General features: G+C 72.8%; 50 protein-coding genes, 1 rRNA gene, 1 pseudogene and 1 riboswitch (1 of these 53 cut by a window edge). Of the genes and pseudogenes, 18 read left to right on the top strand and 34 right to left on the bottom strand.

What is annotated here, in order from left to right; all coding sequences use genetic code 11:
• A protein-coding gene (locus ACIP4O_RS15660; protein WP_401574997.1) for a DHA2 family efflux MFS transporter permease subunit crosses the window boundary here: on the top strand, positions 1–1,199 show its 3' portion. It extends 337 nt beyond the left edge of the window; 1,199 of the gene's 1,536 nt are visible here — the last part of the coding sequence; the start codon falls outside the window, past its left edge; it ends in the stop codon at positions 1,197–1,199.
• A 210-nt stretch (positions 1,200–1,409) separates the two neighbouring features.
• Here ACIP4O_RS15660 and ACIP4O_RS15655 read toward each other — a convergent pair whose 3' ends face one another.
• A complete protein-coding gene (locus tag ACIP4O_RS15655) occupies positions 1,410–2,324 on the bottom strand; it encodes a Gfo/Idh/MocA family protein (protein WP_401574996.1) in 915 nt (304 codons plus the stop codon).
• A gap of 124 nt (positions 2,325–2,448) precedes the next feature.
• Complete coding sequence (locus tag ACIP4O_RS15650; RefSeq protein ID WP_401574995.1) at positions 2,449–2,829, bottom strand: VOC family protein; 381 nt, start codon at positions 2,827–2,829, stop codon at positions 2,449–2,451.
• Positions 2,830–2,939: 110 nt separating this feature from the next.
• Between ACIP4O_RS15650 and ACIP4O_RS15645 the strand changes: the two genes are divergently transcribed.
• On the top strand, positions 2,940–3,398 hold the full coding sequence (locus ACIP4O_RS15645) for a hypothetical protein (RefSeq protein ID WP_401574994.1): 459 nt from the start codon (positions 2,940–2,942) through the stop codon (positions 3,396–3,398).
• A 22-nt stretch (positions 3,399–3,420) separates the two neighbouring features.
• Here ACIP4O_RS15645 and ACIP4O_RS15640 read toward each other — a convergent pair whose 3' ends face one another.
• The 5 genes from ACIP4O_RS15640 to ACIP4O_RS15620 all read right to left on the bottom strand — a co-directional run bounded on the left by ACIP4O_RS15640 (position 3,421) and on the right by ACIP4O_RS15620 (position 9,982).
• Positions 3,421–4,335, bottom strand: coding sequence for an ROK family protein (locus ACIP4O_RS15640; RefSeq protein ID WP_401575485.1), 915 nt, complete (start codon positions 4,333–4,335; stop codon positions 3,421–3,423).
• A gap of 53 nt (positions 4,336–4,388) precedes the next feature.
• Positions 4,389–6,149 carry a dipeptide ABC transporter ATP-binding protein gene (locus ACIP4O_RS15635; protein ID WP_401574993.1) on the bottom strand — a complete coding sequence of 587 codons (1,761 nt, stop codon included), beginning with the start codon at positions 6,147–6,149 and terminating at the stop codon, positions 4,389–4,391.
• On the bottom strand, positions 6,146–7,045 hold the full coding sequence (locus ACIP4O_RS15630; protein ID WP_401574992.1) for an ABC transporter permease: 900 nt from the start codon (positions 7,043–7,045) through the stop codon (positions 6,146–6,148). Before ACIP4O_RS15630 ends, ACIP4O_RS15635 begins: the two co-directional genes overlap by 4 nt.
• Complete coding sequence (locus ACIP4O_RS15625) at positions 7,042–8,001, bottom strand: ABC transporter permease (protein ID WP_401574991.1); 960 nt, start codon at positions 7,999–8,001, stop codon at positions 7,042–7,044. Before ACIP4O_RS15625 ends, ACIP4O_RS15630 begins: the two co-directional genes overlap by 4 nt.
• Before the next feature lie 166 nt (positions 8,002–8,167).
• On the bottom strand, positions 8,168–9,982 hold the full coding sequence (locus tag ACIP4O_RS15620) for a peptide ABC transporter substrate-binding protein (RefSeq protein ID WP_401574990.1): 1,815 nt from the start codon (positions 9,980–9,982) through the stop codon (positions 8,168–8,170).
• Positions 9,983–10,296: 314 nt separating this feature from the next.
• On the opposite strand from ACIP4O_RS15620, the gene ACIP4O_RS15615 reads away from it, so the two are divergent.
• From ACIP4O_RS15615 to ACIP4O_RS15600, 4 genes are all read left to right on the top strand, one after another.
• The gene (locus ACIP4O_RS15615) at positions 10,297–11,544 is read left to right on the top strand and encodes an ROK family protein (protein WP_401574989.1); all 1,248 of its coding nucleotides are present in this window, start codon (positions 10,297–10,299) and stop codon (positions 11,542–11,544) included.
• Between the two features lie 110 nt (positions 11,545–11,654).
• Entirely contained in the window at positions 11,655–13,187 is a 1,533-nt protein-coding gene (locus tag ACIP4O_RS15610) for a M81 family metallopeptidase (protein WP_401574988.1), read from the top strand.
• Positions 13,184–13,957 carry a copper homeostasis protein CutC gene (locus ACIP4O_RS15605; protein ID WP_401574987.1) on the top strand — a complete coding sequence of 258 codons (774 nt, stop codon included), beginning with the start codon at positions 13,184–13,186 and terminating at the stop codon, positions 13,955–13,957. Before ACIP4O_RS15610 ends, ACIP4O_RS15605 begins: the two co-directional genes overlap by 4 nt.
• A 71-nt stretch (positions 13,958–14,028) precedes the next feature.
• Entirely contained in the window at positions 14,029–14,400 is a 372-nt protein-coding gene (locus tag ACIP4O_RS15600; protein WP_401574986.1) for a hypothetical protein, read from the top strand.
• 11 nt (positions 14,401–14,411) lie between these two features.
• On the opposite strand, the gene ACIP4O_RS15595 is transcribed toward ACIP4O_RS15600, so the two are convergent.
• The 7 genes and pseudogenes from ACIP4O_RS15595 to ACIP4O_RS15565 form a co-directional block, all read right to left on the bottom strand.
• On the bottom strand, positions 14,412–14,927 hold the full coding sequence (locus ACIP4O_RS15595; protein WP_401574985.1) for a GNAT family N-acetyltransferase: 516 nt from the start codon (positions 14,925–14,927) through the stop codon (positions 14,412–14,414).
• 68 nt (positions 14,928–14,995) lie between these two features.
• On the bottom strand, positions 14,996–15,427 hold the full coding sequence (locus ACIP4O_RS15590) for a hypothetical protein (RefSeq protein ID WP_401574984.1): 432 nt from the start codon (positions 15,425–15,427) through the stop codon (positions 14,996–14,998).
• Positions 15,428–15,520: 93 nt separating this feature from the next.
• Positions 15,521–16,204, bottom strand: a complete 684-nt coding sequence (ung, locus tag ACIP4O_RS15585; protein WP_401575483.1) for a uracil-DNA glycosylase — start codon at positions 16,202–16,204, stop codon at positions 15,521–15,523.
• A gap of 214 nt (positions 16,205–16,418) precedes the next feature.
• A complete protein-coding gene (locus tag ACIP4O_RS15580; protein WP_401574983.1) occupies positions 16,419–17,183 on the bottom strand; it encodes an SDR family oxidoreductase in 765 nt (254 codons plus the stop codon).
• A 22-nt stretch (positions 17,184–17,205) separates the two neighbouring features.
• Complete coding sequence (fabG, locus tag ACIP4O_RS15575) at positions 17,206–17,967, bottom strand: 3-oxoacyl-ACP reductase FabG (RefSeq protein ID WP_361334186.1); 762 nt, start codon at positions 17,965–17,967, stop codon at positions 17,206–17,208.
• A 242-nt stretch (positions 17,968–18,209) separates the two neighbouring features.
• Positions 18,210–18,560: a DUF3037 domain-containing protein gene (locus ACIP4O_RS15570; RefSeq protein ID WP_401575482.1), complete on the bottom strand. Its 351-nt coding sequence runs from the start codon at positions 18,558–18,560 to the stop codon at positions 18,210–18,212.
• A gap of 51 nt (positions 18,561–18,611) precedes the next feature.
• Positions 18,612–19,430: pseudogene (locus tag ACIP4O_RS15565) on the bottom strand (HipA family kinase); the annotation flags it as partial.
• A gap of 78 nt (positions 19,431–19,508) precedes the next feature.
• Here ACIP4O_RS15565 and ACIP4O_RS15560 point away from each other — a divergent pair.
• Together ACIP4O_RS15560 and ACIP4O_RS15555 are read left to right on the top strand one after the other, a co-directional pair.
• The gene (locus ACIP4O_RS15560; RefSeq protein WP_401574982.1) at positions 19,509–21,686 is read left to right on the top strand and encodes an alpha/beta fold hydrolase; all 2,178 of its coding nucleotides are present in this window, start codon (positions 19,509–19,511) and stop codon (positions 21,684–21,686) included.
• A gap of 115 nt (positions 21,687–21,801) precedes the next feature.
• Positions 21,802–22,239 (top strand): Rieske (2Fe-2S) protein, encoded by a 438-nt coding sequence (locus tag ACIP4O_RS15555; protein ID WP_401574981.1) that lies wholly within the window; start codon positions 21,802–21,804, stop codon positions 22,237–22,239.
• Positions 22,240–22,310: 71 nt separating this feature from the next.
• Here the strand turns inward: ACIP4O_RS15555 and ACIP4O_RS15550 are convergent, their stop codons facing one another.
• Positions 22,311–23,648, bottom strand: coding sequence for an aminotransferase class I/II-fold pyridoxal phosphate-dependent enzyme (locus ACIP4O_RS15550; RefSeq protein ID WP_401574980.1), 1,338 nt, complete (start codon positions 23,646–23,648; stop codon positions 22,311–22,313).
• A gap of 81 nt (positions 23,649–23,729) precedes the next feature.
• On the opposite strand from ACIP4O_RS15550, the gene ACIP4O_RS15545 reads away from it, so the two are divergent.
• Positions 23,730–24,392, top strand: coding sequence for a pyridoxamine 5'-phosphate oxidase family protein (locus ACIP4O_RS15545; RefSeq protein ID WP_401574979.1), 663 nt, complete (start codon positions 23,730–23,732; stop codon positions 24,390–24,392).
• Here ACIP4O_RS15545 and ACIP4O_RS15540 read toward each other — a convergent pair.
• The 5 genes from ACIP4O_RS15540 to ACIP4O_RS15520 form a co-directional block, all read right to left on the bottom strand.
• On the bottom strand, positions 24,377–25,378 hold the full coding sequence (locus ACIP4O_RS15540) for a DMT family transporter (RefSeq protein WP_401574978.1): 1,002 nt from the start codon (positions 25,376–25,378) through the stop codon (positions 24,377–24,379). The genes ACIP4O_RS15545 and ACIP4O_RS15540 overlap by 16 nt on opposite strands.
• 312 nt (positions 25,379–25,690) lie before the next feature.
• On the bottom strand, positions 25,691–26,734 hold the full coding sequence (locus ACIP4O_RS15535) for an EamA family transporter (RefSeq protein ID WP_401574977.1): 1,044 nt from the start codon (positions 26,732–26,734) through the stop codon (positions 25,691–25,693).
• 114 nt (positions 26,735–26,848) lie between these two features.
• The gene (locus tag ACIP4O_RS15530) at positions 26,849–27,469 is read right to left on the bottom strand and encodes a Clp protease N-terminal domain-containing protein (RefSeq protein ID WP_401574976.1); all 621 of its coding nucleotides are present in this window, start codon (positions 27,467–27,469) and stop codon (positions 26,849–26,851) included.
• Positions 27,470–27,647: 178 nt separating this feature from the next.
• On the bottom strand, positions 27,648–28,433 hold the full coding sequence (locus tag ACIP4O_RS15525) for a PadR family transcriptional regulator (RefSeq protein WP_401574975.1): 786 nt from the start codon (positions 28,431–28,433) through the stop codon (positions 27,648–27,650).
• Between the two features lie 256 nt (positions 28,434–28,689).
• Entirely contained in the window at positions 28,690–29,655 is a 966-nt protein-coding gene (locus tag ACIP4O_RS15520) for a helix-turn-helix transcriptional regulator (protein ID WP_401574974.1), read from the bottom strand.
• A gap of 93 nt (positions 29,656–29,748) precedes the next feature.
• Here ACIP4O_RS15520 and ACIP4O_RS15515 point away from each other — a divergent pair, with 93 nt between their 5' ends.
• The 5 genes from ACIP4O_RS15515 (at position 29,749) to argG (ending at position 35,979) form a co-directional block, all read left to right on the top strand.
• Complete coding sequence (locus ACIP4O_RS15515; protein ID WP_401574973.1) at positions 29,749–30,117, top strand: VOC family protein; 369 nt, start codon at positions 29,749–29,751, stop codon at positions 30,115–30,117.
• A gap of 178 nt (positions 30,118–30,295) precedes the next feature.
• On the top strand, positions 30,296–30,724 hold the full coding sequence (locus ACIP4O_RS15510; RefSeq protein WP_401574972.1) for a nuclear transport factor 2 family protein: 429 nt from the start codon (positions 30,296–30,298) through the stop codon (positions 30,722–30,724).
• 59 nt (positions 30,725–30,783) lie between these two features.
• Positions 30,784–31,686: an aminoglycoside phosphotransferase family protein gene (locus tag ACIP4O_RS15505; protein WP_401574971.1), complete on the top strand. Its 903-nt coding sequence runs from the start codon at positions 30,784–30,786 to the stop codon at positions 31,684–31,686.
• Positions 31,687–31,822: 136 nt separating this feature from the next.
• Positions 31,823–34,210, top strand: a complete 2,388-nt coding sequence (locus tag ACIP4O_RS15500) for an ATP-binding cassette domain-containing protein (RefSeq protein WP_401574970.1) — start codon at positions 31,823–31,825, stop codon at positions 34,208–34,210.
• Positions 34,211–34,518: 308 nt separating this feature from the next.
• Positions 34,519–35,979 carry an argininosuccinate synthase gene (gene argG, locus ACIP4O_RS15495; protein WP_361334141.1) on the top strand — a complete coding sequence of 487 codons (1,461 nt, stop codon included), beginning with the start codon at positions 34,519–34,521 and terminating at the stop codon, positions 35,977–35,979.
• 139 nt (positions 35,980–36,118) lie between these two features.
• Here argG and ACIP4O_RS15490 read toward each other — a convergent pair whose 3' ends face one another.
• Positions 36,119–36,919, bottom strand: coding sequence for a CPBP family intramembrane glutamic endopeptidase (locus ACIP4O_RS15490; RefSeq protein WP_401574969.1), 801 nt, complete (start codon positions 36,917–36,919; stop codon positions 36,119–36,121).
• Positions 36,920–37,240: 321 nt separating this feature from the next.
• Between ACIP4O_RS15490 and ACIP4O_RS15485 the strand changes: the two genes are divergently transcribed.
• Positions 37,241–39,007, top strand: a complete 1,767-nt coding sequence (locus ACIP4O_RS15485; RefSeq protein ID WP_401574968.1) for a substrate-binding and VWA domain-containing protein — start codon at positions 37,241–37,243, stop codon at positions 39,005–39,007.
• Between the two features lie 142 nt (positions 39,008–39,149).
• On the opposite strand, the gene ACIP4O_RS15480 is transcribed toward ACIP4O_RS15485, so the two are convergent.
• Positions 39,150–40,643 (bottom strand): glutamate--cysteine ligase, encoded by a 1,494-nt coding sequence (locus tag ACIP4O_RS15480; RefSeq protein WP_361335570.1) that lies wholly within the window; start codon positions 40,641–40,643, stop codon positions 39,150–39,152.
• 532 nt (positions 40,644–41,175) lie between these two features.
• Between ACIP4O_RS15480 and ACIP4O_RS15475 the strand changes: the two genes are divergently transcribed.
• Positions 41,176–41,772: a hypothetical protein gene (locus ACIP4O_RS15475; protein ID WP_361335573.1), complete on the top strand. Its 597-nt coding sequence runs from the start codon at positions 41,176–41,178 to the stop codon at positions 41,770–41,772.
• A gap of 254 nt (positions 41,773–42,026) precedes the next feature.
• Positions 42,027–42,230, top strand: a complete 204-nt coding sequence (locus ACIP4O_RS15470) for a DUF5999 family protein (RefSeq protein WP_361335599.1) — start codon at positions 42,027–42,029, stop codon at positions 42,228–42,230.
• A 130-nt stretch (positions 42,231–42,360) separates the two neighbouring features.
• Here the strand turns inward: ACIP4O_RS15470 and gcvP are convergent, their stop codons facing one another.
• Positions 42,361–45,246: an aminomethyl-transferring glycine dehydrogenase gene (gene gcvP, locus ACIP4O_RS15465; protein WP_401574967.1), complete on the bottom strand. Its 2,886-nt coding sequence runs from the start codon at positions 45,244–45,246 to the stop codon at positions 42,361–42,363.
• A gap of 189 nt (positions 45,247–45,435) precedes the next feature.
• Positions 45,436–45,535: riboswitch (glycine riboswitch) on the bottom strand.
• Between the two features lie 143 nt (positions 45,536–45,678).
• Here gcvP and ACIP4O_RS15460 point away from each other — a divergent pair.
• A complete protein-coding gene (locus tag ACIP4O_RS15460) occupies positions 45,679–46,050 on the top strand; it encodes a PRC-barrel domain-containing protein (RefSeq protein WP_401574966.1) in 372 nt (123 codons plus the stop codon).
• Positions 46,051–46,098: 48 nt separating this feature from the next.
• On the opposite strand, the gene ACIP4O_RS15455 is transcribed toward ACIP4O_RS15460, so the two are convergent.
• The 11 genes from ACIP4O_RS15455 to rrf all read right to left on the bottom strand — a co-directional run bounded on the left by ACIP4O_RS15455 (position 46,099) and on the right by rrf (position 56,665).
• Positions 46,099–47,469: a DNA polymerase IV gene (locus ACIP4O_RS15455; RefSeq protein ID WP_401574965.1), complete on the bottom strand. Its 1,371-nt coding sequence runs from the start codon at positions 47,467–47,469 to the stop codon at positions 46,099–46,101.
• Positions 47,470–47,623: 154 nt separating this feature from the next.
• A complete protein-coding gene (locus ACIP4O_RS15450; protein ID WP_401574964.1) occupies positions 47,624–48,238 on the bottom strand; it encodes a MerR family transcriptional regulator in 615 nt (204 codons plus the stop codon).
• 191 nt (positions 48,239–48,429) lie between these two features.
• Positions 48,430–48,903 (bottom strand): bifunctional nuclease family protein, encoded by a 474-nt coding sequence (locus ACIP4O_RS15445; RefSeq protein ID WP_007829529.1) that lies wholly within the window; start codon positions 48,901–48,903, stop codon positions 48,430–48,432.
• A 150-nt stretch (positions 48,904–49,053) separates the two neighbouring features.
• A complete protein-coding gene (locus tag ACIP4O_RS15440) occupies positions 49,054–49,779 on the bottom strand; it encodes a MerR family transcriptional regulator (RefSeq protein ID WP_361335586.1) in 726 nt (241 codons plus the stop codon).
• 18 nt (positions 49,780–49,797) lie between these two features.
• A complete protein-coding gene (locus ACIP4O_RS15435; RefSeq protein ID WP_401574963.1) occupies positions 49,798–50,622 on the bottom strand; it encodes an FHA domain-containing protein in 825 nt (274 codons plus the stop codon).
• A 189-nt stretch (positions 50,623–50,811) separates the two neighbouring features.
• Positions 50,812–51,708, bottom strand: a complete 897-nt coding sequence (locus tag ACIP4O_RS15430) for a DUF881 domain-containing protein (RefSeq protein WP_401574962.1) — start codon at positions 51,706–51,708, stop codon at positions 50,812–50,814.
• Positions 51,709–51,715: 7 nt separating this feature from the next.
• Positions 51,716–52,048 carry a small basic family protein gene (locus ACIP4O_RS15425; RefSeq protein ID WP_008749169.1) on the bottom strand — a complete coding sequence of 111 codons (333 nt, stop codon included), beginning with the start codon at positions 52,046–52,048 and terminating at the stop codon, positions 51,716–51,718.
• Positions 52,045–52,998, bottom strand: coding sequence for a DUF881 domain-containing protein (locus tag ACIP4O_RS15420; protein ID WP_401574961.1), 954 nt, complete (start codon positions 52,996–52,998; stop codon positions 52,045–52,047). Before ACIP4O_RS15420 ends, ACIP4O_RS15425 begins: the two co-directional genes overlap by 4 nt.
• A gap of 208 nt (positions 52,999–53,206) precedes the next feature.
• Positions 53,207–55,702: a mannose-1-phosphate guanyltransferase gene (locus ACIP4O_RS15415; RefSeq protein ID WP_164285857.1), complete on the bottom strand. Its 2,496-nt coding sequence runs from the start codon at positions 55,700–55,702 to the stop codon at positions 53,207–53,209.
• 66 nt (positions 55,703–55,768) lie between these two features.
• Positions 55,769–56,377 carry a CDP-alcohol phosphatidyltransferase family protein gene (locus ACIP4O_RS15410; RefSeq protein ID WP_164285855.1) on the bottom strand — a complete coding sequence of 203 codons (609 nt, stop codon included), beginning with the start codon at positions 56,375–56,377 and terminating at the stop codon, positions 55,769–55,771.
• A gap of 171 nt (positions 56,378–56,548) precedes the next feature.
• Positions 56,549–56,665, bottom strand: a 5S ribosomal RNA gene (gene rrf / locus ACIP4O_RS15405).
• Positions 56,666–56,839 lie beyond the last annotated feature (174 nt).

Here is a 56,839-nt window from a genome sequence, read left to right as displayed (position 1 = left end):
CCTCCGCGCTCGCGGGCGCCGCGCAGAACTTCGAGGTCCTCGTCACGGGCCGCGTCCTCCAGGGCGTCTTCGGGGCGCTCCTGGCCCCGGCCGCGCTCGCGCTGCTCAACACGACCTTCACGGACGCCAAGGAGCGCGCCCGCGCCTTCGGCATCTTCGGCGCTATCGCCGGTGCGGGCGGCGGCATCGGGCTGCTCCTCGGCGGGCTGCTCACCGAGCACCTGAGCTGGCGCTGGACCCTCTACATCAACCTGATCATCGCCGTCTTCGCGCTGATCGGTGCCGTCCTCTTCCTCGGCCACGCCAAGGCCGCCAAGGACCGCCCCAAGCTCGACCTGCCCGGCACGGTCCTCGCCTCGGCCGGCCTCTTCGGTCTCGTCTACGGCTTCTCGAACGCCGAGACGCACGACTGGTCCTCGCCGATGACGTGGGGCTTCCTCTCCGGTGCCGTCGTCGTCCTCGCCGTCTTCGCCTGGTGGCAGACCCGCACCTCGCACCCCCTGCTCCCGCTGCGCGTCCTCGCGGACCGCGATCGCGGCGCCTCGTTCATCACGGTCGCGATCTCCAGCATGGGCATGTTCGGTGTCTTCCTCTTCCTGACGTACTACCTCCAGGCCTCCCTGGGCTTCACGCCGGTCAAGACCGGTCTCGCCTTCCTGCCGATGATCGGCGCCCTGATGGTGACGGCCCAGCTCTCGACCAACATGCTGCTGCCCCGCGTCGGCCCCCGGCCGATCGTCCCGGTCGGCCTGCTGATGGCCTCCGGCGGTCTCGTCTGGATGACCGGCCTCGACCTGAGCAGCACCTACGCGGCCCATGTGCTGCCCCCGCTGATCCTCATGGGTCTCGGTCTCGGCCTCGTCATGCCGCCCGCGATGAGCCTCGCGACGAGCCGCATCGCGGCGAAGGACGCGGGTGCGGGCTCGGCCGCGGTCAACACCATGCAGCAGGTCGGCGGCGCCATCGGCACCGCGCTGCTCAACACGCTGGCCGCGAGCGCCGCGACCAACTACCTCGTGGGCAAGAAGCCGAGCCCCGGCGTCCTCGCCCAGGCCCAGCTGGAGAGCTACTCGACCGCCTACTGGTGGTCGGCCGCCTTCTTCGCCGCCGGCGCGATCATCGCGGCGCTCATGTACCGCAGCGGTCGCCCCGACCTGAGCACGGGCGACGGCGAGAGCGCGCCCACGGTGCACATGTGACACCCCTCCCGGTGCCGGACACCCCTCCGGCACCGGGCCAACAACTCCCCGGGCACGCATGAGCGGGCCTGCCCGGGGACACGCCGGAAGCCACGTGGGGACGGAGGCCCAGCCGGCGGCCGGGCCCGGGCATCCCGAAGCGGCAACGCGCCGCGGACGGACGCCCGGGCCTTTCGGCGTACGGGGCCGGACGCGTACCGCCCCCGCTCCTCAGTCCCGCGCCCCCGCCTCCCGCGCCGCCAGCATGACCCGTTCGCACAGCTCGTGGGTCTCCAGGGCGTCGCGCGCGCTGAGCGGGGCGCCGCTCGCGACCGCGTCGAGGAAGGCCTCCACGCACTGCTCGATACCGCGCTGGCGGGCGACCGGGGTCCAGTCGCCGCGACGGCGGACGGTCGGCTGGCCGCGGTGGTCGGTGATCTCGGCGAGGTCGCGCACGACGCGCTTGGTGTCCTGGCCCGACACCTCCAGGACCTCCTCCGTCGAGCCGCTCACGCGGTTCATGACGCCGAGCGCGGTGAAGCCAGGACCGGCGAGCTGGAGCACGACGTGCGAGAGGAGGCCGTCCTCGCTCGCGCGGGCGTGCACGCGCACCTCGTCGGGGGTGCCGGGAACGAGGAAGCGGAGCGTGTCGACGACGTGGATGAAGTCGTCGAGGACGAAGGTACGGGCCCGCTCGGGCAGGCCGTGCCGGTTCTTCTGGAGCACGATCAGGTCGCGCGGGTGCTCCAGGCACTGGACGTAACCGGGCGCGTGGCGGCGGTTGAAACCGACCATGAGCGGGACCGCGCGCTCCTCGGCGAGGTCGGCGACGCGCCGCGACTCCTTCAGCTCGTACGCGAGCGGCTTGTCGACGTACGTGGGCACGCCCGCCTCCACGAGCCGGGTCACCAGCTCCGGGTGCGCCTCGGTCGCCGCGTGCACGAGCACCGCGTCGGGCCGCGCGGCGAGCACCCCGTCCAGACTCGTGTGCCGGCGCTCGGGCGGCACGTGGTAGCGGGCGCCGAGCCGGTCGAGGGTCGCCGGGTTCCGCGTGCACAGGAGCAGTTCCGTGTCCGCCCGGGTGCCGAGCACCGGAAGGTACGCCTTCTCGGCTATGTCCCCGAGCCCCACGCACGCGATCTTCACGGCACCGCCCTCCCGCCACCGCCCGCGCGGGCCCACTGCCCGCCGCTCCGGCCGCGCTCGCAGCATAAGCGGGCGCGGGAGGGGGCGCGCGGGCGGTGCCGCCGCTTCTGGAGGCATGGCGGGGTCAGGGAGCGAGTCCGGCCGCCGCGCGTGTGGCCGCGTCGAACTCCACGTACTCGATGACGGCGCCACCCGGGTGCCGTACGACGAGGTTGCGGCCCGTCGGGGCGGCGCGGGGCGGGGCGAGGATCTCGGCGCCCTCTCGCGCGGCGCGGTCGAGCACCGGGGTGAGCGCGTCCACGACGACGGTGGCGTGCGTGGCGCGGACGGGGGCGAGGACTTCGGGCGGGCCCGCGAGGAGCAGGAAGCCGCCGATGACGGCGAGTTCGATGCCCCGGTGGGAGAAACGCAGGCGCGGTTCCTCGCCGGTCAGGGCGCGAAAGGCGGGGAGTGCGGCGTCGAGGTCGTCGACGTAGCTGCGGGCGAAGGTGGCGAGCACAGTCATGAGGCCACTGTGCCGCGCGTCAGCGCCCGCGCGTCCACCACCCCACTCATCCGGTGGACTTCCGGCCTCTCGGCTTGGTCCGGCCGGGCGCGGCTCCGCACAGTGGCGGGGTGCGAATGACGAGAACCGCCGCCGGGGTGCTGCTCGCCCTCGCGGGCGCGGCGCTGTCCGGGTGTGTGAGTGTGCGCGAGGCGGCGGAGGAACCGGCCGAGCCGACGGCGCGGGCGAGCCTCGCGGTGCCGGGGGCGCTCACCGCGTCCACGACACCGCTGCCCAGCACCCACCCCCACCGGAAGGCACACGCCGCGGGGCACCGTGAGGACCCGGCGCCTCCCCGGCCGGCCCCTCCCCCACCCCGCGCGGTACCCAGCCGCGCCCACACGCCGCCCGCGGCGCCCCCGCCACCCCCGCGCCACCACGCCCCGCGCCGCGAGCAGCGCGAGGCCAGGCCCCCCGCGACGGGGAGCGCGGGCGGGGGCGACGGCGTGTGCGCGCTGGGCCGTACGTTCGGCGGCTGGCCCGCCGACAGCCCGCAGGCGCGGATCTGCCGGGACGCTTACGGAGGCTGAGCGCGGCCGGGGCCGCGCGGTGCTACACGAGCGGCACCGCCGACAGTTCCCTGCGGGCGCGCGCCGCCGCGCCCACGGGGACGGCGTCGGAGGCGAGCGCCGCGCGCACCAGGCGCACCGGGTGCCCGCTCACCGGCGGTTCGGACGCGAGGGCGGACACGATGACCGGCTCCAGGAGCGGCCAGGCCCCGCTGACGCCGCCGCCCACCACGACGGTCGTGAGGTCGACGACGCCCGCCGTGATCACGACGGCGCGCGCGATGCCCCGCCCCGCGGCCTGGTAGACGGCGCGCGCGTCCTCGTCCCCGTAGGTGGCGGCCTCGTACACCTCGCGGGCGGTGAGGCGGCGCCCGGTGCGGTCCGCGTACCGGGCGCCGATGGACCGGCCCGACGCGAGCGTCTCCAGGTGGCCGCGGCCGCCGCACGTGCAGGGCAGGTCGCCGAAGCCGGGGATGTGCCCGATCTCGCCCGCCGCGCCGTGCGGACCGGGGAAGAGGGCACCGCCGGTCCAGAGGGCGCCGCCGACACCGGTCCCGAGGGTCATCCCGAGCACGTCGCCCTCGCCGCGCACGGCACCCGCCGAGACCTCCCCCAGGAGGAAGGCGTTGACGTCGTTGTCGAGGAAGGCCGGGACGCCGAGAGCCGTCTCGACCGCCTCCGTGACGGCGAATCCGGCCCAGCCGCGAAAGGAGTCGCTCGCGACGAGGATGCGTCCGCTCGCCGCGTCCACGACGCCGGCCGCGCCGATCCCGGTGCCGAGGAGCCGGCCCGGGGTGCGGGCCAGGAGCGGGGCGAGCGCGCCGAGCGCGGCGCGCGTCATGGCGTGGCCGCCCTCGCGCGCGGGGGTCGCGGCCTCGGCCCTGGCGAGGACGGTCAGGTCGTCGGCGCACACGACCACCTGGGTCGTGGTGCCGCCGATGTCGATGCCCGCGAACAACGGCCGCGCGGGATCGGGGGCCGTGCGGGCCCCTGTGGGGGGAAGGGGGTGGGTCACGCCTGTGCCTCCGAGCGGCCCGCGGCGAGCGTGGCCAGGCGGTCGGCCCGGCGGGCGCGCTGCACCGCGGGGTCGGGCACGGGCACGGCTGCCAGCAGACGGCGGGTGTAGTCGGTCTCCGGGTGCAGCAGGGTCGTGCCCGTACTGCCCTGCTCCTCGACGCGTCCGGCGCGCATCACGACGACGCGCTGCGCGAAGTGCTGCACGACGGCGAGGTCGTGGGAGACGAAGAGGCAGGCGAAGCCCAGCTCCTCCTGGAGTTCCGTGATGACTTCGAGGACCGCTTCCTGCACGCTCACGTCGAGCGCGCTGGTCGGTTCGTCGGCGACGAGGAGGCGCGGCTCCAGGACGAGGGCGCGGGCCAGGCTGACGCGCTGGCGCTGGCCGCCGGAGAGTTCGCGCGGGGTGCGCCGGGCGACCTCGCGCGGCAGCCGGACCCGTTCGAGTACGGCGGCGACCTTGGCCTGGCGGTCCTTGGCGGACAGCTCGCGGCGGTGCACCCTGAGCGGTTCGGCGACGCACTCGCCGACGGTCATGCGGGCGTCGAGCGAGGCCACGGGGTCCTGGAGGACGACGCCGATGCCGGAGCGCAGGGCGCGGCGGGCGCGGCCCTTGGTGCGGCCGAGGTCGGAGCCGAAGAGCGTGACGGTGCCCGAGGTGGGCGGGATGAGGCCCAGTGCGACGCGCGCGGCGGTGGACTTGCCCGAGCCGGACTCACCGACGAGGCCGAGGGTCTCACCCGGGCCGACGTGGAGCGAGACGCCGTCGAGGGCGCGTACGGCGGCCTTGCCGCGGCCGAAGACGACGCTGATGTCGGTGAGTTCGGCGACGGGGGCGGGGCCTTCGGGGGTGCGTGCTGAGCCGGTCGGCTTGTCCCGCACCGCCCCCGGTTTCCGCTGAGCGGCCTCCGCCTTCTCCTCGGCCACCGCTTCGGCGACGGAGAGCCGGGGCACCGCGGCGAGGAGTCGGCGCGTGTAGTCGTGGCCGGGGCGCAGCAGGACGTCCTCGACCGGGCCGGTCTCGACGATCTCGCCCTGGTACATGACGGCGACGCGGTCGGCGAAGTCGGCGACGACGCCCATGTTGTGGGTCACGAGGAGCACGCCGGTGCCGGTGTCGACGGCGAGGCGGCGCAGGAGGTCGAGGATCTCGGCCTGCACGGTGACGTCGAGCGCGGTCGTCGGCTCGTCGGCGATGAGCAGGCCCGGCTCGTTGGCGATGGCCATGGCGATGACGACGCGCTGGCGCTGTCCGCCGGAGAGCTGGAAGGGGTAGGCGCGGGCGCGGTTCTCCGGGTCGGGGATGCCGACGCGGCGCAGGAGTTCGACGGCCTCGGCGGCGGCCTCCTTCGCGGGGACGTCGCGGTGGTTGCGGATCACCTCGCTGATCTGGCGGCCGATCCGGGTGAGCGGGTCGAGCGCGGTGGCGGGTTCCTGGAACACCATCGAGACGCTCTTGCCGCGCAGCGCGGCGAGCGCGGAGTCCGGGGTGCCGACGACCTGGGTGCCCGCGACGACGGCGCTGCCCGTGGCGCGGGCGTTGGCGTCGAGCAGGCCCATCGCGGCGAGCGCGATGGTCGACTTGCCCGAGCCGGACTCACCGACGAGGGCGAGGGTCTCGCCGGGGGCGACCTGGAGGGACACGCCCTTGACGGCCGGTACCTCGCCGGTCTCGGTGGTGAAGACGACGCCGAGGTCGTCGAGTGCGAGTACGGGTCCCGGCGCCGGGCGTCCGGGAGCCTTGGTGGTGGCGCTCATCCGCGTCCCCTCACATCGAAAGCGTCGCGGAGCCCGTCCCCGATCGCGTTGAACGCCCACACCACCACGATGATGGCCAGGCCGGGCGGCAGGATCAGCCACCAGTAACCGGAGTAGGCGGCGGTGAGCCCGGCCGAGAGCATCCCGCCCCAGTCGGTCTGCGGCGGCTGGACGCCGAGCCCCAGGTAGGAGACGTAGGCGACCAGGAGGATCGCGTCCGCGATCTGGAAGGTCGCGGCGACGATCACGGTCGAGACCGAGTTGGGCAGGATGTGCCGCAGGATCGCGCGGCCGTGCGTGCCGCCGATGGCCCGCAGGGTCAGGACGTAGTCCCTGTTCTTCAGGGTCAGTGTCTCGGCCCGGACGAGGCGGGAGGGCACGAGCCAGGACACCAGTCCGAGGATGACGACGAGGCCGCTCAGTCCCGGCGTGGTGATGGCGGAGACCACGAGGAGGATGAACAGCGCGGGGATGGCGATCCCGGCGTCCACGACGCGCATCATGAACGCGTCGATCCAGCCGCCCGCGTACCCGGCCGTCGCGCCCCACAGGGTGCCGATGACGGTGGCGAGGACACCGGCGGCGAGGCCGACGACGAGGGAGACCTTGCCGCCGTACATGAGCCGGCCGAGTTCGTCGTGGCCGACGGCGTCGGTGCCGAGCCAGTGGGCTCCGCTCGGGGACTGGTTGACCTGGTCGAGCAGCGTGTGGGTCTGGTCGGTGGAGTACACGAGCGGACCGATGAAGCAGAACAGGAAGAAGAGGACGACGAAGGCGAGGCCCACGACGGCCAGTCGGTTGCGCAGGAAGCGGCGCACGGCGAGTCGGGCGCCGGACGCCTCGCTCGGCGCGGTGGCGGTGCCGGGGACCTTGCCCGGCTGGATGACGGCGCTCATGCCCGTCCTGCCTTCACTCGGGGGTCGATGACCCGCTGGACGATGTCGGCGAGCAGGGTGCCGACGACGGTCGCGACCGCGATCACGAGGACGCAGCCGAGCAGGACCGGGTAGTCGGACGCCTGGGCAGCGGTCCAGAACAGCAGGCCCATACCGGGGTAGTTGAAGAGCTGTTCGACGACGAGGGCACCGCCGAAGAGGACGGGCACGTAGTAGCCGAGCATCGCGACGACGGGCGTCAGCGAGTTGCGGAAGACGTGGCGCCACAGGATCGCGCGGGAGCGGGAGCCGCCCGCCCTGGCGGTGCGCACGTAGTCCTCGGAGAGGTTCTCCAGGGTCGCCGCGCGCATGTAGCGGCTGAAGACGGCGATCATCGACGCGGCCCCGGCGACGACGGGCAGGACGAGGGCCTGCGGGTCGGAGAAGACCTGGCCGAGCGTCTCGCCCTGCGGGGCCTGCGAGGGGAACCAGCCGAGCCCCTGGCTGAAGACCAGCACGAGGATCAGCCCGAGGAAGTAGACGGGCGTCGAGTAGGCGATGAAGCTCACCGTGGTGATGACGTAGTCGACGGGCTTGTTGCGGCGCACCGCCTGCCACATGCCGAGCGGGACGGCGAGGACGAGGCCGAGGAGCGCGGACAGCACCGTGAGGACGAGCGTCTTCGGCAGGCGCTCGGTGATGAGCTGGGAGACCGGCTCGTTGAGGGTGTACGAAGTGCCGAGGTCGCCGTGGAGGAGCTGGCCGAGGTAGTAGAAGTACTGGACGGGCAGCGGCTTGTCGAGGCCCTGCTCGTGGTTGAAGTGCGCGATCTGCTGCGCGGTGGCCTGCGGCCCGAGGATGCCGCGCGCGGGGCCGCCGGGCAGGGCGTGCAGCAGGCCGAACACGACGATCGTCACGATGACGATCACCGCGAGGGCCTGGAGGACGCGTCTGATCAGGTACGAGGAAGTGCTCATGTGTTCTTCCGGTCGCCTTCGTCTCTGGGGGGCGCGCTGGCGTCACCGGGGGCAGGGGCGGCGTCGCCGCCGCGTGGGAGCCGACGGGGAGGGGTGTGCGGGCGCGAGGGTGCGTACGGGCCCGGGGCGGCCTGCCGGCCGGCGGGCCCGCACGCACCGACCGGGTCTACTTGGTCCACTTCCACATGGCGGGGTGGAAGTTGGCGAGGGAGTCCTGCGCGAAGCCGCCCAGGCCCGACTTGACCACGGAGATCTGGTAGTCGGGCTCGGGGAGCCAGACCACGGGGAGGTCCTTGGCGAGCGCGGCGCTGTACTTCTGCACGGCCTCGTCGGAGGAGGAGGTGGTGGTGGCGGAGACGAGCTTGTCGACCTCGGGGTTGGAGTAGCTGCCGAAGTTGGAGCCGCCGCCGGTGGCGAAGAGGGAGTCGCCGCTCGGGTAGGCGGGGAAGTACCAGCTGCCGGCGGTGCCGAAGAAGGAGAGCTGCCACTTGCAGCCGGAGTCACCGGCCTTGCACTGACCGGCCTGCGACAGGACGGAGTTGACGGGCGCGGTCTTGATGCCGAACTTGATGCCGGTCTTCGCGAAGGAGGACTGGAGCGCGCTCATCATGTTGTCGGTGACGGTGGAGCCGGACTGCGACAGGACCTGCATCTCGAACTTGGTGCCCTTGTCGACGCCCTTGCCGCACTGGTCGTCGCCCGTGCCGGGGTTCGTGCAGACGAGGCCGCCGCCCTGCTTCGTCCAGCCGTGGCCGGTGAGGAGCTTCCTGGCCTTGGCGGTGTCGAAGGGGTACGGGTTGTTCTTCTGCTCCGGCGAGACGAAGGACGAGGCCTGGCCCTGCGGGATCGGGCCGTAGGTCTGGACGGCGGTGCCGTTGTAGACGACCTTGGAGAGGCTCGCCTGGTCGACGGACATCTGGATCGCCTGGCGGGCGTACAGCTGCTTGAACACCGCGCCCATGGCGGGGTTGTTGAAGTTGTACGGCATGTACGTGATCGCCCAGCCGGTCCACGGCTTCAGCGTGTAGCCCTTGGCCTTGAAGGCCGCCTCCTGGCCGAGGTCGGTGGCGTTGATGTAGCCGTAGTCGACGGTGCCGGAGCGGAGCGCGTTGACCTCGGCGTCGGTCGTGGTGAAGGGCAGCAGGTTGACGTTCTTGATGTTGGCCTTGCCGCCGCCGTTGTACTTGGCGTTGGCGGTGAGCTGGACCTTGCCCGCGGTCGTGAACGTCTTGATGGTGTACGGGCCGCTGACGGTCTTCCAGAGCGGGTCGCTCGCGTAACCCGAGATCTTCTTGGCCGCGCCGTTGAGGTACGACCAGACCTTCTTGGCGCCCGCGGTGCCGCGGTCCAGGTCGGAGACGGTGCCGGCGTCGCTGGTCTTGTCCCACACGTGCTGCGGCATGGGGCGGATCATGCTCAACTCGTTGGCGAGCATCCACTGCGGGTTGTACGCCTTGTCGAAGGTGAGGGTGAAGTGCGTCGCGTCGACGGTCTTGAAGGAGGTCCAGTTGTCGGGAGCCTTGCCCGGGCTGTAGCTCGCCCAGTCCTCCTTGTCGGCCTTGACGAGGTTGTACCAGAACTCCACGTCCCGCGAGGTGACGGGCTTCCCGTCGCTCCAGTGCCGGTCGCCGAGGGTGATCGTCACGCTCTTGTTGTCGCCGGCGAACTTCGCGTCGGTGGCGAGCGAGTTGTCCTTGTTCCAGCCGACCTTGCCGGCGGAGCCGTCGTACGCCACGAGCGGTTCCCACAGCGACTGGGATATGGACGAGTTGTTCGTGTTGAGGTGCGAGGCGGTGCCGACCGGGAGAATCCAGTTCGGCGTGAAGTTCGCGGGCAGCGCGTAGTTGATGGTGTCCGAGGACGACGAGCCGGACGACGAGGTTCCGCCGCCGGAACACCCGGTGAGCAGTGCGCCGGTGGTGAGGGCGGCACCCGCGACCAGGGCCCAGCGGCGGCCGGCCGCCGTGGGAGCAAGGGACATGACTCTCCTCAGGTGAAAGGACCCGCATTCGTCCCGGCAGTCCGGGCCTGCGCCGCGGGGTCGGCGCTGTACGGCGACAGTCAACGACGGACCCGCCGAACAAACAAACAAGAATTAGTAAAAAGTAAGTTTCTGCGATTCCGAAAAAAGTTCCGAGCGGCCACACACTCCCCCTTCCCTGATGCTTATGTCCTAATTCGATCCCTCTTTGCCTCACTCAACAGCTCGTCAACTTTCTCCACGGAGTTGTCGTCCGCGCTCGGCGCGGGCGTACTGTCTCCGTCACACCCACCATTGCGGAAGTTACTTCGTACATGACTGAAATAAGTGCACGGGACCGCAAGGCCGCCAAGGGCGTGTCCGTCAAGGGCGCGGCGGCCAAGGGCGCGCCCACCCTCGCGGCGCGGGTCCTCGAACTCGTCGCCTCGGGCCAGGCGTCGTCCCGCGCCGAACTCGCCGCGCTCCTCGGCGCGGCTCCCTCCACCATCTCCCTCACCGTGGCCCAGCTCGTCGAGCGCGGACTCGTCGCCGAGGAGGGCACTCAGTCCTCCACCGGCGGCCGTCCCCGCAAGGTCCTGCGCGTGGGCGGCAACGACGAGTACGCGATCGCGGCCGACGTCGGCGGCAGGCACGCCCGGATCGGCGTCGTGCTCCCGGGCGGCGGCCTGCGCGAGGTCGCGGGCGTCCCGTTCGGGATCGACGACGGGCCCGAGGCCGCGCTGCCGAGGCTCGCCGAACACCTGGAGGCGCTGGCCGCCGCCCGGGGTCGCGCGCGGCTGCGCGGTGTCGGTCTCTCCCTGCCCGGTCCGGTCGACGCGGCGGCGGGGGCCGTCGTCCTGCCCTCGCGGATGCCGGGCTGGAACCGCTTCCCGGTGGCCGACTGGCTGGAGGAGCGCTTCGGCGTCACCGCCGTCGTCGACAACGACGCCAACTGCATGGCGGTCGGCGAACAAAGTGTCCGGCCCGCCGGGCACCGGCAGTCGATCATGGTGAAGATCGGCTCGGCGATCGGCGCCGGAGTCATCGCCGACGGCCGCCTCTACCGGGGCGCGACGGGCGCGGCGGGGGACATCACGCACATCCGCGTCGACGCGGGCGGCGCCGACGTCCCCTGCTCCTGCGGCAACACGGGCTGCTTGGAGACGGTCGCCTCGGGCGCCGCCCTCGTGCGCATCCTGCGGGAGCGCGGCCTCGACGTCACGAGCACCGAGGACGTCGTACGGCTCGCGGGCGACGCCGACCCGGAGGCGACCCGCGCGGTCCGCAGGGCGGGCGACCACCTCGGCCAGGTCCTCGCCGCCAACGTCAACTTCTTCAACCCGGACGCCGTCTACCTCGGCGGCATCCTCTCCACCCTCGAACCCTTCGTCGCCGCCGTGCGCGGACAGCTCTACGAGAGCTGCCACCCGCTCGTCACCGAACACCTCACCATCGAGCGGGCCTCGCTCGGCGCGGACGCGGGGCTCGTCGGCGCCGGGCTCTTCGCCCTCCAGCGCGCCCTGGCCCGCGCGCTCGGCGAGGCGGGCGGCGTCGTCGCCGTACCCGCTCCGGCCAGGGGCTGACGCCCGCGCACGACCTCACCCAGGAGCGAGACCCCCGGCCGGGGCAGTCGGCCGGCCGGGGGCGCCCGCCCCGCTCACCCGTCCTCACCACCCGTACGAGGAGCCACGCCATGTCCCAGAACAGCACCGCCCGTACCACCCCCGGCCGCCCGGTCATCGCCGTGGCCGGGCTCGGCATCGAGTCCTCCACCTTCTCCCCCGCCCGCACCGAGGCCCCCGCCTTCCACCCCGCGCGCGGCGCCGCGATATTCGACCGGTACCCCTTCCTCGCCCCCGGGGCGCCCCTGCGCGAGGCCGCCGAGTGGCACGGTGCCCTGGTCGGCAAGTCGCTGCCCGGCGGGACCGTCACGGCCGCCGCGTGGCAGGCGCTCACCGACGAGCTCATCGAGCGCCTCGCCGCGCTGCCCGCCCTCGACGGCCTCTGGTACGACATCCACGGCGCGATGACCGTCGAAGGTGTCGACGACGCGGAGGCGGTCCTCCTGGAGCGCATCCGCGCGACCGTGGGCCCCGACGTCGTCGTCTCTACCTCGATGGATCTGCACGGCAACGTCTCCCGCGCGCTCGTCCACCGCAGCGACCTGATCACGTGTTACCGGATGGCCCCGCACGAGGACCACATGGAGACCAAGGAGCGCGCGGTGCGCAACCTGGTCGGCCTGCTGGAGTCCGGCGCGCCGCGCCCCGTCAAGGCGTGGGTCCCGGTCCCCGTGCTCCTCGCGGGCGAGCAGACCTCGACCCGGATCGAGCCGGCGAAGAGCGTGTACGCGGCGGTCGAGGAGGTCGAGGCCGCCGAGGGCGTGACCGACGCGGCGATCTGGGTCGGCTACGCCTGGGCGGACGAGCCCCGCAACCGCGCCGTCGTGGTCGTCACGGGCGAGGACACCGAGGCGGTCGCGCGCGGCGCCGAGCGCCTGGCCCGGGGATTCTGGGAGGCGCGCGCCGACTTCGACTTCGTCGCGCCGACCGGCACGTACGACGAACTCCTCGACGAGGCACTCGCCTCCGAGCAGAAGCCCTACTTCATCAGCGACACCGGGGACAACCCCACCGCGGGCGGCGCGGGCGACGTCACCTGGGGCCTCACCCGGCTCCTGGAGCGGCCCGAGTTCCGGAAGGAGGACGGGCCGACGGTGATCTACGCCTCCGTCCCGGGGCCCGCCGCGATCGAGACCGCCGTCGCCGCCGGAGTCGGCGCGACCGTCACCGTCACGGCGGGCGCCGCCGTCGACGACCGGCACGCGGGTCCCGTCACGCTCACCGGCGTCGTCCACGCCATCCGGCACGGCGACCGCGACGCCGAGACAGAGGTCGTCGTCCGCGTGGGCGGCGTTTACGCGATCCTCACGAAGCTCCGCAAGCCGTACCACCACGAGCACGACTTCACGGACCTGTCCCTGGACCCCCGCTCCGCCGACATCGTGATCGTCAAGATCGGCTACCTGGAGCCGGAGCTGTTCGACATGTCGAACGGCTGGAAGATGGCGCTCACGCCCGGCGGCGTCGACCAGGACCTCGTCCGGCTCGGCCACCACCGCATCAGCCGCCCGATGTTCCCCTTCGACCGCGACATGGCCGACCCGGACCTGACGGCCCGCGTCATCCCCGCCTCCGACCAGCCCCTCACCGGGACCGAGGAGTGAGCGCCGGCAAGTCCCGGCCCACGCTGGAGATCGCGGTCACCTCGGCGGCGGGTGCCCGTATCGCCCGCGAGCACGGAGCGGACCGCGTCGAACTCTGCACCGGCCTGGAACTGGGCGGCCTGACCCCCTCGGCCGCGCTCGTGGAAGCGGTCGCCGCGGTGGGGACGCCCGTGCAGGTCCTGGTGCGCTGCCGGCCCGGCGACTTCGTCCACGACGCCGAGGAGATCGCCCTCATGACCGCCGAGGTGCGGTCCGTGATCGCCTCGGGGGCGCGCGGCGTGGTGATCGGCGCGCTCACGGCGGAGGGCACGCTCGACGTCGAGGCCGTCGCCAGGCTGCGCGACGCGGCACGGGAGACGGACCCGGCGGCCGAGGTGACGTTGCACCGCGCGATCGACGTGTCGGCGGACCCGGTCGCCGCGGCCGCGCTGCTCCCCGCGCTCGGCCTGACCCGGGTCCTCACCTCCGGCGGCGCACCGGCCGCGGGGCAGGGCCTCGACCGGCTCGCCGCGATGGCCGCGGCGGCGCCGGGCGTGCGGGTGATGGCGGGCGGTGGAGTACGTCCCGCCGACATCCCGGCGCTGCTCGCGACGGGCGCCGACGCCGTCCACCTCTCGGCGAAGCGCCGCGCCCCGGTCCGCGGCGGCGCCGCCTGGGTCCCGCTCGGCGCCTCCAGCGCGTCGGCGGAGCAGGACACGCACTTCGTCACGGACGCGGAGGTGGTGGCGAAGGCGCGGAGGGCGCTCGACGCGGCGGCGAGCGCCGCCTGACCGGCGGCAGGCCCTTCCCGCTCCGGCGGGAAGCCCTGATGGCCCCGCGCGGCGCCCCCTACCCTGCCGTCATGTGCTTCTGGGCCGAAGTCACCTACAAGCAGCACCACGTGTGCGTCCGCTGCCGCCTGAGTTTCAAGCGGCACATCACCCGGCGGGTCCAGCCCTGCCCCGGCTGCGGGGCGGGGCTCGTCCGGGCGGGCCACGACTTCGCGCCGCCGCCCCGGCTGGACCGCCGCGCGTGGTCGGTCGTGTCCGTCGTGCTCGCCGCGGGGCTCTCGTACGAGGGGCGCGACGGCTGCGGTTGCGGCAGGGAGCCCAAGTACCGCCCCCGTACGCGCGCCGCCCTGCGCGCCCGCCGCCGGGTCGCCGCCCGTGAGGGGACCCCGCTCGCGCGGGTCCTCGCCCGCCCGGACCCGCTCACACCGGTGGACGGTGCGTGAGCGGGACGGGCTCAGTGCGCCGCGGCCCGCGGCGACCGCTCCCCGCGCCACTGCTCGGCGCCCCATTCGTGGAACCGCTCGACCTCGGTGAAGCCGAGCCGTGCCGCGAGGCGCATCGAGCGGGCGTTGGCCGTCTGGATCGTCACCACCACCGGATCGCCGGGGCGCGCGAGCGCGCACCAGCCGAGCGCCGCCGCGCACGCCTCGCTCGCGTAGCCGCGCCCCCACGCGCGGGGCAGGAGGAGGTACCCCAGCTCGGTGGTTCCGCCCTCGCGCCGGTCGAGCGTGACCGCGCCGATCATCCCGTCCGCCACCGTGACCACGAAGAACCCCGGGCGCTGTCCGGCCACTTCGGGCATCGCCGCCTCCAGCTCCGCGCGCGGTCTGGCTCCGCCCTTGTGGGTCCCGACCTCTTCCGAGGAGAACAGTTCGACGAACGTCGCCCGGTCCCGTGCCTCGGCGGCCCGCAGGACGAGGCGTGCGGTCGTTATCGGGGCGGGTGGCCAGTCGGCGGCGGGTGCTGTCATGGCGGGCAGGCTATCCCGCGGGGGCCCGCCACGGACCGGGACCGGCAGGCTCCCGGCACTGCCCCGCTTCATGCCCCCAGCCGCTGTCCCAACCGGATGATCGCCGCCCGAACCCCGTCCGCGTAAGGCCCCGCCGTCAGCGCCTCGGCCGCCTCGCGGGCCCGGACGAGGTGGGCGCGGGCCTCGCTCGTACGGCCGATGCGGGCGTAGTCGGCGGCGAGGGCGAGGCGGAGGCGGGGCAGCAGGGAGCGGCTGCCGGGCCCGGCGGCGCGCAGCGCGGTGAGGTCCCAGTCGAGGCGGCGGGCCGGGTCGTCCTGCGCCTCGGCGAGGTAGTGGGCGAGGGCGCAGCGGTGCGGGCCCGGCCCGGGGGGCAGTTCCTCCCACAGGGCGAGGAGCCGTGCGCGGGCCTCGGCCCTGTCCCCCGCGTGCAACAGCAGCGCGGCCTGGCCGATCCGCGTCGCGAGCCCGCGATCCCTCGTCTCCTCGTGCCGTCCGCGCACCCGCCGCCTCCGCTCGCCGCCCGCACCGTCGCCGGGCGGGCGGCGGTACGGGCACGCTAACGGCAGCCCGGGGCCGGGCGGCTCAGGCGGGGCTCAGCCCAGGTCGGGGATACGCCAGTCGATCGCCTTGTGGCCCTGCGCGGCGAGCGCCCCGTCGATCTGGGTGAAGGGGCGCGAGCCGAAGAACTTCTTCGCCGAGAGCGGGGAGGGGTGCGCGCCCTTCACGACGACGTGCCGCTCGGTGTCGATGAGGGGGAGCTTCTTCTGCGCGTAGGCGCCCCACAGGACGAAGACGGCCGGGTCGCGGCGTGCCGAGACGGCGCGGATGACGGCGTCCGTGAATCGCTCCCAGCCCTTGTTCTTGTGCGAGTTCGCCTCGCCCTCGCGGACGGTGAGCACCGCGTTGAGGAGCAGGACGCCCTGCTCGGCCCAGGGCATGAGGTAGCCGTTGTCGGGGATGGGCGTGCCGAGGTCGGCGTGCATCTCCTTGTAGACGTTGCGCAGCGACGGCGGGACGCGGACGCCCGGCCGCACGGAGAAGCACAGGCCGTGGCCCTGGCCCGCGCCGTGGTAGGGGTCCTGGCCCAGGACGAGGACCTTGACGTCCTCGAAGGGGGTCGCGTCGAGCGCCGCGAAGACCTGCTCCGCCGGTGGGTAGACCGGGCCCGCCTCGCGTTCCGCGGCGACGAAGGCCATCAGCTCGGCGAAGTAGGGCTGCTCCAGCTCCTCGCCGAGTACGCCGCTCCAGGACGCGGGCAGCGGGGCGGCAGGGGTCACGGTCACGTCAACAACCTCCGGGTGTGCGCTCGGTACGGCACCGAACCTACCGGGAGGCACTGACAACGCCCCTGGCGAGGCGGTCGCGGAAGGACCGCGCCCGCCCCCGTACGACCTGGGTACGGGGGCGGGACCGTCCGGGACGGCGTGCGCGGTCGGACCCGGACGGCCCGCGCGGCCGGCCCCGCCTGCCCGGCGATGTACTGCTCCCGGCTCAGCCCACGCCCGCGTTGAGGAAGATGCCGCCGTCCAGGACGAGGGTCTGCCCGGTGATCCAGCCGGAGCGGTCCGAGGTGAGGAACTCGGCGGCGCCCCCGATGTCCTCGGGCACGCCGAGCCGGCCGAGCGGGTACGTCGCGGCGACCTCGGCCTCGCGGCCCTCGTACAGCGCCTCGGCGAACTTCGTCTTGACGACGGCCGGGGCGAGCGCGTTGACCCGTACCTTCGGCGCGAACTCGTGCGCGAGCTGGAGGGTGAGGTTGACCATGGCGGCCTTGCTCATCCCGTACGCGCCGATGAAGGGCGAGGCGGAGATCCCGGCGAGCGAGGCGATGTTGACGATGGTGCCGCCGTGCTCCTTCTGCCACGCCCGCCACGTCTGCTGCGCGAACCCGAGCGCGGAGAGGACGTTCGTGTCGTAGACCTTGCGGGCCACGTTGAGGTCGAGTTCGGCGATCGGGCCGAAGACCGGATTGGTGCCCGCGTTGTTGACGAGGTGGTCGACGCGGCCGAACGCCTCCATCGTCGCGGCGACGGCGGCGGCCTGGTGGGCCTCGTCGTGCGCCTTGCCCGCCACGCCGATGACGCGGTCGGAGCCGAGGCGCTCGACGGCCTCCTGGAGCGCCTCCTCGCCGCGCCCCGTGACGCACACGCGGTCGCCGCGTGCCACGAGGGCCGCCGCGATGCCGTAGCCGATGCCCCGGCTGGCCCCGGTGACGAGGGCGACCTCGCCGGAGTCCGGCCGCTGCTGCTCAGTCATCTGGTGCTGTCCTTCCGGGGGTTCAGTTGAGCGGGCCGCCGGCCACGTACAGGACCTGGCCCGAGACGAAGCCGGCCGCGTCGGCGGTGAAGAAGGCGATGGCGTTGGCGATGTCCTCGGGGTACCCGACGCGCTGGACCGGGATCTGCGAGGCGGCGGCCTTCTGGAAGTCCTCGAAGCCCATGCCGACGCGCTCGGCGGTCGCGGCCGTCATGTCGGTCGCGATGAAGCCGGGGGCGACGGCGTTCGCGGTGACGCCGAACTTGCCCAGCTCGATGGCGAGGGTCTTCGTGAAGCCCTGCATCCCGGCCTTGGCCGCGGAGTAGTTGACCTGTCCCCGGTTGCCGAGCGCGGAGGAGCTGGAGAGGTTGACGATGCGGCCGAACTTCGCGTCGACCATGTGCGTCTGCACGGCGCGGGCCATGAGGAAGGCACCGCGCAGGTGGACGCCGAGGACGGTGTCCCAGTCGCTCAGGCTCATCTTGAAGAGCAGGTTGTCGCGGAGCACGCCCGCGTTGTTGACGAGGATCGTCGGGGCGCCCAGCTCGGCGGCGATCCGCGTGACGGCGGCCTCGACCTGCGCCTCGTCCGAGACGTCGGCGCCGACCGCGAGGGCCTTTCCGCCCGCGGCGGTGATCTTCTCGACGGTGTCCGCGCAGGCCGCCTCGTCGAGGTCGATGACGGCGACGGCCCGGCCCTCCTCCGCGAGGCGGATCGCGGTGGCCGCGCCGATTCCGCGGGCCGCACCGGTGACGACGGCTACGCGCTGCTCGGTGGTGGACATGTGGTGTTCTCCTCGTCCCTGGGGGAAACCTCGGCGCCCGGCACGGCGGGGGCTCTCGCGCGGCGGGCTCCTCACACTACCGCGCACGAATGAGCGACCGCTTAGTACCTTGGGTGGGAGTGACGCTAGAAGGCGTGGCACCGGGTGTCAACGGGCCGGGCTGCGGGCGGCGTGTGATCCCTCTCGCGCGGAGCTCGCGGGGAGCGGGAGCTCACGCCCGTACGGGCCCGGGCAGCGGTCTCTCAGGGAACGAGCCGCTCCAGCAGCCGGTCCAGCTCCGCCCCCGGCGCCCGTGTCAGCCCGGTGTGCACGGGACCCGGCTGGAGGAGGGCCGAGCGCGGTGCCACGAGCCAGCGGAAGCGGCGGCCCGGATCGTCGCCCGCCGCCCCGCCCGCACCGCTCCCGCCGCCGCACACCGCTTCGACCGCCCGCAGGAGCGCGGCGGCGCCCTCGGCGTCGGCGCCGGGGTCGATGCCGCGCAGCCGCGCCACGTCGAGGCGGGTGCGGGCCGCGACGAAGCCGGTGGCGCGCTGGTAGAGGACGACGCCCGCGTTCACGTACTCGCCGCGGTCGACGCGCGGCACGAGGCGCAGCGCCGCGTACTCGAAGACCTGCGGCGTCCCGGCCTCCGGCGCGGGCGGTACGGGCGCGGGGGCGCCGTCCTCCGGCCGCCGCCAGCCCGAGGCAGCGACCGGCGGCGCGGGGGGCTCATCGGGCAGGTCGACCCGCGCGAGCAGGCCGTCCGCACGCCGCAGGAGCGCGTCCACGTACGCGCGGCGCACCTCGTCGGCCGAGGCGAAGCCGCGCTCGCCTTCGAGCCACACGTCGGGGACCTCGGCGAGGATGCCGGTGAGCAGGTCCTCGGTGACGAGCGGCGCCAACTCGGCCTCGGCCGAGGCGAGATCGGGGGCGAAGGGGGCGAGGACGTGGTCGCGCGCGTCGTAGCGGCGCAGCGCGGAGGCGGCGGCCGTGGGCCAGTTGTGCTGCCAGATCATCGTGGCGCCGTGGTCGATGAGCCACAACTCGCCCGCGCGCACGAGGAGGTTGGGGTTGCGCCAGGAGCGGTCGACGTTGCCGACGAGCGCGTCGAACCACAGCACGCGCCCGGCCTCGCGCGGCTCCACGTCGTAGGCGAGCGGGTCGAAGCCGAGCGCCCCGGCCAGGAAGCCCATCCCGAGGTTGAGCCCGCCGCTCGCCTTGAGCAGCTCCTGCACCTGCTCGTCGGGCTCGCCGAGGCCGATGACCGGATCGAGGTCGAGCGCCCGGAGCGCGGGCACGCGCAGCCCGAGCCGTGCGGCGAGCAGCCCGCAGACGGTCTCGGCCACGAGCGTCTTGCGCCCCTGCCCGGCCCCGCTGAACTTCAGCACGTACAGCCCACCGTCCGCGGCCTCGACGAGCCCGGGCAGGGAACCGCCTTCACGCAGCGGGGTCAGATAGCGGGTCACGGCGGCTTCGGTGAGCATGAGGTGCAGGTTATCGACCGGGACGACCGACCCGGTATTCACCTGACAGCCGTACGTCGCGTGTGCCTACAGTCCCCCATGACTCCCGCCCCTCCCACCAAGGCACACCTGCGCGATTTTCCCGAGCAGTTCGCCCGTTCCGCCCGCTTCTCCCGGGGCCGTCCGCACTCCTTCACCGTCTCCGACGACGGCCGTCGCGTCCTGTTCCTGCGCTCCGTCTCCGGCACGGACGCGGCGCTGCGGCTGTGGCTGTACGAGACGGGCGCGGACACCGAACGGCCGCTCACCGAGGCCGGGATCACCGCGTACACCGTCGACGCGCGGGCACGGCACGTCGCCGTCGCGCTCCCGGGCGGCGCCCTCGCCACCCTCGACACGGGCACGCCCGGCCCACCCCGTCCGCTGCCGGGGATACGTGGCGCGCGGGCGCCGCGCCTCTCCCCCGGCGGCGAGCGGCTCGCGTTCGTCGGGGACGGCGCGCTGCACGTCGTGCGGTGGCCGGGCGGCACGGGCGCGGTGCTGTGCCTCCTCACGCCGGAGGGCCCGGATGTCGCGTACGGGCTCCCCGACGTCGTGGCGCGGAACGAGATCGGGCGCGAGGAAGGGTACTGGTGGGCACCCGACGGCACGGCGCTGCTCGTCGCCCGTACCGACGAGAGCGCGGTCGCGCGCCGCTGGCTCGGCGACCCCGCGCACCCCGAGCTGCCCCCGCGCGTACTGCGCTACCCCGCGGCCGGCACGGCGAACGCCGTCACGAGCCTGCACCTGGTCGCGGCGGACGGGAGCGGCACCCGCCGGGTCGCGCTCCCCGGGCGGGCGGACGAGGGACACCCGCGAGCCCCGTGGCACGCGCCCGCCTTCGAGTACGTGGCGGCTGCCGGATGGGACGGGCACGGCCCCTGGGCGAGTGTCCAGACCCGCGACCAGCGCACGGTGCGCACCCTCGCGCTCGACCCGGCAGACGGCTCCGCGCGCACGCTCGCCGAGGAGCACGACCCGTACTGGGTCTCCCTGCTGCCCGGCGCGCCGCTGCGCACGGAAGCGGGCACCCTCGTGACGGCGCGCGTCCTCGGCGACGGCACGCGCGGCCTCGCGGCCGCGGCGGAGACGACCCCGGAGGGCCTTCAGGTGCGCGAGGTGCTGGGGGCGCGCGGCGAGGAGGTGCTGCTGCGCGCCGGTACGGACCCGACAGAGGTCCACGTGTGGGCGTGGACACCGGGGACCGCGCCCGCGCGGCTGAGCGGACCCGAACCGGGTGTGTACGAGGGCGCGGCGGGCGGGCCGACGCTGGTGCTCGACGGCCTCGGCCCGGAGGGCCGTACGGTACGGGTCACGAGCGGCGCGGGCGGCAGGGCGGTCGAGCGCGGCGCCAGAGGCGGGGGCGGCGCGGGGGGCGCGGGCAGCGGGGGCAGCGCGGGCATTGTTGCGGAGCCCCGTACCGCCCTTCTCCGTTCCCTCGAAGACACGCCTCTCGTCCTCCCCCGCCCCCGCTATCTGCGTCTCGGTGCCCGCGCGCTCAACAGCACGCTGCTCCTGCCCTCGTGGCACACGCCCGGGACGCGGCTGCCCGTGCTCCTGAGCCCGTACGCGGGCCATGGTCTGGGGCTCGTGGTGCGGGCGAGGACGTGGTGGGCGGCTGTTGCGCAGTGGTTCGCCGAGCACGGTTTCGCGGTGCTGATCACGGACGGGCGCGGGACCCCGGGGCGCGGCGCGCCCTGGGAGTACGCGATCCACGGCGACCGGCTGACGGCCGCGCTCGCCGACCAGGCCGACGCCCTGCGCGCGGCGGCCGGCCGGTGCCCGGACCTGGACCTGGGGCGGGTCGGCGTCCGGGGCTGGTCCTACGGCGGATACCTCGCCGCCGCGGCGGTGCTGCGGCACCCGGAGACCTTCCACGCGGCGGTCGCGGGCGCGGCGCCCGCCGACCGGGCCCTCTACAACACGCACTGGGAGGAGCGGTTCCTCGGCGATCCCGCGGTGCTGCCGCAGGGGTACCGGGCCTCCTCCCTCCTCGACGACGCGCCGCGCCTGCGCCGCCCGTTGCTGCTCGTGCACGGTCTGGCCGACGAGAACGTGAGCCCCGCCCACATGCTGCGGCTCTCGGCCGCGCTGCTCGCGGCGGGGCGCCCCCACGAGGTGCTGCCGCTGCCCGGAGCCGGGCACGGCGTGACCGGTACGCCGCTCGCCGCCGCGCTGCTGCGGCACGAGGTGCGGTGGCTCGGCGGGGCGCTGGGCGTCTCGGTGGACGGAGAGTGAGCGGCCCCGGCCGGCCGGCACACCGCGACAGGGCGGACAATAGGGGCGGCGCCTCGCGCGCCCGCCCCGTCCCCGTGTCGCCTCACGCGTCCCCGTGTCCCGGAAGGGAACCCGCATGACCCTCCTCCACCCCTCCGGCGCCTCGCGCCGCACCTTCGTCGCCACCGCGGGGGCCAGCGGCCTCGCGGCCCTCCTCGCGGCATGCGGCGGTTCCTCCTCGGGCTCCGGCGGCAAGGGCTCGTCCGGGTCCGCCGCGGGCGGGCACGGCACGACCCTCGGCAGTACGGCGGACATCCCGGAGGGCGGCGGCAAGATCTTCACGGACGCGAAGGTCGTCGTGACCCAGCCGTCGAAGGGCGAGTTCAAGGCGTTCACGAGCGTCTGCACGCACCAGGGCTGCCAGGTCGCCGGGGTCTCGGGCGGCACGATCAACTGCGCCTGCCACGGCAGCAAGTTCTCCATCGAGGACGGCTCGGTGAAGCACGCCCCCGCGACGTCGCCGCTGGAGGAGCTGAAGCTCGACGTCACGGGCGGGAAGATCAAGCTGGCCTGAGGACGCGGGGCGGTACGGGCCCGGGCCGAGACCGCGAAGGCCCCACACCGCGCACGGGAACCCGCCGCCCCTCACACGTACGTCCTCGGCTCCCCCGCCCCCCGCCCCACCGCCCGCGCGAGCGCGTCGGCGAGCGCGTCGAGCGCGGGGGTGTGGAGTCCCGAGACCGTGACGCGGACGCCCGGGCCCGAGGCGAGGCGGAAGCGGGCACCGGGCGCCGCGGCCCAGCCCTCGGTGAGCAGTCGGGCGACCGCGGCGGTCTCGTCGGGGACCGGGACCCACACGTTCATGCCGCTGCGGCCGCGCGCGGGCACGCCGTGCGCCGCGAGCCGGGCGAGGACGGCGTCCCGCCGCGCGTCGTAGGCGGCGGCGACGCGTACGGGATCGACCGCGCCCGTACGCCACAGGTGGGCCAGGGCGCGCTGGCTCAGGTGGCTCACCCAGCCGGGCCCGAGCCGCTGCCGGCCGCGCAGCCGGTCGAGCGTCGTCTCGTCCCCCGTGAGCACGGCGATCCGCAGGTCGGGCCCGTACGCCTTGGCCGCCGAGCGGACGAAGACCCAGTGCCGCGTCGTGCCGGCGAGCGGCACGGGCGGGCCCGCGACGATGCCGTGCCCGTGGTCGTCCTCGACGAGCAGCGTCTCGGGGTGCGCGGCGAGCGACTCCCGCAGCAGGGCGGCGCGTTCGGCAGTGAGCACCGCGCCCGTCGGGTTCTGGGCGCGCTCGGTGACGACGAGGGCGCGGGCCCCCGCGTCGAGCGCGCGCGCCACGTCGGCGGGCACGGGCCCGTCCTCGTCGACGCCGACGGGGACCGCGCGCAGCCCGAGCGCCGGTACGAGGTCGAGGAGGCTCCCCCAGCCCGGGTCCTCGACGGCGACGGCGTCCCCCGGGCGCAGGTGGGCGCCGAGGACGCGTTCGATCGCGTCGAGCGAGCCCGAGGTGACGGCGACCGGGCCGTCCGGCACCCCGTCCGCCGTGAAGGAGGCGCGGGCGAGCGCGGCGAGGGAGGGGTCGAGGGGAGCGCGACCGTACAGCACCGGGTCCGCGTCCCCCGCCGCCGCGGCCTCGGCGAAGGCGGGGGCGAGCGCGGGCAGGAGCGCCACGTCGGGGTTGCCCGAGGCGACATCGCGGGCGCCGGGCGGGACGGCGATCCTGGCGGCGTCGCGCGAGGTCGTGGCCGGGCGCGCCCGCACCCGGCTCCCGCGCCGACCCGCCGTCTCGATGACCCCGCGCTCGCGCAGCGTGCGGTACGCGGCGGCCACCGTGTTCGGGTTCACCCCGAGGTCCGCGGCGAGTTCACGCATCGGCGGCAGCACATCGCCGGGCCCCAACTCCCCACGACCAACGGCTTGTTCCACGTCAGCGGCGATATCGGCGGCACGCCGCCCGGAAATCCGATACTCTCCTAGCACAAACAGCATTTTGTACTAGTGCAATCACGAACGCAAGTCGTCCCACCGCGAGCCGCGCGTCCGCAGCGAGGAGAGACCCGCATGACCACCGAGCCCGCCGAGCCCTACGGCCCCACGCCCCGCACGAAGCCCACCCGCTCCCCCGAGCGGGCCCGCTACGACCGGCCGACCGTGCACGCGATACTCGACAGCGCCTACCTCTGCCACCTCGGCTACCTCCGCGAGGGCGCGCCCGTCGTCCTGCCGACGCTGTACGCGCGGCGGGGCGAGACGCTGTACGTGCACGGCTCCACCGGTTCGCGACCGCTGCGCTCGGCACGCCGGGACCCCGGGCTCGCGGTGTGCCTCACGGTGACCCACGTCGACGGCCTCGTCCTCGCCCGCTCCGCCTTCCACCACTCCATCAACTACCGCTCTGTCGTGGTGCAGGGGGTCGCCCAACAGGTGACGGACGAGGACGAGCGGCGTACGGCGCTCGACGCGATCGTGGACCAGGTCGTCGCGGGGCGCGCCGCCGACTCGCGCCCCGCGAACGCCAAGGAACTGGCCGCGACCGCCGTCCTCCGCCTCGACCTCGACGAGGTCTCCGCCAAGCTCCGCACCGGCGGCCCCAACGACGAGCCCGAGGACCTCACCCTCCCCTTCTGGTCGGGCGTCGTCCCCGTCCAGCAGACGTACGGCACCCCGGAACCGGCCGCGGACCTGGACCCCTCGGTCCCGCTGCCCGCTTACCTGAAGCGCTGAGGCGGTACGGGGGCGGGGGGCCCTTCCACCGGAAGGCCGTCCCGCCCCCGTGTCCCCTGGACCCCCACCCTCCGTTCCTGCACCGCCAGTCCCGCCACCGCCACGAGCAGCAGCGCCACACCCAGCATCGTGGCGCCCGTGAGGCGTTCGCCGAGCAGGAGGACGGCGATGACCGCCGCGCTCACCGGTTCGAGCAGCATGATCACGGAGACGGTCGCGGAGCGGACCACGGCGGCTCCGGCGAAGTAGAGGACGTAGGCGAGGGCGCTCGGCACCCCGGCGAGATAGCCGAGGAGCAGGAGCGTGGTGCCGAGTCCGGCGCGGCCCGGCAGCGCGCCCTCGGCGAGGGCGAAGGGCAGCAGGACGAGCGCCCCGACCCCGAAGGACCACGCCGTCGTGGTCAGGGCATCACGTCCGCCACCCGCGCGGGCGCCGCCCCGTGTGACGAGGGTCAGCACCGCGTACGAGACGCCCGAGGCCAGGGCCCACAGCACCCCCGCGGGCCGTACCGTCGCCCCGCCCCCGCCGAGCACGAGCACCGCGAGCCCCGCGAGCGCCCCCGTGACGGCGAGCACTCCGCCCGCGCCGAGACGTTCACCGAAGCCGAGTCGCGCCCCGAGCGCGATCAGGACGGGCCCGCACCCCAGCGCGACGACGGTCGCGACCGCGAGTCCCGTGTCGCGCACGGCGAGGAAGTACGTGGACTGGAAGACGGCGAGCACCAGGCCCTGCGCGAGCGTCCGCGCGAGCCCGCCCCGTCGACGGGTGGCGGTACGCGGGCGGGGCACGGCGGGCCGCAGGGCGCGCGCGGCGAGCAGGAGCGCGAGTCCGCCGACGTACCGCCAGAAGGAGAGGGAGAGCGGGCCGAGCCCGGAGGAGCGGTGGAGGAGCGCGGCGGCGGCACCGGCGGTGCCCCAGGCGAGCCCCGCGACGGCGAGGGAGAGGAGGCCGCGCCCCACGGGGCGGCCGGAGACCGCGTACGACACGAGAGGGTTCTCCGCGAGAAGTCAGAGGATGCCGGGCGCCGAAGCGGCGTGCCGGGACTTCTGCGGGCAGCGCGAAGGACGTCCGCACCCCGCGTCCTACGGGACGGAACGGCCGGTGGCCTCAGCCCGCGCTCAGCGGGCCGGAGGCGAGAGAACGAGCGATCGCGTGTACACGGTGATCACCCTGGGCGGCGAAGGGGGCGGCGGTACAGCCGAGGGCCAGGGCCCGTTTTCATCCCTGTCCCCGGTGAGAGCACCCGGTATGGATTCCGGCCGTATCCCTCCGCAGGGCCGGGGTTTTCCGACCGCCGCTCACGGGGCGTCCGGGACTTCCTCCCGCGCCTCCAGCGGTACGGTGCCGCCCTCCGCGACCGTGCGGGCCCCGCCCGTGTCCGCGGGGGTCGCCGTCTGCGCGACGAACGCGCCGACGAGGACCACGAATCCGCCCGCGAGTTGGGGCGGCGAGAGGTGTTCGCCGAGCAGCACCCACGCGAGGACGGTCGCCACGACCGCCTCCAGGCACGCCACCACGACGGCGACCTGCGGCGAGAGGCTGCGCACCGAGACGACCCCGGCCGCATAGGCGACGACGGTCGCGAGGAGCACGATCCAGGCGAGCAGCAGGAACGCGGCGACGGGGGCCCCGTTCATCTCCGCCCGCCCGCCGAGCACGCCCCAGTCCATGCCCCAGGGCCGCGCCACGAAGGTGAGGACGACGGCGCCGACGAGCAGACCGTAGGCGATGACGCCGAGGGGCGAGGGCGGGGCCTGCCCGGGTCCGGCCCGTTCCACCTCCTCCGCGGGGTCCGCGGGGCCCGCCGGCTCCGTGCCGTGGTCCGACAGAACGAAGTAGCCGACCTGGCAGCAGGCGGCGCCGAGCGCGAGCAGCAGACCGAGCACGTCGAAGCGCAGCCCTGCCCACACCTCCACGACGCAGGCGAGCCCCCCGACAGCGAGCACGACGCCGAGGGCCGCGGCGCGGCTCACGCGCCCGCGCTGCACGAACCGCACCCAGCCGAGCACGAGCGCGGGAGCCAGGTACTCGACGAGCAGCGCCACCCCGACCGGGATGCGGGAGATCGCGGCGAAGTAGCACGCCTGCACGCCGGCGACCGCGAACAGCCCGTACCCGAGCAGGAGTCCGGGCCGCGCCCGGGGCAGCGCGCGGTGCCGCCACGCGACGGGGAGCAGTACGAGTGCCGCGCCGGCGACCCGCAACCACACGACGTGCAGCGGGTTGAGCCCGGCCTCGATGAGCGGCTTCGCCGCGACCCCCGAGCCACCGAAGGCGAGCGCGGACACGAGCGCGAGCCCCAGTCCCACACTCTTGCGCTCCCGCGTCCCCGTCCCGCTCATCGTCCCGCCCTCCCGCCTGTGCCCCCTCGGGCCGGCGAACGGGGACATCATGACAGGAGCCGTCAGGCGCGTCACGCGCTTTGGTGCTGACGGGGTGAGGGCTGAAAGGCGCTCCTACGGTTCGCCGTGCCGGGCCCGCAGGTCCGATACGTCGAGAGGCCGGACGTATTCGTCCCCCTCGCGATGGCCGGGCGCCTCGTCCTCGTCCAGCGCGGCCAGCAGCGGCTCCGGTTCCCCGCCCGCGTCCCGCAGCAGCGCGACGGCGCGGCAGTCGGGGTCGGCGGCGAGGGCGGCGAGGAGGTCGACGGGGCGGGGGTCGCGCGTCCCGCCGCGGGTCGCCGCGCGCTCGCGGGCCCTGTCCATGGCGAGGCTCGCGGCGGGGGACCAGCCCGCGTGCCCGAGCGCGGGCAGGCTCCCCGAGTCCTCGACGGTGCCTTGCCAGCGCAGCCCGTACCCGATGCTGCGCTGCACGAGCAGCCCGAGGAGGCGGGCCAGGTGGGGGCGGAGGACCTCGCGGCAGCGCGGGTCCTCCTGGAGGAGGGAGTGGAGCAGGTGCGCGGTGTCGATCTGCTCGTCGCCGTCGCGCAGGGCGCGGCGGCGAGCGCCCGAGACGATCCCGGCGAGGGCTCCGCTCAGCCCCGCCCCGGGGTCCGGGGCGGTGTCAGGGGGTTCGGGTACCGACGCACTGCAACGCTGCACGTCCTCCACTTCACCACAGAGCCGCCGCCCGATCATCGGCGGACGGGACTGTTCTCGCCTCCCGCGCAGGGCGGGGCTTTCGAGCTGCTCCCTCCTCCTTGCGGAGGAGATTCCTCCCCCACCCGGCGGAGACGGGAACGGCGAAGGGCCCCGCACGCTCTCACAGGTACGGGGCCCTTCGCCGGGGGTGCGCACGGGGCCGCGGCCCCGGCGCTCAGTCACCGGAGGGGCGCTCGCCCGCGGCGTCGTCCTTGCCGCCGCTCGCGTCCTTCCCCGTACCCTCCGAGCCCGCGGCGCCCTCCGGCTCCCCGTCCTCGGCGAGGATGAGGTAGAGGCGCTTGCGGGTCTCGTTGAGGACGGCGACGGCGCGGTCGCGCTGCTCCTTGCTGCCGGTCTTCCAGACCTGCCCGAAGGCTTCCATGAGCCCGAAACCGGCCTGGCGGATCTCGCCGAGGGCCTCCCAGTCGACGCCCTTGCCAGCCTCTTCCCAGGGGGCCTCGGGCCCGTCCTCGGCGGCGGTACGGCCTTCGTCGGTGAGCGCGAAGAGCTTCTTGCCGCCCTCGCTGCGACTGACGATGAGGCCCTCGTCCTCCAGGAGCTGGAGGGTCGGGTAGACCGAACCGGGGCTCGGCTTCCAGGCGCCGCCACTGCGCTCGGCGATCTCCTGGATCATCTCGTAGCCGTGCATCGGGCGGTCCTTGAGGAGCGCGAGGATCGAGGCGCGCACGTCACCGCGCCGCGCCCTCCCCCGCCGTCCGCCGGGCCCGCCAGGTCCACCGGGCCCGAACCCGCCGGGCCCGCCGAAGAACCCACCGAAGCCACCGGGACCACCGCGGCCGCCGTGCCCGGGCCCGAACGGCCCGAAGGCGCCCCGCCGCCCCTCGTACTCACCGCGCCCGCGACCGCCGCCGTGATGACCGCGCCCGCGCGCCTCTCCCATGTCGCGCATCGCGCGCATGGCCTGCATGCCGTTCTCGAAGTCGTGTCCGTAACCACGCATGACACTCACTCCTTCTCTTCATCGACTACGCCTCCAACCATCGGAGACGTATCGCGATCCGTTCGCGATGCCTCAACGATATATCGATGAACAGTCGAACGCAAGCACCGCCGAGTCGTAGGCCCGACCGTCCTGCCCGATCAGCCCGGTCCATCCGATTCATCCGGTCCATTCCGTCTGTCGCGGTGAAGGCTGGCTGCCTCCGCGTCGGCCGTCCGTGACCGTGGTCGATCGCTCGCCTACTGGGTGTCGCGGGTCAGGCCGTCGGTGGCGGCGCATAGTGGTGGGCAAGGCTGGTGGCGAGGTCGCGGAGGTGGGCCCTGGCTTCGGTGGGGCCGTGCACGGTGATGGCGCTCCCGAACGGCAGTAGTGCTCGCACGTCCTCCAGACACGGGAAGCGGATCGTCACCCTGTGGCCGGTGGCGGATTCCTCACGGTCCTCCCGGACGAGTCGTAGACCGAAGATCCGCTGCGCTCGCTCGATCTGGGTCCGGTCGATGGTGGCGCTGACCTCTATCGCGTGGCGGTGTTCCCACTGATCGACGAGCGTTGCCGCGACGGTGGCGAGGGTCTGTCCCTCACGGGTCCGGCGCGGCTGGTCGACTTCTTTCCACGTCTTGATTCGTTCGAGTCGATACATCCGTGGGACGCGGGCACAGTCGGCGACGAGGTACCAAGTCCCGGCCTTGGCGAACAGCCCGTAAGCATCCACGACCAGCTCGCGTGGGCATGGCTCGCGTGAGCCGGCGTACTCGATCCGTAGCCGACGACCTCGCCGCACCGGGCCGATCAGCGAAGCGGGAGTCGTGCCGGAGTCATGCGCCCGGAGCCAGGGACGGCTGTCCACGTGCACCACGTCGGCGAGCGGCGGGAGCTCATGAACTCGACGTGACGATGCGGCGGCGATCTTGGAGAGCGCCCGCCGGCTTTCGGCGGATGTGTCGAGCTCCGCACGCTGCTTCTCGTCCAGCCCGGTGAGCGAGAGATGATCGCGCTCGCCCGGCGTGAGTCGCGTGAGATCGAGCCCGGACCCGGGCATCATGGTCACCCCTCCGAGGCGGCCCCGTTGCGCGGTCACCGGCAGACCTGCGTCGCGGAGCCAGTTCAGGTCCCGGGTGATGGTGCGGAGGGACACCCCGAGCGCCGAGGCGAGTTCCCGCGTGGTCACGGCATCCCTCGATGAGAGGAGCAGCATCAGGGAGAAGAAGCGGTCTGGGGTCACACCCCGATTTTCTTCAGGAATCGCGACAGGATGCGGCGCATATCCCGGTCAGGCTGATGGACGCGTATCCACGACCTGCGAGAAGGAACGACCATGACCACATCCGTGCTGTCCATCGTCTACGTGAACGACGCTCCCGCCGCGGCTCGTTTCTACGGCGACCTCCTCGGCATGAGCCCCTCGTTCGAGACTCCGGGATACATCACCTTCGACCTCGGGCCGGGCGCTGACCTCGCCCTGTGGTCCGGCCAGTTCGAGAATCTGGCACCGGACGTCCCGCGCACCGGTGAGGTGTGCCTCGCCCTCCACGGGGGTGGGCCCGACGAGGTCGACGCGATCTTCGAGCAGTGGCGGGCCAAGGGCGTCACGATCCTGCGCGAGCCTCATGATCTGGGGTTCGGGCCGACGTTCCTCGCAGCCGATCCCGACGGGAACCGTATCCGCGTGGCACCGCGGGCCTGAAAGCCGCGATGCGGCAGGCGCGCACGACGGGTGTCGCGCCTGCCGTCGTCCGGCTTCGAGAGGACGACGAGACCACCGGCACGAACAAGCCCGGCGCGGGAATATTCGCCGAGACGGGCCGGCCGCCGAGCCATTACCGTGTGCGCGCACACCCGCGCCGCATGAAGGGACCCCTGCCGTGCCGCAACCGGAGACCCCCGCCGTCCGCACCCCGCACGAGGTGCTGAACCGCTACTACCAGGCCATGCTCGACAAGTCCGCGGACGATCTCGCCGACCTCTACGCCCCGGACGCCGTGCACGAGTTCCCCTTCACCTCGCCCGGTTTCCCCGCGCGCTACGAGGGGCGCGAGGCCGTACGCGCGGGGTACGCGGCAGCCTGGGGCGCCAGTCCCGTACGGGTGCGGGAGGTCCGGCGGGTCTCGGTCCACGAGACCGGTGACCCGGGGGTGCTCGTCGCCGAGCACGTCGTCGTGGCGACGCTGCCCGCCAAGGGCGATGCCGCGTTCACGGTCCCCGGCCTGCTGATCCTCCGCGTGCGCGAGGGGCTGCTCACGCACGTACGCGACTACATGGACGGGCTGGGGCTCGCCGGAGGGAAAGCATGAGGGCCTGAGTCCGCGAGCGGGCCGGAACCGTTCCGTCCCGCCGCCCCGTCCTTCCCCCCATGAACCCGCCCGAGATCACCGCAGACCTCCTCCGCGCGCTCCTGCGCGAGCAGTTCCCGCAACTCGCGGAGCTTCCGCTGGGGGCCGGCGCGCGCGGCTGGGACTACCAGGTGTGGCGGCTCGGCGACGAGCTGGCGGTGCGGGTGCCGTGGGCGACGGAGCGCGCCGACGCGTTGCTGCGCGAGGAGCTGACGTGGCTGCCCGCGCTCGCCGAGCGGCTGCCCCTGCCCGTACCGAGGCCGCGGGCTCTCGGGCAGCCCTCGGCCCGCTTCCCCCGCGCGTGGATGATCACCACGTGGGTGCCCGGCGAGCCCGGCGACCACGTGCCCGCGACGGACGGCCCCGCCACGGCCGCCGCGCTCGCCGCCTTCCTCCGCGCCCTGCACCGTCCCGCCCCGGCCTCCGCCCCCACCGGCCATTTCGGGCGCGGCGCCCCGCTCACCGGCCCGGCCGACGGACTGCCGCACGGCTTCGCCGAAGCGGTCGGCAAGGGCCTCCTCCCTGAGCCCGACGCCGTGCGTGCCGTCTGGGACGACGCACTCGCGGCGCCCGACTGGGCAGGGCCCGCCCTGTGGCTCCACGGCGACCTGCACCCCGCCAACGTCGTCACCGCGCGGGGCACCCTGAGCGGCGTGATCGACTTCGGCGATCTGTGCGCGGGCGATCCCGCCTGCGACCTCGCGGGCGCCTGGAGCATCCTGCCCGAAGGCGCGCTCGACGCCTTCCTCGCCGCCTACGCCCCCGACCGGGCCCTCCTGCGCCGTGCCCGCGGCTGGGTGGTGGCCCGCTCCGTCGCCGCGCTCCATGTGGCCCACGCCGGAGAACACGGCCGCCCGGGCGGCAAGACCTCCTGGGGCCCGCCCGCGCGCGCCGCGCTCCGCCGCGTGATCGCGCACGCCTGAGAGCCGCCCACCTCACCCACCGGGCAGCGCCGTCCCGCCCGGATGCGGAGAAGTCCCGGCCCGTTGTCGGTGCCCGCCCGTAGGGTCGGCACGACCGGCCTCGCGCCACCCCGCCCCGCACGGACGGAGTTCCCGCATGACGCAGCCCCGCATCCCCGCCACGCCCGCGCCCGCGCCCGCCGACAGCCACGAGCTGATCCGGGTCCTCGGCGCGCGCGAGAACAACCTCAAGGACGTCAGCGTCGAGATCCCCAAGCGGCGCCTGACGGTCTTCACGGGCGTCTCGGGCTCGGGCAAGAGCTCGCTCGTCTTCCACACCGTCGCCGCCGAGTCGCAGCGCCTCATCAACGAGACGTACAGCGCCTTCGTACAGGGCTTCATGCCCAATCGCGCCCGCCCGGACGTCGACGTGCTCGACGGACTGACCACCGCGATCGTCGTCGACCAGCAGCGCCTGGGGGGCGACCCGCGCTCCACGGTCGGCACCGCGACCGACGCGTACGCGCTGCTCCGCGTCCTGTACAGCCGCCTCGGCTCCCCGCACATCGGCGGCCCCGCGGCCTTCTCCTTCAACACGGCGACCGTCGAGGCGAGCGGCGCGCTCAAGGTCGGCAAGGAGCACGCCCGCGCCGAGAAGGTCACCTTCCACCGCACGGGCGGCATGTGCCCGCGCTGCGAGGGGCGGGGCGCGGTCACGGACATGGACCTCACGCGGTTGTACGACGCGTCGAAGTCCCTCGCCGAGGGCGCCCTCCTCGTGCCCGGCTACAAGGCGGGCGGCTGGAACGCGCGGCTGTACGCGGAGTCGGGGCTCTACGACGCGGGCAAGCCGATCGGCGGGTTCACCGAGCGCGAGCTGCACGACTTCCTGTACCGCGAGCCGACCCGCATGAAGATCGCGGGCATCAACATGACGTACGAGGGCCTCGTGCCGCGGATCAGGAAATCGATGCTCGCCAAGGACCGCGAGTCGATGCAGCCGCACATCCGCGCCTTCGTCGACCGGGCCGTCACCTTCACGACGTGCCCGGAGTGCGACGGCACGCGGCTCAGCGAGGAGGCCAGGTCGGTGAAGATCGCCGGCAAGGGCATCGCCGAGTTGTCCGCGCTCCAGATCAGCGACCTCGCCCCCTGGCTCGCGAAGCTGGAGGAGCCCTCGGCCGCACCACTGCTCTCCGCCCTGCGGCAGGTACTCGACTCCTTCGTGGAGATCGGTCTCGGCTACCTCAGCCTCGACCGCCCGGCGGGCACGCTCTCGGGCGGCGAGGCCCAGCGCGTCAAGATGGTGCGCCACCTCGGCTCCTCGCTCACCGACGTCACGTACGTCTTCGACGAGCCCACGGCAGGACTGCACCCGCACGACATCCAGCGGATGAACGAACTCCTGCTCCGGCTGCGCGACAAGGGCAACACCGTCCTCGTCGTGGAGCACAAGCCGGAGACGATCGCCATCGCCGACCACGTCGTGGACCTCGGCCCGGGCGCGGGAGCCGCGGGCGGCGAGATCGGCTTCGAGGGGACGGTCGAAGGTCTGCGCGCCTCGGACACGACGACCGGCCGCCACCTCACGGACCGCACCCCGGTCAAGGAGAAGGTACGGAAGCCGAACGGCACCCTGGAGATCCGCGGCGCCCGCACGCACAACCTGCGGAACGTGGACGTCGATGTCCCCCTCGGCGTGCTCACGGTCGTGACCGGCGTCGCGGGCTCGGGCAAGAGCAGCCTCGTGCACGACTCGCTGCCGCCGGGTACGGACGCCGTCACCGTCGACCAGAGCCCCATCAAGGGCTCGCGGCGCAGCAACCCCGCCACCTACACGGGGCTGCTCGACCCGGTGCGCAAGGCCTTCGCGAAGGCCAACGACGTCTCCCCCGGCCTCTTCTCCGCCAATTCCGAGGGCGCCTGCCCCCACTGCAAGGGCGCGGGCGTCGTCTACAGCGACCTCGGGATCATGGCGGGCGTCGCCGTGACGTGCGAGGTGTGCGAAGGGAAGCGGTACGCGGCAGAGGTACTCGCCCACCGGCTCGGCGGCCGCGACATCAGCGAGGTGCTCGGCATGACCGTCGACGAGGCCGCCGCCTTCTTCGGCGAGGGCGAGGCCCGCACCCCCGCCGCGCACCGCGTCCTGGCCCGCCTCGCCGAGGTCGGCCTCGGCTACCTCCGCCTCGGCCAGCCCCTCACCACGCTCTCCGGCGGCGAACGCCAACGCCTCAAGCTCGCCACCCACCTCGGAGCGAAGAAGGCCCCCGCCCTCTACGTCCTGGACGAACCGACCACGGGCCTCCACCTCGCCGACGTCACCCAGCTCCTCACCCTCCTCGACCACCTGGTCGACAACGGCACCTCCCTGATCGTCGTCGAACACCACCAGGCCGTCATGGCCCACGCCGACTGGCTCATCGACCTCGGCCCGGGAGCGGGCCACGACGGAGGCGAGATCGTCTTCGAGGGCACACCGAAGGAGCTGGTGGCGAAGGGAAAGACGCTGACGGCGGAACATTTGCGGAGGTATGCGTCGCAATGATGCCAAAACCCGGCCAAAAATCCAGCCCCTCCGGCCTTTGAGGAGCGGGGCCCACCAACCCAGCCCCTCCGGCCTTTGAGGAGCGGGGCCCACCAACCCAGCCCCTCCGGCCTTTAAGGAGCGGGGCCCACCAACCCAGCCCCTCCGGCCTTTAAGGAGCGGGGCCCACCAACCCAGCCCCTCCGGCGATTGAGGAGCGGGGTCCGGGGCGGAGCCCCGAGTCTTTCCACGGCTGGGGCGGAGCGCCAGCATCCGCCGCCCCCCGGGCAGGATTTGCATAACCATGCGGAGACGCGCATGCTCTCCCTATGTCCAAGGTCCTCACCTCCCTGCCCGCCGGCGAGCGCGTCGGCATCGCCTTCTCCGGCGGTCTCGACACCTCCGTCGCCGTCGCCTGGATGCGCGACAAGGGCGCCGTCCCGTGCACGTACACCGCCGACATCGGCCAGTACGACGAGCCGGACATCGCCTCGGTCCCGGGCCGCGCCAAGGCGTACGGGGCCGAGGTGGCCCGTCTCGTCGACTGCCGCGCGGCCCTCGTCGAGGAAGGGCTCGCGGCCCTGTCCTGCGGCGCCTTCCACATCCGCTCCGGCGGCCGCGCGTACTTCAACACCACCCCCCTGGGCCGCGCCGTCACCGGCACGCTCCTCGTGCGGGCGATGCTGGAGGACGACGTCCAGATCTGGGGCGACGGCTCGACCTTCAAGGGCAACGACATCGAGCGCTTCTACCGGTACGGGCTGCTCGCCAACCCGCACCTGCGGATCTACAAGCCGTGGCTCGACGCCGACTTCGTGACCGAGCTGGGCGGTCGCAAGGAGATGTCGGAGTGGCTCCTCGCCCACGAACTCCCGTACCGCGACAGCACCGAGAAGGCGTACTCGACGGACGCGAACATCTGGGGCGCGACCCACGAGGCGAAGACGCTGGAGCACCTGGACACCGGCGTCGAGACGGTCGACCCGATCATGGGCGTGCGCTTCTGGGACCCCGAGGTGGACATCCTCCCCGAGGACGTCACGATCCGCTTCGACCAGGGCCGCCCGGTGGCGATCAACGGCAAGGAGTTCGCCACCGCGGTCGACCTCGTCATGGAGGCGAACGCGATCGGCGGCCGGCACGGCCTCGGCATGTCGGACCAGATCGAGAACCGCATCATCGAGGCGAAGAGCCGCGGCATCTACGAGGCGCCCGGCATGGCCCTCCTGCACGCCGCCTACGAGCGCCTCGTCAACGCGATCCACAACGAGGACACCCTCGCCCAGTACCACAACGAGGGCCGCCGTCTCGGCCGCCTCATGTACGAGGGCCGCTGGCTGGACCCGCAGGCGCTCATGGTCCGCGAGTCGCTCCAGCGCTGGGTCGGCGCCGCCGTCACCGGCGAGGTGACGCTGCGGCTGCGGCGCGGCGAGGACTACTCGATCCTCGACACCACGGGCCCCGCCTTCAGCTACCACCCGGACAAGCTCTCCATGGAGCGCACCGAGGACGCCGCCTTCGGCCCGGTCGACCGCATCGGCCAGCTCACCATGCGGAACCTCGACATCGCGGACTCGCGCGCCAAGCTGGAGCAGTACGCGGGCCTCGGCCTCATCGGCTCCGGCGAGGGCAAGCCCGCGCTCGGCGCCGCCCAGGCCGCCGCGACCGGCCTCATCGGGCAGCTGCCCGAAGGCGGCGCCGAGGCGATCGCCGCGCGCGGCGAGACCACGTCGGCGAACGGCGACGAGGAGATGCTGGACCGCGCGGCGATGGAGTTCGGCACCGACTGAACCACCGGCCGAACCACCGACTGAATCACCGGTTGAACGCCCGTCACCCCACGGGAGTACGGAGGGGCCCGGCGCGCCACGCGCGCCGGGCCCCTCCCGCGTACGCCGCGCCCGTGCTGCCCGTACCGAGGCGCGCCCCTCACCCCGTCGGCAGCCAGTCCACCCGGCCCGCGAGCAGCGCGAAGCCGACGAAGGCGCCGATGTCGAGGAAGGAGTGCGCCACGACGAGCGGCCCCACCCGCCCCCACCTGCGGTACAGGAGCACGAAGAGCACCCCCATCGCGAGGTTCCCGAAGAAGCCGCCGATGCCCTGGTAGAGGTGGTACGAGCCGCGCAGCACCGAGCTCGCCACCAGCGCCGCCATCGGGCTCCACCCCAACTGCCCCAGCCTGCGCAGCAGATAACCCACGACGATGACCTCTTCGAGCACCGCGTTCTGCACCGCGGAGAGCACCAGGACCGGGTACTTCCACCACACGGCGGGCAGGGCCTCGGGCACCACCGTGAGATTGAAGCCGAGCCCGCGCGCCCCCAGGTAGAAGGCGATGCCCACACTGCCGACCACCGCGGCGACCACGGCGCCACGCCCCAGGTCGGCCCAGGGCCTGCGCAGATCGAAGCCGAGATCCCGGGCGCTCGCCCGCTCCCGCGTCAGCAGGTGCAGCACGAGCGCCACCGGGACGAGGGCGCTCGCGATCCCGAAGAGCTGCCACGCCAGATCCAGCCACGGACGCCCGGGCGCGGCCGAGGCGTTCATCGTGGCGGCCTGGTCCTTGAGACCCCCGGGACGGGTCACCGAACCGATGAAGCTGATCAGCGCGGAAACGCCACTCGCGCCGAGCGAGAGCGCGAGGACGAGCAGCGTCTCGTTACGGAAAATTCGTCTCGCGGACCCTTCGTCGGGAAAAGTTCCGGCCACCAGGCCCTCCTCAACGGGCACAGCTGCCTCCAGTTGACCGATCCTGCCTCATCCTCATCATCGCCCGGCTAGGGTGCCGACCGAGCCTCAGGGCTCGCACGCACATCCGAGGTTCGCGCCGGCGCTCACCCTCAGCGCCGCCCGGACCTGTCCGGCGCCTCGCCGGGCCGCCTTCAGGGGACCACGAGTCCCTGTGGGATCACGGGGTCCCGCGCGGCCGGCGACCGCCCCCGTTCCACCGCACCAGTCAGCACGCGCACGACGGAGACCGCACGTGTGGCGTCGGCGGGCCCCCCACGGCCGCCGCGCCTGAGAGCGAGAAGGAAGAAGGGCACCACCGGTATGGGACGTCACAAGGCGGCCGTGGAGGAGCACGGCACCCGCAGCAGACCGAGGAGCCGCGGCCGCGGCAGAAGGGTCGCACTGGCCACGGTCCTCGTCGTGGCCGTCGTCGCCGGGACGGGCATCGCGGTACGGAGCGGCCTGATACCCCTCGGTGGGAGCTGCGCGGACGACGCGATAGACCTGCGGGTCAGCGCGTCCCCCGACATCGCGCCCGCCCTGCGGGAGGCGGCCGACTACGCCAAGGAGCACAAGGTCACCTCGGACGGGAACTGCCTGGACGTCCAGGTGACCGCCGAGGACTCCTCGAAGGTCGCCGAGCGCGTCGAGGCGGGCAAGGACCCCGGCTTCCAGGCCTGGGTGCCCGACGCGAGCCTGTGGGTCGACCAGGCGAACTCGGGCGGCAACTCCTCGCGGGTCTCGCCGACCGGCGCCATCGCCTCGACCCCCGTCGCCGTGGGGATGACCGAGAAGGCGGCGAAGGCACTGGGCTGGCCGAAGAAAACGTACTCGTGGGCGCGGCTCGCCGCCGCCGGTTCGCAGGGGGACTCCCTGCGGCTGGGCAGTGCCGACCCCGCCCGCAGCGCCACGGGACTGCTCGCCCTCACCGAGGTCGCCGGGCAGGCCGGGAAGGCGGAGGGCGGCAGCGCGCAGGTCGCCGCCGCGGCGAAGATCCTCGCCGAGCGCACGGTCGACAGCGACACGCGGTTGCTCGACACCCTCGCCCGCGATGACTCCGGCGCCGAGTCGGGCAACCCGAAGCGCAATGACGCCCTGATCCTCACGGAGCAGCGCGCGTACACCCGCAACAGGGAGAGCGACCGCGCACTCGACCTCTTCTATCCCGAGGGCGGTTCCCCCGCCCTCGACTACCCCTACGTCATCCCGGACAACACCGAGCTGAGCACGGAGCAGAGCCGGGCCGCGGTCCGCTTCATGACCTTTCTCAAGGAGAGTCGGGGGCAGCGCCTGCTGCGCGCGGCCGGCTTCAGGCCCGAGGGCGGCGAGGCCGACGAGGGCGTGGCGAAGGCGGCCGGGGCGCGCGAGCCGCAGCCGTACACCTCGCCGACGGCCGAGCCGCCCTCGGCGAAGGCCCTCCAGGAGACGCGCGGGATGTGGACGATCACGGTGCAGAGCGCGCGGCTTCTCGTCGTCGTGGACGCCTCGCCCTCGATGGCGGAGCCGGTACCCGGGCGGGGGCAGAGCAGGATGGACGTCACGAAGGCCTCGCTCCTCCAGGCCCTCGCGCAGTTCACGCCCGCCGACGACATCGGGCTGTGGGAGTTCTCGACCCGGCTCGACGGGAATCGCGACTACCGCGAGCTGGTCCCCACCGACCGGCTCGGCGCCCGCGAGGGCGAGGGCGTCACCCAACGCGACAAGCTCACCGCGGCCTTCGGATCGCTCCAGCCGCAGGCCGGCGGCGCGACGGGCCTGTACGACACGACGCTCGCCGCCTACCAGCAGGCGAGCAAGGGCTACGCGGCGGACAAGTTCAACGCCGTCGTCCTGCTCACGGACGGCACCAACGAGGACCCCGGCTCACTCACCCGCGGCGCCCTCCTCACCGAGCTCAGGGAACTCGCCGACCCCGCCCACCCGCTCCCCCTCGTGGCCATCGCCGTCGGCCCCGAGGCGGCGGGGGACGACGTGAAGGCGATCGGCTCGGCCACCGGGGGCTCCGGCTTCAAGGTGGACGACCCGGCCCAGATCCACGAGGTCATCAACAACGCGATCGTGGAGGCCGGCAGCAGACAGCAACACTGACACACCCGCAAGGCGCGCCCGTGCCACCCGCCGCACGCCTCCCCTCCGCCGAAGGCAGGTGACCCTGCCCGCGGCGGGGAGGGAAGGGTGGGCACAGGGAGGGCTGCCCCGCACGGGCGGCCCGCCGCGCGATCGCCGTGCCCTACCCCCGTACCCCCCACAGGTGCACCGGCTCGTCCGCCCTGCTCAGCTCCGCGTACCGCCGGGTCATCGCGGCCAGCGCCTCCCCCCGCTCCAAGCCCCGCTCCCGGCCCGCGCGGTACGCCGCCACCTGCCACGAGGCCCCGTTCACCCGCCGTCGGCACCGCTCCTCGATCACGCCGAGGTAGAGGTCCCGGTCCGCCGGATCGACCCCCCAGGCGTCCAGCCCCTGCGCGGCGAGCGGCAGCAGCTCCTCGCGCACCAGCGTCACCGCGTCCACCTCCGCGAGCCCGCCGCGCCCCCGCCGGGGCCAGCGCAGCCGCGCGTCGATCCCGTGGCGGCACGCCTCGTCGAAGTTGCGCTCCGCCTCGGCGAAGGGCAGCCGCGTCCACACCGGCCGACTCTGCACGGCGAGCGTGCGGACGAGCCCGTAGTAGAAGGCGGCGTTGGCGACGACGTCGGTGACGGTGGGCCCGGCGGGCAGGACCCGGTTCTCGACGCGCAGGTGCGGCGCCCCGTCGGCGACGCCGTAGACGGGCCGGTTCCAGCGGTAGACCGTGCCGTTGTGCAGGCACAGCTCGCCGAGCCCGGGCACTCCTCCCCCCTCGATCACCTTTCCCGGGTCCTCGTCGTCGAAGATCGGGAGCAGCGCCGGGAAGTAGCGCAGGTTCTCCTCGAAGAGTTCGAGCGGCCCGTCGATCCACCGCTCCCCGAACCAGGTACGCGGTCGCACGCCCTGCGCGACGAGTTCGGGCGGGCGGGTGTCGGTGGCCTGCTCGAAGAGCGGCACGCGCGACTCGCTCCACAGCTCGCGACCGAAGACGAAGGGCGCGTTGGCCCCGACCGCGATCTGTACCGCCGTCACCGCCTGCGCGGCGTTCCACACCCCCGCGAACCGCTCCGGCGTCACTTGCAGATGCAACTGCACGGAGGTGCAGGCGGCCTCCGGCATGATCGATCCGGTGGTGCACGAGAGGTGCTCGGGGCCCTCGATGTCGAGACTGAAGTCCTCCCCGCGGGCGGCGACGATCTGCTCGTTGAGCAGGGTGTACCGGTCGACGGCGGAGAAATTCGCCTCCACCAGGTGTTCCTGTCCGAGCGTCGGGAGAATACCGATCATCAATACGCCCGCGTCCCGCTGTGCGGCCTGCCTGTGGGCGTAGGCGAGACCTGTGCGGAGTTCTTCGGCGAGCTGGTCGAGCACCCGGCCCCCGAGGCGGTGCGGGGCGATATTGACCTCAAGGTTGAACATTCCCAGCTCGGTCTGGAAATCCCGGCTCGCGATGCGTTCGAGCACTTCCCCGTTGACCATTCGGGGAAGACCGTCGGGGCCCGCGAGATTGAGTTCGATCTCCAGGCCCATGAGGTTCTTCGGGCGGTCGAAGCGCCCTTCCCGCAGAAGTCGCTCCAGACCGTCCAGACACTGCCGCAACTTCGCGCGGTAGCGTCGGCGGTCGGACAGGTCGAATATGCCCGCCACGACCTTCTCCCCCATCGAAGTGTCCCCTCCTGGATGGGCGGCCGGGTGCTCCGGCCACGAGGTCCACGGTGGATGATGCCCCGGCCCGATGATCCGTAACGCCCCGCGGACGGCTCATTGCGGATAGGCTGTCGGCCACCTCCGTACGGCACATTCCAAGGGCATGGCAGGCCAAAGCGAGGCGCGCGGGGGGATTCACGGATCTTTTCCTCCCACCGATCTCCCACCCTTCTCCCGGTAGCCCTGGTGAATATCGCCGACGACTACCGGACGACCACGCCAAGGGCACATGCCGAGGTCACTGGCGCGGTACCCGGGAAATCAATGGTGAAACCTTCTCGAAAAAGACCGGATAGTGACTTGCCCGCAATAAGCGCGACAGCTAGCGGAAACCCCGTGCGAACACGCATCGTATAAACTCTGCGCACGAGGTGGAGAGTTGGCGCTTGCGCGCCGGGAGTCGAGAGCATCCTCCGTGGCGCGCGAGCGGACAGAGCCGTCGTACCGCCCGCTCCACCAGCCTGTCGCACGAGAGAGGCTCCCGCCCATGCCCTTGCACCTTCCGCCTGCCCCCGCGGCCGGCCTGCGCAGCGTCCGCACCGCCCTGGCATCGCCGACCGCCGTCCACGAGGCCCCCACCCCCGCGCTGCGCACCGCACGCGGCCCGCTCATCGCCGAGCCGGGCCTCCCGGTGCACGTCCTGGACCCCACCGCCCCCCGCTCGGCGGGGCGCACCCGCCTGAACTCCTGGCGTTTCACCGTTCGCAACGGCGATCGCCCGCTCGCGGTCGGCGAGGCGCGGCTCACGGCGGACGGGTGGACCTTCTCGCACTTCTTCGAAGGCCCGTACGTCAACGCCGCCGACCGGGCCATGCACGAGGCGGACGCCCTGAGCACCCCATACCAGGCGCGGCTGCTCTCCGTGCCCGCCCTCTACATGCTCATGCTGTGGCTGCACACCGATGTCGCCGACATGTCGGCGGAGAGCGCGCTCGGCGAGCGGGATCTCCTGGTGCCGCTCGCCCCGGCTCCGCCCGGCTTCACCGCGTACCTGCCGCTGCGCGCCGCGCAGTTCCTGCCCGTACTGGAACGGAGGCTGGCTCCTCCGGCGTCCCCCGCCGGGCTGCTCGACAGCCTCGCCTGAGGGCGGCCCGGGCGCGGTAGTCCCAGCGGACTACATCGAACCACCCGAACGGGTAAGGCCGTTCAGCGAACCGCCCGCACGGGTGAAGCGTCCCTGTCCGAGGAGGCCCGCTCTCGCGAAATCCCTGCGGGAGCGGCCTCCCGGGGGAAGACTTGCGACCAGCAACCGATACGGGGGATGCGGTCATGACCATCGAGGAACCCACCGGCCTCACGAGCCGGCCGAGCCCCACGAGCCAGCGAGAGACCCGAACCATGTGCCAGCACCAGCCACCCTGCCCCACCGCCCTCTCCGCCGACCGGGACGCCGCGCTGCCGGTCGCCCACCACCCGGAGCAGGGCTGGAGCCTGCTGTGCAACGGGGTCCTGCTCTTCGAGGACACCGGCGAACTCCTCCCCGACGGCAGCGTCATCGCCCCGCACCGACCGGCGGCGGGCACGGTGACGACGGCCGCCTGAGCCTCCCGGACGCGCCGGACGCACGGCGCGGGGCCGGTACGGAGAGACGATCTCCGTACCGGCCCCGCGTTTCCCATGGGGGGAGTCGAGCGCCCTCGGGGGCGGACTCAGCCCTCGGCGGCGGTCCCGCTCAGTCCTCGTAGGCGTCCAGCGGCGGGCAGGAGCACACGAGGTTGCGGTCGCCGAAGGCCTGGTCGATCCGGCGCACCGGCGGCCAGTACTTCGTCGTCGGGTCGACGTGGCCGGGGAAGACCGCCTCGGCCCGCTCGTAGGCGTGCTCCCACTCCCCCGCGAGCGCCCGCGCGGTGTGCGGGGCGTTCCGCAGCGGATTGTCCTCGGCCGGCCACGTACCGGCCGCGACCTTGTCGATCTCGGCGCGGATGGCGATCATCGCTTCGCAGAAACGGTCCAGCTCGGCGAGGTTCTCGCTCTCGGTCGGCTCGATCATGAGCGTCCCCGCGACCGGGAAGGACATCGTCGGGGCGTGGAAGCCGTAGTCGATGAGGCGCTTCGCGATGTCGTCGACGGTGACGCCCGTGGTCTTCGTCAGCTCGCGCAGGTCCACGATGCACTCGTGCGCGACGAGCCCGGCGGGACCGGTGTAGAGCACGGGGAAGTGCGGCTCCAGGCGCTTGGCGATGTAGTTCGCCGAGAGCACGGCGACCTGCGTGGCCTCCTTGAGCCCCTCGCCGCCCATGAGCCGCACGTACGCCCAGGAGATCGGGAGGATGCCCGCGGAGCCCCACGGCGCGGCCGAGACCGGGCCGACCCCGGTCTCGGGCCCCGCCGCCGGCTGGAGCGGGTGGTTGGGCAGGTACGGGGCGAGGTGCTCGCGAACACCGATCGGCCCGACCCCCGGACCACCGCCGCCGTGCGGGATGCAGAAGGTCTTGTGCAGGTTGAGGTGCGAGACGTCGCCGCCGAAGTGGCCGGGCCGCGCGAGACCGACGAGGGCGTTGAGGTTGGCGCCGTCGATGTAGACCTGGCCCCCGGCCTCGTGCACGGCCGCGCAGACGTCGGCGACGTGCTCCTCGAAGACCCCGTGCGTCGAGGGGTACGTGATCATGAGCACGGCCAGCTCGTCACGGTGCTTGTCGATCTTGGCGTGCAGGTCGTCGAGGTCCACCTCGCCGTCCTCGGCGGTCTTGACGACGACGACCTTCATCCCGGCCATGACGGCGGAGGCGGCGTTGGTGCCGTGCGCCGAGGAGGGGATGAGGCAGACGGTACGGGCCGTGTCGCCGTTCGCGCGGTGGTAGCCGCGCACCGCGAGCAGCCCGGCCAGCTCGCCCTGCGAACCGGCGTTGGGCTGGAGCGAGACCCTGTCGTACCCGGTGACCTCGGCGAGCCGCTCCTCCAGCTCGCGGATCAGCTCCAGGTACCCCTGCGCCTGCGAGACCGGCACGAAGGGGTGCAGGGAGCCGAACTCGGGCCAGGTGACGGGCTCCATCTCGGTCGTCGCGTTGAGCTTCATCGTGCAGGAGCCGAGCGGGATCATGCCCCGGTCCAGGGCGTAGTCCTTGTCGGAGAGCGAGCGCAGGTAGCGCAGCATCGCCGTCTCGGAGCGGTGCGCGTGGAAGACGGGGTGGTCCAGGTACGTGCTCGTGCGGTGCAGCGCCTCGGGAAGCGCGTCGGGCGTCGACGCGTCGAGGGCCTCGATGTCGGCGGTGACGCCGAAGGCGGCCCAGACGGCGGCGAGGCGGGCGCGGTCGGTGGTCTCGTCGCAGGCGAGCGAGAGCGTGTCCGCGTCCACGCGCCGCAGGTTGACGCCCTGCTCGCGGGCGGCGGCGAGGATCGCGTCGGCGCGCCCGGGGACCGTCACGGTGAGGGTGTCGAAGTACTCGCCGTGGACGACGGAGACGCCCCCCGCGCGCAGCCCGGCGGCGAGCAGGCTCGCGTAACGATGGGTGCGCTCGGCGATCGCCCGCAGCCCCTCGGGGCCGTGGTAGACCGCGTACATCCCGGCCATGACCGCGAGGAGGACCTGCGCGGTGCAGATGTTGCTCGTCGCCTTCTCGCGGCGGATGTGCTGCTCGCGGGTCTGGAGGGCGAGGCGGTACGCCTTGTCGCCGTCGGCGTCGACGGAGACGCCGACGAGGCGGCCGGGCAGGCTGCGCGCGTGCGCCTCGCGGACGGCCATGTAGCCGGCGTGCGGGCCGCCGAAGCCCATCGGGACGCCGAAGCGCTGCGTCGTACCGACGGCGATGTCCGCGCCCAGCTCGCCGGGCGAGGTGAGCACGGTGAGGGCGAGCAGGTCGGCGGCGACGGTGACGACCGCGTGGACGGCGTGCGCCTGCTCGATGACGGGGCGCAGGTCCCGTACGGCTCCGGAGGCGCCCGGGTACTGGAGGAGGACGCCCGTGACGCCGCCCTCGGCGTACTCGGCGGGCAGGCCCTGCGACAGGTCGGCGACGACGACCTCGACGCCCGTCGGCTCCGCGCGGGTGCGCAGCACGGCGACGGTCTGCGGGAAGGTGTCGGCGTCGACGAGGTAGACGCCCTTCTTGACCTTGCCGACGCGCCGCGAGAGGGCCATCGCCTCGGCGGCGGCGGTGCCCTCGTCGAGCAGCGAGGCGCCCGAGGTGGGCAGCCCGGTGAGGTCCGCGACCATCGTCTGGAAGTTGAGCAGCGCCTCCAGGCGGCCCTGCGAGATCTCCGGCTGGTAGGGGGTGTACGCGGTGTACCAGGCCGGGTTCTCCATGACGTTGCGCAGGATGACCGGCGGCGTGAAGGTGCCGTAGTAGCCGAGGCCGATCATGGAGTCCACGACCTCGTTGCGCCGGGCGAGGGCGCGCAGTTCGTCGAGGACCTCGGCCTCGGTGCGCGCGGCGGGGAGCTGGAGCGCCTCGGCGGAGCGGATCACCTCGGGCACGGCGGCGGCGGTGAGTTCGTCGAGCGAGCCGAAGCCGACCTGAGCGAGCATCTTCGCCCGCGCCTCGGCGTCGGGCCCGATGTGGCGCTGGGCGAAGGGCGTGCCCTCTTCCAGCCGGGTCAGCGGGGTGCGGTGGACGGTCATCTGCGGGGGCCTCCTGGTCGGCGCGACCTGCACCGGATACCACCTGCGGGTACCCGGACGGCCTCCCCCTCTGTCATCCGGACCTGAGAGCTTCACCTTCACGGACGCAAGCGCCCGGGCAGGCTTTCACCGTCGGTGAGGACCGTCGCCCCGCATACCCGCCGGACGCGTCCTGCTTTCCAGAGTGACCTCGCCCGCGCGGTACAGGGGCCTGAGAGATTCCGGGGAGGATTTGCTCCTTCGGCGTCCCCGGATCTCGCGTTCCGGGGCACTCTCCCGCACAGGGTCAGCAGCCACTGGCCAGCGTACCAGCGGCGCGCCGGGCAGGTCAGGGGCGGCGGGGCGCCGAGTGGCCGCCGGAGCGGAAGTGCCTTTACGTAGGAGTACGAGCCCTACGGCCCCGCAGCGCGGGTGCCGACACCAGGAGGTGCCGTGGAGAGCGATATCGACCCGCACGCCCTGATCGGTCGCAAGGCGGTGGACCACGAGGGTGCCAGGATCGGCACCGTGGACGAGGTGTACCTCGACGACGCCACCGGAATCCCGGAGTGGGCGGCGATACGCACCGGCCTCTTCAGCAGGGACGCCTTCGTCCCCCTGGAGCCGAGCCGACTCGTCTCCGGCGTCCTGCGCGTCCCCTTCGCCCGCGCCCTCATCAAGGACGCGCCCGACTTCGGCGTGGGCCGTCACCTCTCCCCGCAGCAGGAACTCCGGCTCTACCGCCACTACGGCCTCGACGCGAGCCCCCCGGAACCGCACGAGGACCTCGAATTCGGACGCGTAGCGGGCCGCGAGGACGCCTGAGCGCCCCGCCCTCCGCATCGATTCCCGGCCGCCTTCCGGCACCACCGCCTACCGCGCCCGCGCCTCGCCCTCCCCGCCCACCCGGACCAGCGGAAGCGGTTCTCCCCCGCTCAGGTCCGGGTCGTCGACGGCGAAGGTCCGTACGCGCCCCGGGCGCTCGTCGTACGGCGTCTCGAAGCGCACCGTGACCCGCCCGAGCCCGCTGCCCTGCACCCACCCGGGCCCGTGCTCCCGGTGCACGACGTCCTGGCCCGGGCGCCACTGGGACACGGGCGGCGCGGACGGTACGGGCACGGGCGCCGCGACCAGGACGGGTTCCGGGACCCGCGTGAGGGGCTCCTCGCCCGCCGTCGTCCGCGCGAAGAGCACCTCCTGCGTGAAGTCGGCGAGCCCGGAGACCCCGACCCCGAGCAGCCGCACCCCGCCCGTCGTGTCCACGAGTTCCAGGAGCCGCGCCGCCGCCTCACGCACGACGGCCGGGTCGTCGGTCGGCGCGCGCAGCGTCTCCGAGCGCGTCAGCGTCGAGAAGTCGTACCGCCGCACCTTGAGCACCACGGTCCGCCCCGAGCGGCCGCTCGCCCGCAGCCGCCCCACACAGCGGTCGGCGAGCGCGGCGACCTCGGCCCGCACCCGTACCCGGTCGTGGATGTCGAGGTCGTACGTATCCTCGACCGAGACCGACTTCCCCTCCCGCTCGGCGACGACGGGCCGCTCGTCGCGCGCGAGCGACATCGCGTACACCCCCGCGCCGTGCGCCTTGCCGAGCAGTCGTACGAGTTCGTCCTCGCCCGCCTCCGCGATGTCCCCGATCGTGCTGATCCCGGCCCTGCGCAGGTGGTCCCCGGTGGCGGGGCCGACGCCGGGCAGCACCCGCACGGAGAGCGGCGCGAGCAGTTCGCGTTCGGTGCCGGGCTCGATCAGCACCAGCCCGTCCGGTTTGGCCCGCTCGGAGCCGATCTTCGCGAGCATCTTCGAGGCGGCGAGCCCCACGGAGCCCGTCAGCCCCGTCCGCGCCCTGATGTCGGCCCGCAGCCGCTCCCCCACCGCACGCGCCGTCTCCGCGTCGAAGGCCACGCCTCCGGCCTCCAGGTCGACGAACGCCTCGTCGAGGCTGAGCGGTTCCACGAGCGGCGAGAGGGCACCGAGCAGCTCCATCACCTGCTCGCTCACGCTCCGGTAGAGCGTGAAGCGGGGGAAGAGGTACGCGGCGTTCGGCGCGAGGCGGCGCGCCTGCGCCGTCGGCATCGCCGAGTGCACCCCGAAGGCACGCGCCTCGTACGAGGCGGTGGAGACGACTCCGCGCGGGCCGAGCCCCCCGACGACGACCGCTTTCCCGCGCAGGCTCGGCTTCGCCGCCTGCTCGGCGGCGGCGAAGAAGGCATCCATGTCCAGATGCAGCACGGTCGGGGCACGTCTCACACCCCCATGCTCGCGCACCCCACTGACAACGCCCGGTACGGACGGCCCGGGACACGGCGGAGCCCGGACGCGAAGCGCGCTTGCGATACGGCAAAGGCGGGCGGCCACCCGGCCACCCGCCTCCGCTCCGCGAGGTCCCCCGCAGTACCGGGCCTCACACCGCCCGATTGCGCCGCCGGGCCGCGAGTTCGTCCCCGGCGGCCTCGCCACCCCGGACGATCGTCTCCCCCGCGTCGATCCGCTCACCGTGCAGTTGCGCGAGCGCCGCCTCGACGTCGCGCTGTACGACACCCACGGCGATGCCGAAGACTCCCTGCCCGCCCTGGAGCAGTTCGACGACCTCCTCGGAGGACGTGCACTCGTAGACCGTCGCCCCGTCGCTCATGAGGGTCATCCCCTCCAGGTCCCCGGGGTCGCGGTGGCGCAGGTGCTGCACGGTGCCGCGGATGTTCTGGAGCGCGACCCCGGTGTCGAGGAAGCGCCGCACGATCTTGAGGACCACGACGTCGTGAAAGCTGTAGAGCCGCTGCGTCCCGGAGCCCTGCGCGGCACGCACGCTCGGCTCCACGAGTCCGGTGCGCGCCCAGTAGTCGAGCTGGCGGTACGTGATGCCCGCCGCCACACACGCCGTCGGCCCCCGGTACCCCACCGCGGGCGCGGGTACGATCGCCTGCGGTCCCTGCGCACCCCCGCGCAGCGGCAGGGGAGCCTCGCCGTTCGGGCGTCGTCCGGGAACGCCCCCCACCCTGCTGTCGCCGCTGCTTCTCACGCCGACCTCCGTCCTCGACCTGGCACATGACGGTAGGCAGTCACCAGGGGTGCGTCAACGATCGCCACGCTGGGCACGCCGGGTGAAATTCCCCCAGAGAGTGGTTTACCGCGCAGCGTGCGGGGGTAAGGCTAACCGAATGCCCGCCCGTCCCCCGGTTCCCGGCTGGAATCGGGGGCCCGGAGCGGGCCTCACTGACTGTTGGTCCCGAAGTCCTCGGGAGAGATCTGGTCGAGGAACTCGCGGAACTTCTCCACCTCGTCCTCCTGCTCGTCGGGGATCGCGATCCCCGCGCTGTCGAGCAGTTCCTCCGCGCCGTAGATGGGCGAGCCGGTGCGCAGTGCGAGCGCTATGGCGTCGGAGGGACGGGCGCTGACCTCGATGCCACTGGCAAAGACGAGTTCCGCGTGGAAGATGCCGTCCTTGAGGCCGGTGATGCGGACCTCGGTCAGCTCCTGGCCGACTGCTTCGAGCACGTTCTTGAAGAGGTCGTGCGTCAGCGGCCTGGCAGGGGTCATCCCCTGCTGGGCGAAGGCGATGGCCGTCGCCTCGCCGGCACCGATCCAGATGGGAAGGTACCGGTCGCCTCCCACTTCTCGCAGGAGCACGATCGGCTGGTTGGAGGGCATTTCGACCCGGACACCTACGACGTCGAGCTCATTCACACACCAACCCTAGGTCGTCCCCGGCCGGTTTGGGTAGTCGGGGGCGTACGAGCAGGGAGGCACAGGGCCGAAAGGCGCACCGCTCCCGTAAGGAAACTCTCGCGCGAAGCGGTACGAAACGGGCGCGGGCCCTCGTGAAACCGCTTTCGCTCAGGACCGTACGTCGAGCGCCAGCTCGACCAGCGCGCTGTGCAGCCCCGTCGCCAGGTCGGCCAGCTCGCGGGTGCGCTCCTCCGCCTGCGCCCGGGTCTGCGGGTTGCGGTGGCGGACGAGCGGGGCGACGACCTGCTCCACGAGCCCCGCCTCGCGGTCGGCGGCGGCCTTGGTCGCCCGCAGGTGCCTCGGCTCGATGCCGTGCCGCCCGAGTTCCGAGACGAGCCGGGCGACGCGCACCAGGCGGGCGTCGTAGTGCCCGTCGGGGAGCGGGGCGACGAGGCCGTACGACTCCCAGGCGGCCAGCTCCGCCTCGTCCACGCCCGCCGCGGCGAGCAGTTCGGCGCGGCCGAGGCGGCTCACGGTCACCTCGTCCCGGGGCGGCGGGCCGCTCTGCCGCCCGACGAGCGGTGCCGCCGGGCGCTCACCGCGCTCGACGGCGTCCAGGTACTCGCGGATCGCCTTCAGCGGAAGGTAGTGGTCGCGCTGCATCCGCAGGACGTGGCCGAGGCGCTCCACGTCCCGCGGGGTGAACTTCCGGTAACCGGAAGGAGTGCGCTGGGGCTCGATGAGCCCCTCCGACTCCAGAAAGCGGATCTTGGAGATGGTGACCTCGGGGAACTCCTCGCGGAGGATGTTCAGCACGGCCCCGATACTCACCGAGCGGGTCCGCTCGGCGGCGGTGCCGTCAAGGCCGGCACCGCCCCTCGCCCTGTCCACCATGGCCCCTGCTCTCGCGGGTCAGAGTGCCTGCTGGCTCGCGTAGAACACCAGCCGGTACTTGCCGATCTGCACCTCGTCGCCGTTGGCGAGCACGACCGAGTCGATGCGCTCGCGGTTGACGTAGGTGCCGTTGAGACTGCCGACATCGGCGACCGTGAAGGTGCCGTCGGCCTCCCGCCGGAACTCCACGTGCCGCCGGGAGACGGTCACGTCGTCGAGGAAGATGTCGCTCTGCGGGTGACGGCCCGCCGTGGTCAGCTCCCCGTCGAGCAGGAAGCGGCTGCCCGAGTTGGGGCCGCGCCGCACGATCAGGAGCGCCGAGCCGAGCGGCAGGGCGTCCACGGCCGCCTGGGCCTCCGGGGAGAGCGCGGGCAGCGCCGTCTGTCCGGTGGTCTCGGGGTCGTACGCCTCAAGCCCCGAGATGGAGATCGTCGACGTGGTCTCCGAGGCGCGCTCGGGCACCGCGCCCGGGCGCAGCGGGGCCCCGCAGTTGGAGCAGAAGCGGCCGGTCTGTGGGTTCTGATGACCGCACCTGCTACACACCAGAAAGCCCATGGACGAGTCCTCCTGACCCTGCTGTCCCGCGGGAGCGTTCGACGCATACGAGTCGCGGGCGAACCCTCCACCCGTACTTGAGGTTGACGGTGCCCCGAAACCTATGCGGCCCGCGGTGGCCGGGTCAACAGCCGACGCGCCCTGACCACCCTGCGTACCACCAGCCGGACCAGCGACTTCGTCACGGAACAGCGGGCGCTCCCCCTCCTCGCCGGGACGGGCGCGGTGCCGCGCGGCGGCACCGTCCTCGCGCTTGCTCCTGCCGAACAACTTCGAAAAAAAACTCACGGGCGATTCCCCTTGACCGAAACAGACCCGCCCGTGGGGCAGGACGAACCCTCATTGCTCTCACTGACTGTCCGGGACTTCTCCACGAGGCCCACGACCACCGGACAGTTTTCCCTACGCGCCGGTCTGACGACGCGTCGACCCCCCGCTTCCTCCTGCCCTCGCGCGGCAACCGTCATGCCCACCGCCTCACCGCGAGGACGACTGAGCGTAATCGGGCGTCTTCGCGGGCCGCAAGGCGTCCACGACGATCTTCTTCTCCTCCTGCACCACTACGGTGGCCTGCTCCTTCTCCAGAGTCTGCACGACCCCGCCCGGGATGCTGAGCGCGGGCGTCAGGTCCTGCGACTTGCCGATGACCTTGAACCGGAACGGGGCTTCGACCTTGTGCCCGTCGATCCGCACACCCTTGCCCTCATCGGTCAGATACGTGCTCGCGACGACCCGGACGTCACCGATCTGGATCGCCTCCGCCCCCGCCGCGCGCAACTCCTGGATGGTGTCGAGGAGCATGTCGGCCTTGACCCGGTGCTCCGGGTCCTCGACCGTCACCGTGATCCCGGGGCCCTGCGCGGCGACCGTGCCGGCCAGGATGCCGAGCTGGCGTTCCTTCTCCACGGTCTGCTTCCGTGCCTCCTCCGCCTGGTCCGAGCTGTTCTCCAGCTCCGTGCGCTGGCTCTCCAGACTCTGCTTCTCGTCTTCCAGACGCTGAGTACGGTCATCCAGTTCATCGAGGATACGAACAAGATCCTCCTGACGCGCCCCGCGCAGCGCGCTGCTGTCGTTGTGCGAGCGCACCTGGATGGCGAGTCCTAGGCCGAGGACGAAGAGGAGCAGCGCGACGGTGAGCTGCGCGCGGGTGACGCGCGGCGGCCACAGGCCCTTGGCGAGCCGCTGACGGCCCGTCAGTCCGGCACCTGCTCCGGCGGGCGCGCGTGGCGGCTCGGGGGGCGTCGCGGCGTGCTGTTCCCCCGTCCGCTTCTCGTCTTTCTCGCCGGGGTGTGCCCGCGGCTGTTCCGCGGGCAGTTCGCCGCCGGCCCGTTCCCGGGGTGCTTCGCCGGGTCGCTCGTCGGGCGTTTCGCTCATGGTGTGCTCACGCCCTGAACACGTGTCGGCGGATCGCGGCCGCGTTGGAGAAGATGCGGATGCCGAGAACGACGACGACTCCCGTGGACAGCTGGGCGCCGACACCGAGTTTGTCGCCGAGGAAGACGATGAGCGCGGCGACGACGACGTTGGAGAGGAAGGAGACGACGAAGACCTTGTCGTCGAATATGCCGTCGAGCATCGCGCGCAGGCCGCCGAAGACGGCGTCGAGCGCGGCGACGACGGCGATGGGCAGATACGGCTCGACGACGGCGGGCACCTCGGGACGGACGAAGAGTCCCACCACCACCCCCACGACGAGGCCCAGTACGGCGATCACGATGTGCCCTTCCCTGCTGGATTCGCTGTCTTCGACTGCGTCTTCGGCTGTGCTCCCGGCTGCTTCTCCGCCGCCGTGTCCGGCCGGGCGGAACGCACCCGTACGGCGGGAGCGGCGGGGACTCGCAGGGAGTCCTCGGCGGAGAGCTTCACCCGGATGTCGTAGTCCTTGTGCAAGCGGTCCAGGTACTGGCCGTCCACACTCCGCTGGAACCGGTCCTTCAGCCGTGGCCCGTCCCCGAGGGCGAGGACGGTGTACGGCGGCACAAGTGGCTTGTTGTCGACGAGCACGGCCTCCCCGGCGGCCCGGATCGCCGAGAGCGCGGTGAGGCGCTGCCCGTTGACCGCGACGGCCTCGGCACCCGACTCCCACAGCCCGTTGACGACGCGTTGCAGATCCCGGTCCCGCACTCGGCCGATGTCGGAGAAGTCGGTGGTCTGCCGGGGCCCGTCGCCGGTGCTGCTCTGCGCGGAGGCCGCGTCGTCGACGACGAGCCGGACACCGGGCCCCTGTGCCGCGCTCGCCCCGGAGAGCAGACCCAGCAGCCGGACCCGGTCCGTGCCGTTGTCCTTGAGCGCGGCGTCCTGGCGCCGGCCGACCTCGTCGCGCAGGGACTCGACGTGTTTCTCCAGCCGGTCGGCCGCGTCGCTCTCGTCGTTGATGCGGTCGATGAGTTCCTCGCGCTCCTTGGCGAGCACCGGAGCACTCTCCCGCGCCTGCGAGGCGCCGACCGTCACGACGAGCGCGGCGAGGACGAGACCGAGGCCGAGGAGCAACCGGCCGCGCAGAGTGCGCGGGAGTCCGGCGGCGCTTCCGGCCGCGCGTTTACGGGCCGCGGCCTCGGCGTACCCGTCGTCGAGACTGTGGTCCATGACGTTCGTCAGCAGCGACATGGAGGCGTCCGGGCGCCGGGTGGGGGCGCCGCCTCGGGTGGGGGGCTGCTGCGACATGCCGCACATCGTCGCATGTCGGGGGCCGTTCCTCCGAATGGCCCCACCGGCGATGCGCCCGGGTGTCCTCTTTCACCCGCAAGAGTGAGTCTCCGCCCGCCCTGACCGCTTCTTCACGAGGTGTCAGTACGTGGCGGAACGACGGCGGAGGCCGCACCGTACCCGGTACGCCTCGCGTCCGGGTGGTGCGGCCTCCGCCGGGTGCCGCTCAGTGCCCGGCGCTGTCCACGACGCTCGCCCACTCGTCGAGCAGGGCCTGCGCCGACTCGTCGTCGGGGCCCTCGGCCCACAGGTGGGTGACCGCCTCGGCGGGGTCGGGGAGGACCATGACCCACCGTCCGTCGGACTCGACGACACGTACCCCGTCGGTCACGTCGACGGACCGTCCCGCGGCGGCTTCGACGACGGTCCGCATGACGAGGCCCTTGACCGCCCACGGGGTGGCGAGGTCGCGCTTGATGACGTGGGCCCGGGGAATGCGCGCGTCGATCTGGCTCAGGGTGAGCTGGGTGCGGGCGACGAGTCCGATGAGCCGTACGAAGGCGGCGGTGCCGTCGAAGACGCTGCTGAACTCGGGGATGATGAAGCCGCCCCGGCCGTCCCCGCCGAAGATCGTGCCGTCCTCGCGGCCCACCCGGGTGAGATCGTCGGGCGAGGTCATCGTCCATTCGACCTGGGTGCCGTGGTAGGCGGCGACCTGTTCGGCGATACGGGTCGTCGTCACGGGGAGCGCGACGCGCCCGCTGCGGCGCTCGGCGGCGACGAGGTCGAGCATGACGAGCAGCGCGCGGTCGTCCTCGACGATGCGGCCCTTCTCGTCGACGAGCGAGAGCCGCTCCCCCACCGGGTCGAAGCGCACCCCGAAGGCCGCGCCGGCGGAGGCCACGATCTCGCCGAGCCGGACCAGGCCCGCGCGCCGGGTGTCGGCGGTCTCGGTGGGCCTGGACTCGTCGAGCCCGGGGTTGATGGTGAGCGAGTCGACGCCGAGCTTGCCGAGCAGGCTCGGCAGCACGAGGCCGGCGCTCCCGTTGGACGCGTCCACGACGACCTTGAGCCCGGATTCGCTGATGCCGGTGGTGTCGATGTTGCGGAGCAGCGAGCCCGTGTAGGAGTCGAAGACGCTGGAAGGGAAGTGCAGGTCGCCGATCTCGCCGGGGAAGGCCCTGCGGTACTCCTGGCGCGCGTAGACCCGGTCGAGCTTGCGCTGGCTGGCCTGCGAGAGGTCGGCCCCGTTCCCGTCGAAGAACATGATGTCGACGGAGTCGGGCACGCCCGGGGTCGTACGGATCATGAGGCCGCCCGCGCTGCCTCGCGCGGTCTGCTGCCGGGCGACGGGCAGGGGCACGTTCTCCAGATCGCGTACGTCGATGGCGCTTGCCTGGAGCGCGGAGATCACGGCCCGCTTGAGGGCGCGGGCGCCTCGGGAGTGGTCGCGCGCCGTGGTGACCGTGGAGCCCTTCTTGAGCGTGGTGGCATACGCGCCGGCGAGGCGGACGGCGAGTTCGGGGGTGATCTCGACGTTGAGGATTCCGGAGACGCCGCGGGCGCCGAAGAGGTGCGCCTGGCCGCGCGACTCCCAGATGACGGAGTTGTTGACGAAGGCGCCGGCCTCGATGGTCTTGAACGGGTAGACCCGCACATTGCCCTGGATGATCGATTCCTCACCGACGAGGCACTCGTCGCCGATGACGGCGCCGTCCTCGATGCGGGCCGCGCGCATGATGTCGGTGTTCTTGCCGATGACGCAGCCGCGCAGATTGCTGTGCTCGCCGATGTAGACGTTGTCGTGGAGGACGGCCTTGTGGAGGAAGGCACCGCTCTTGACGACGACGTTGGAGCCCACGACGGTGTGCTCGCGCAGCTCGGCGCCGGCCTCGACCTTGGCGTAGTCGCCGACGTAGAGGGGGCCTCGCAGCACGGCGTCCGGGTGGACGTCGGCGCCTTCGGCGACCCAGACGCCGGGGGAGATCTCGAAGCCGTCGAGTTCGACGTCGACCTTGCCGTCGAGCACGTCGGCCTGGGCCTTGACGTAGCTCTCGTGGGTGCCGACGTCCTCCCAGTAGCCCTCGGCGATGTAGCCGTAGACGGGCTTGCCTTCCTTCATGAGTTGCGGGAAGACGTCACCCGACCAGTCGACGGAGGTGTCGGCCTCGACGTAGTCGAAGACCTCCGGCTCCATGACGTAGATGCCGGTGTTCACCGTGTCCGAGAAGACCTGTCCCCAGGTCGGCTTCTCCAGGAAGCGTTCGACCTTTCCCTCGTCGTCGACGATGGTGATGCCGAATTCGAGCGGATTGGGGACCCGGGTGAGGCAGACCGTGACGAGGGCGCCTTTTTCCTTGTGGAAATTGATGAGGTCGGTCAGGTCGAAGTCGGTGAGCGCATCGCCGGAGATGACGAGGAAAGCGTCGTCCTTGAGAGCCTCTTCGGCGTTCTTCACACTCCCCGCCGTGCCGAGCGGCTTCTCCTCGTTGGCGTAACTCAGCTCCATCCCGAGGTCTTCGCCGTCGCCGAAGTAGTTCTTGACCAGGGAGGCCAGGAACTGCACGGTAACCACTGTCTCGGTGAGACCGTGCCGCTTGAGAAGCCGCAGCACGTGCTCCATGATCGGCCGGTTGGCGACCGGGAGCAGTGGTTTGGGCATGCTGGAGGTCATGGGGCGAAGCCGGGTGCCTTCACCACCGGCCATCACAACGGCCTTCATATCGGGAGTGTCCTCCTCGAAGAGACGGATCGAATACCAACAGGCCGCCTCTTCAGGAGAACGGCTTCAGTCGGCCGTGGCCGCCGCCTTGATGACCCGGCGGACCTGCACCACGTACAAGATTCCTGCCCACCAATACAGAGTTGTACCCCATCCTGCGAACGCCCATCCGAAAATCGCCGCCAGCGAAGCGAGCCATCCGCTTCCGTCACTGAGCAGCAGCAGCGGGAAGGCGTACATCAGGTTGAACGTAGCCGCCTTCCCGAGAAAGTTCACCTGGGGCGGCGGGAATCCATGCTTGCGGAGGATCAGCACCATGACGCCGAGAAGCAGCTCACGGGCGAGGAGAACGCAGGTGACCCAGAGCGGCAGAATCTCGCGCCAGGTGAGACCGACCAGGGTGGACAGGATGTAGAGCCGGTCGGCCGCGGGGTCGAGGACCCGGCCGAGGCTGCTGATCTGGTTCCACCGGCGGGCGAGTTTCCCATCGAGGTAGTCACTGATCCCGCTCAGCGCGAGTACGAGGAGTGCCCAGCCATCGCTCTGCGGCCCCCCGAACTCGGGGCGGAGAATCAGCCACAGAAACAGCGGAACGCCGACAAGCCTCGCCGCGCTGAGGATGTTGGGAATGGTGAGTACCCGATCCGTCTGGACCGCGGTCTCCTGGACCTCCACCCGGGGGCCTCCTGAGGGGAACCGTCAACAGTGCAGCCCGACTTTACCGGGTGGCCAGGGCGACACCGCGCGAGGGGTGCCGCCAGCGGCGGGGCGCCCCCGGCCGACCTGGCCATCAACGCGGAAAAGCCCCGCACCAATTGAATGGTGCGGGGCTCCCCCACAAATATTGTTCGGCGGCGTCCTACTCTCCCACAAGGTCCCCCTTGCAGTACCATCGGCGCTACGCAGCTTAGCTTCCGGGTTCGGAATGTAACCGGGCGTTTCCCACGCGCTATGACCACCGAAACACTATAAAACCAGCAACCACCCCGCCACAGAGATCCAAGATCCCGGGCATGAGTGTGGTTGTTCGTGGTTTCAGAACCAACACAGTGGACGCGAGCAACTGAGGACAAGCCCTCGGCCTATTAGTACCGGTCAACTCCACCCCTTACAGGGCTTCCATATCCGGCCTATCAA

This window comes from Streptomyces sp. NPDC088923 (assembly GCF_044749745.1).
Lineage (GTDB): Bacteria > Actinomycetota > Actinomycetes > Streptomycetales > Streptomycetaceae > Streptomyces.
The sequence above is the reverse complement of the archived record's forward strand: the minus strand, read 5'-3'. Positions and strand labels throughout refer to the sequence as shown.

What these genes read in the sequence shown, in the direction of transcription:
- ACIP4O_RS15650 (WP_401574995.1), bottom strand. Translation starts at nt 2,829, where the DNA reads ATGACTGTGCTCGCCACCTTCGCCCGCAGCTACGTCGACGACCTCGAC.
- ACIP4O_RS15635 (WP_401574993.1), bottom strand. Translation starts at nt 6,149, where the DNA reads ATGAGCGCCACCACCAAGGCTCCCGGACGCCCGGCGCCGGGACCCGTA.
- ACIP4O_RS15630 (WP_401574992.1), bottom strand. Translation starts at nt 7,045, where the DNA reads ATGAGCGCCGTCATCCAGCCGGGCAAGGTCCCCGGCACCGCCACCGCG.
- ACIP4O_RS15625 (WP_401574991.1), bottom strand. Translation starts at nt 8,001, where the DNA reads ATGAGCACTTCCTCGTACCTGATCAGACGCGTCCTCCAGGCCCTCGCG.
- ACIP4O_RS15620 (WP_401574990.1), bottom strand. Translation starts at nt 9,982, where the DNA reads ATGTCCCTTGCTCCCACGGCGGCCGGCCGCCGCTGGGCCCTGGTCGCG.
- ACIP4O_RS15615 (WP_401574989.1), top strand. Translation starts at nt 10,297, where the DNA reads ATGACTGAAATAAGTGCACGGGACCGCAAGGCCGCCAAGGGCGTGTCC.
- ACIP4O_RS15610 (WP_401574988.1), top strand. Translation starts at nt 11,655, where the DNA reads ATGTCCCAGAACAGCACCGCCCGTACCACCCCCGGCCGCCCGGTCATC.
- ACIP4O_RS15600 (WP_401574986.1), top strand. Translation starts at nt 14,029, where the DNA reads ATGTGCTTCTGGGCCGAAGTCACCTACAAGCAGCACCACGTGTGCGTC.
- ACIP4O_RS15595 (WP_401574985.1), bottom strand. Translation starts at nt 14,927, where the DNA reads ATGACAGCACCCGCCGCCGACTGGCCACCCGCCCCGATAACGACCGCA.
- ACIP4O_RS15580 (WP_401574983.1), bottom strand. Translation starts at nt 17,183, where the DNA reads ATGACTGAGCAGCAGCGGCCGGACTCCGGCGAGGTCGCCCTCGTCACC.
- fabG (WP_361334186.1), bottom strand. Translation starts at nt 17,967, where the DNA reads ATGTCCACCACCGAGCAGCGCGTAGCCGTCGTCACCGGTGCGGCCCGC.
- ACIP4O_RS15560 (WP_401574982.1), top strand. Translation starts at nt 19,509, where the DNA reads ATGACTCCCGCCCCTCCCACCAAGGCACACCTGCGCGATTTTCCCGAG.
- ACIP4O_RS15555 (WP_401574981.1), top strand. Translation starts at nt 21,802, where the DNA reads ATGACCCTCCTCCACCCCTCCGGCGCCTCGCGCCGCACCTTCGTCGCC.
- ACIP4O_RS15545 (WP_401574979.1), top strand. Translation starts at nt 23,730, where the DNA reads ATGACCACCGAGCCCGCCGAGCCCTACGGCCCCACGCCCCGCACGAAG.
- ACIP4O_RS15535 (WP_401574977.1), bottom strand. Translation starts at nt 26,734, where the DNA reads ATGAGCGGGACGGGGACGCGGGAGCGCAAGAGTGTGGGACTGGGGCTC.
- ACIP4O_RS15530 (WP_401574976.1), bottom strand. Translation starts at nt 27,469, where the DNA reads ATGATCGGGCGGCGGCTCTGTGGTGAAGTGGAGGACGTGCAGCGTTGC.
- ACIP4O_RS15525 (WP_401574975.1), bottom strand. Translation starts at nt 28,433, where the DNA reads ATGCGTGGTTACGGACACGACTTCGAGAACGGCATGCAGGCCATGCGC.
- ACIP4O_RS15515 (WP_401574973.1), top strand. Translation starts at nt 29,749, where the DNA reads ATGACCACATCCGTGCTGTCCATCGTCTACGTGAACGACGCTCCCGCC.
- ACIP4O_RS15505 (WP_401574971.1), top strand. Translation starts at nt 30,784, where the DNA reads ATGAACCCGCCCGAGATCACCGCAGACCTCCTCCGCGCGCTCCTGCGC.
- ACIP4O_RS15500 (WP_401574970.1), top strand. Translation starts at nt 31,823, where the DNA reads ATGACGCAGCCCCGCATCCCCGCCACGCCCGCGCCCGCGCCCGCCGAC.
- argG (WP_361334141.1), top strand. Translation starts at nt 34,519, where the DNA reads ATGTCCAAGGTCCTCACCTCCCTGCCCGCCGGCGAGCGCGTCGGCATC.
- ACIP4O_RS15485 (WP_401574968.1), top strand. Translation starts at nt 37,241, where the DNA reads ATGGGACGTCACAAGGCGGCCGTGGAGGAGCACGGCACCCGCAGCAGA.
- ACIP4O_RS15480 (WP_361335570.1), bottom strand. Translation starts at nt 40,643, where the DNA reads ATGGGGGAGAAGGTCGTGGCGGGCATATTCGACCTGTCCGACCGCCGA.
- ACIP4O_RS15475 (WP_361335573.1), top strand. Translation starts at nt 41,176, where the DNA reads ATGCCCTTGCACCTTCCGCCTGCCCCCGCGGCCGGCCTGCGCAGCGTC.
- ACIP4O_RS15470 (WP_361335599.1), top strand. Translation starts at nt 42,027, where the DNA reads ATGTGCCAGCACCAGCCACCCTGCCCCACCGCCCTCTCCGCCGACCGG.
- gcvP (WP_401574967.1), bottom strand. Translation starts at nt 45,246, where the DNA reads ATGACCGTCCACCGCACCCCGCTGACCCGGCTGGAAGAGGGCACGCCC.
- ACIP4O_RS15440 (WP_361335586.1), bottom strand. Translation starts at nt 49,779, where the DNA reads ATGGTGGACAGGGCGAGGGGCGGTGCCGGCCTTGACGGCACCGCCGCC.
- ACIP4O_RS15430 (WP_401574962.1), bottom strand. Translation starts at nt 51,708, where the DNA reads ATGAGCGAAACGCCCGACGAGCGACCCGGCGAAGCACCCCGGGAACGG.
- ACIP4O_RS15420 (WP_401574961.1), bottom strand. Translation starts at nt 52,998, where the DNA reads ATGTCGCAGCAGCCCCCCACCCGAGGCGGCGCCCCCACCCGGCGCCCG.
- ACIP4O_RS15415 (WP_164285857.1), bottom strand. Translation starts at nt 55,702, where the DNA reads ATGAAGGCCGTTGTGATGGCCGGTGGTGAAGGCACCCGGCTTCGCCCC.